At 41.2% G+C, this 57,671-nt stretch carries 55 protein-coding genes and 1 pseudogene (1 of these 56 running past the window's edge); 33 read left to right on the forward strand and 23 right to left on the reverse strand.

All coding sequences use genetic code 11. The annotated features are described in order from the left end of the window. Window positions 1–152 precede the first annotated feature (152 nt). Window positions 153–3,593 (reverse strand): PAS-domain containing protein, encoded by a 3,441-nt coding sequence (locus MTF64_RS14955; RefSeq protein ID WP_055252793.1) that lies wholly within the window; start codon window positions 3,591–3,593, stop codon window positions 153–155. Between the two features lie 392 nt (window positions 3,594–3,985). Here MTF64_RS14955 and MTF64_RS14960 point away from each other — a divergent pair, with 392 nt between their 5' ends. The 13 genes from MTF64_RS14960 to MTF64_RS15020 all read left to right on the forward strand — a co-directional run bounded on the left by MTF64_RS14960 (window position 3,986) and on the right by MTF64_RS15020 (window position 18,345). Beyond that, complete coding sequence (locus MTF64_RS14960) at window positions 3,986–4,249, forward strand: DUF4212 domain-containing protein (protein ID WP_004586074.1); 264 nt, start codon at window positions 3,986–3,988, stop codon at window positions 4,247–4,249. 10 nt (window positions 4,250–4,259) lie between these two features. Beyond that, entirely contained in the window at window positions 4,260–5,984 is a 1,725-nt protein-coding gene (locus MTF64_RS14965; protein WP_004586075.1) for a sodium:solute symporter family protein, read from the forward strand. 113 nt (window positions 5,985–6,097) lie between these two features. After that, window positions 6,098–7,936 carry a DUF294 nucleotidyltransferase-like domain-containing protein gene (locus MTF64_RS14970; RefSeq protein ID WP_248451845.1) on the forward strand — a complete coding sequence of 613 codons (1,839 nt, stop codon included), beginning with the start codon at window positions 6,098–6,100 and terminating at the stop codon, window positions 7,934–7,936. A 15-nt stretch (window positions 7,937–7,951) separates the two neighbouring features. Then, window positions 7,952–8,575 (forward strand): 3'-5' exonuclease, encoded by a 624-nt coding sequence (locus MTF64_RS14975; RefSeq protein ID WP_248451847.1) that lies wholly within the window; start codon window positions 7,952–7,954, stop codon window positions 8,573–8,575. Window positions 8,576–8,633: 58 nt separating this feature from the next. Further along, window positions 8,634–9,326 (forward strand): hypothetical protein, encoded by a 693-nt coding sequence (locus tag MTF64_RS14980; RefSeq protein WP_029773917.1) that lies wholly within the window; start codon window positions 8,634–8,636, stop codon window positions 9,324–9,326. Between the two features lie 82 nt (window positions 9,327–9,408). After that, on the forward strand, window positions 9,409–10,137 hold the full coding sequence (locus MTF64_RS14985; protein WP_248451849.1) for an SIMPL domain-containing protein: 729 nt from the start codon (window positions 9,409–9,411) through the stop codon (window positions 10,135–10,137). Window positions 10,138–10,216: 79 nt separating this feature from the next. After that, window positions 10,217–10,879, forward strand: coding sequence for a peroxiredoxin-like family protein (locus tag MTF64_RS14990; protein WP_024033194.1), 663 nt, complete (start codon window positions 10,217–10,219; stop codon window positions 10,877–10,879). A 178-nt stretch (window positions 10,880–11,057) separates the two neighbouring features. Beyond that, window positions 11,058–12,068 carry an erythrose-4-phosphate dehydrogenase gene (epd, locus tag MTF64_RS14995; RefSeq protein ID WP_029773914.1) on the forward strand — a complete coding sequence of 337 codons (1,011 nt, stop codon included), beginning with the start codon at window positions 11,058–11,060 and terminating at the stop codon, window positions 12,066–12,068. A gap of 63 nt (window positions 12,069–12,131) precedes the next feature. Next, a complete protein-coding gene (locus MTF64_RS15000; RefSeq protein ID WP_004586081.1) occupies window positions 12,132–13,307 on the forward strand; it encodes a phosphoglycerate kinase in 1,176 nt (391 codons plus the stop codon). A 203-nt stretch (window positions 13,308–13,510) separates the two neighbouring features. Continuing rightward, the gene (fba, locus tag MTF64_RS15005; RefSeq protein ID WP_248451851.1) at window positions 13,511–14,575 is read left to right on the forward strand and encodes a class II fructose-bisphosphate aldolase; all 1,065 of its coding nucleotides are present in this window, start codon (window positions 13,511–13,513) and stop codon (window positions 14,573–14,575) included. 633 nt (window positions 14,576–15,208) lie between these two features. Continuing rightward, complete coding sequence (gene phoB / locus MTF64_RS15010) at window positions 15,209–15,898, forward strand: phosphate regulon transcriptional regulator PhoB (protein WP_004586083.1); 690 nt, start codon at window positions 15,209–15,211, stop codon at window positions 15,896–15,898. 58 nt (window positions 15,899–15,956) lie between these two features. Beyond that, the gene (phoR, locus tag MTF64_RS15015) at window positions 15,957–17,264 is read left to right on the forward strand and encodes a phosphate regulon sensor histidine kinase PhoR (protein WP_004586084.1); all 1,308 of its coding nucleotides are present in this window, start codon (window positions 15,957–15,959) and stop codon (window positions 17,262–17,264) included. Window positions 17,265–17,379: 115 nt separating this feature from the next. Then, entirely contained in the window at window positions 17,380–18,345 is a 966-nt protein-coding gene (locus tag MTF64_RS15020; protein ID WP_004586085.1) for a phosphate ABC transporter substrate-binding protein PstS family protein, read from the forward strand. 93 nt (window positions 18,346–18,438) lie between these two features. On the opposite strand, the gene MTF64_RS15025 is transcribed toward MTF64_RS15020, so the two are convergent. The 8 genes from MTF64_RS15025 to sfsA all read right to left on the reverse strand — a co-directional run bounded on the left by MTF64_RS15025 (window position 18,439) and on the right by sfsA (window position 24,782). Next, window positions 18,439–18,675 carry a hypothetical protein gene (locus tag MTF64_RS15025; RefSeq protein ID WP_024033192.1) on the reverse strand — a complete coding sequence of 79 codons (237 nt, stop codon included), beginning with the start codon at window positions 18,673–18,675 and terminating at the stop codon, window positions 18,439–18,441. A 30-nt stretch (window positions 18,676–18,705) separates the two neighbouring features. Then, the gene (panC, locus tag MTF64_RS15030; protein ID WP_004586087.1) at window positions 18,706–19,554 is read right to left on the reverse strand and encodes a pantoate--beta-alanine ligase; all 849 of its coding nucleotides are present in this window, start codon (window positions 19,552–19,554) and stop codon (window positions 18,706–18,708) included. Next, entirely contained in the window at window positions 19,554–20,348 is a 795-nt protein-coding gene (panB, locus tag MTF64_RS15035; protein WP_248451852.1) for a 3-methyl-2-oxobutanoate hydroxymethyltransferase, read from the reverse strand. The genes panC and panB overlap by 1 nt, the downstream gene beginning before the upstream one ends. Before the next feature lie 30 nt (window positions 20,349–20,378). Then, window positions 20,379–20,864 (reverse strand): 2-amino-4-hydroxy-6-hydroxymethyldihydropteridine diphosphokinase, encoded by a 486-nt coding sequence (gene folK, locus MTF64_RS15040; protein ID WP_029773910.1) that lies wholly within the window; start codon window positions 20,862–20,864, stop codon window positions 20,379–20,381. A 4-nt stretch (window positions 20,865–20,868) separates the two neighbouring features. Next, window positions 20,869–22,218 (reverse strand): polynucleotide adenylyltransferase PcnB, encoded by a 1,350-nt coding sequence (gene pcnB, locus MTF64_RS15045; protein ID WP_171036107.1) that lies wholly within the window; start codon window positions 22,216–22,218, stop codon window positions 20,869–20,871. 216 nt (window positions 22,219–22,434) lie between these two features. Continuing rightward, a complete protein-coding gene (gluQRS, locus tag MTF64_RS15050) occupies window positions 22,435–23,379 on the reverse strand; it encodes a tRNA glutamyl-Q(34) synthetase GluQRS (protein WP_024033189.1) in 945 nt (314 codons plus the stop codon). 16 nt (window positions 23,380–23,395) lie between these two features. Next, complete coding sequence (gene dksA, locus MTF64_RS15055) at window positions 23,396–23,839, reverse strand: RNA polymerase-binding protein DksA (RefSeq protein ID WP_004586092.1); 444 nt, start codon at window positions 23,837–23,839, stop codon at window positions 23,396–23,398. A gap of 226 nt (window positions 23,840–24,065) precedes the next feature. Continuing rightward, window positions 24,066–24,782: a DNA/RNA nuclease SfsA gene (sfsA, locus tag MTF64_RS15060; protein ID WP_248451853.1), complete on the reverse strand. Its 717-nt coding sequence runs from the start codon at window positions 24,780–24,782 to the stop codon at window positions 24,066–24,068. 119 nt (window positions 24,783–24,901) lie between these two features. On the opposite strand from sfsA, the gene pepB reads away from it, so the two are divergent. After that, window positions 24,902–26,197, forward strand: coding sequence for an aminopeptidase PepB (gene pepB, locus MTF64_RS15065; protein WP_248451854.1), 1,296 nt, complete (start codon window positions 24,902–24,904; stop codon window positions 26,195–26,197). 182 nt (window positions 26,198–26,379) lie between these two features. After that, entirely contained in the window at window positions 26,380–26,946 is a 567-nt protein-coding gene (locus MTF64_RS15070) for a phosphoribosyltransferase family protein (protein ID WP_089348504.1), read from the forward strand. Between the two features lie 152 nt (window positions 26,947–27,098). Here MTF64_RS15070 and MTF64_RS15075 read toward each other — a convergent pair whose 3' ends face one another. Next, window positions 27,099–27,755 (reverse strand): Crp/Fnr family transcriptional regulator, encoded by a 657-nt coding sequence (locus tag MTF64_RS15075; protein WP_089348503.1) that lies wholly within the window; start codon window positions 27,753–27,755, stop codon window positions 27,099–27,101. A 277-nt stretch (window positions 27,756–28,032) separates the two neighbouring features. On the opposite strand from MTF64_RS15075, the gene MTF64_RS15080 reads away from it, so the two are divergent. Next, a complete protein-coding gene (locus MTF64_RS15080; protein ID WP_248451856.1) occupies window positions 28,033–28,269 on the forward strand; it encodes a uroporphyrinogen decarboxylase in 237 nt (78 codons plus the stop codon). Window positions 28,270–28,320: 51 nt separating this feature from the next. Here MTF64_RS15080 and MTF64_RS15085 read toward each other — a convergent pair whose 3' ends face one another. The 6 genes from MTF64_RS15085 to MTF64_RS15110 form a co-directional block, all read right to left on the reverse strand. After that, entirely contained in the window at window positions 28,321–28,998 is a 678-nt protein-coding gene (locus tag MTF64_RS15085) for a FlgO family outer membrane protein (RefSeq protein ID WP_248451857.1), read from the reverse strand. A 120-nt stretch (window positions 28,999–29,118) separates the two neighbouring features. Continuing rightward, window positions 29,119–30,774 carry an amidohydrolase gene (locus MTF64_RS15090; protein ID WP_248451858.1) on the reverse strand — a complete coding sequence of 552 codons (1,656 nt, stop codon included), beginning with the start codon at window positions 30,772–30,774 and terminating at the stop codon, window positions 29,119–29,121. A gap of 123 nt (window positions 30,775–30,897) precedes the next feature. Next, complete coding sequence (locus MTF64_RS15095) at window positions 30,898–31,134, reverse strand: calcium-binding protein (protein WP_089348499.1); 237 nt, start codon at window positions 31,132–31,134, stop codon at window positions 30,898–30,900. Window positions 31,135–31,142: 8 nt separating this feature from the next. Continuing rightward, on the reverse strand, window positions 31,143–31,379 hold the full coding sequence (locus MTF64_RS15100) for an EF-hand domain-containing protein (RefSeq protein WP_248451859.1): 237 nt from the start codon (window positions 31,377–31,379) through the stop codon (window positions 31,143–31,145). Between the two features lie 214 nt (window positions 31,380–31,593). Next, entirely contained in the window at window positions 31,594–31,821 is a 228-nt protein-coding gene (locus MTF64_RS15105) for a hypothetical protein (protein WP_248451860.1), read from the reverse strand. 24 nt (window positions 31,822–31,845) lie between these two features. Next, a complete protein-coding gene (locus tag MTF64_RS15110; protein ID WP_089348496.1) occupies window positions 31,846–32,079 on the reverse strand; it encodes a cag pathogenicity island protein Cag25 in 234 nt (77 codons plus the stop codon). A gap of 303 nt (window positions 32,080–32,382) precedes the next feature. Between MTF64_RS15110 and MTF64_RS15115 the strand changes: the two genes are divergently transcribed. The 4 genes from MTF64_RS15115 to MTF64_RS15130 are packed head-to-tail and all read left to right on the forward strand — an operon-like array spanning window position 32,383 to window position 36,232. Beyond that, complete coding sequence (locus MTF64_RS15115; RefSeq protein WP_248451861.1) at window positions 32,383–33,834, forward strand: HAMP domain-containing sensor histidine kinase; 1,452 nt, start codon at window positions 32,383–32,385, stop codon at window positions 33,832–33,834. 4 nt (window positions 33,835–33,838) lie between these two features. Then, entirely contained in the window at window positions 33,839–34,372 is a 534-nt protein-coding gene (locus MTF64_RS15120) for a hypothetical protein (protein WP_248451862.1), read from the forward strand. A gap of 2 nt (window positions 34,373–34,374) precedes the next feature. Further along, entirely contained in the window at window positions 34,375–35,721 is a 1,347-nt protein-coding gene (locus MTF64_RS15125) for a sigma 54-interacting transcriptional regulator (protein WP_248451863.1), read from the forward strand. Between the two features lie 10 nt (window positions 35,722–35,731). Next, on the forward strand, window positions 35,732–36,232 hold the full coding sequence (locus tag MTF64_RS15130) for a DUF1543 domain-containing protein (protein WP_248451865.1): 501 nt from the start codon (window positions 35,732–35,734) through the stop codon (window positions 36,230–36,232). A 15-nt stretch (window positions 36,233–36,247) separates the two neighbouring features. Here MTF64_RS15130 and MTF64_RS15135 read toward each other — a convergent pair whose 3' ends face one another. Further along, window positions 36,248–36,475, reverse strand: coding sequence for a hypothetical protein (locus MTF64_RS15135; protein WP_248451866.1), 228 nt, complete (start codon window positions 36,473–36,475; stop codon window positions 36,248–36,250). Window positions 36,476–36,600: 125 nt separating this feature from the next. Here MTF64_RS15135 and MTF64_RS15140 point away from each other — a divergent pair, with 125 nt between their 5' ends. Then, window positions 36,601–37,851: a multifunctional CCA addition/repair protein gene (locus tag MTF64_RS15140; protein ID WP_248451867.1), complete on the forward strand. Its 1,251-nt coding sequence runs from the start codon at window positions 36,601–36,603 to the stop codon at window positions 37,849–37,851. Between the two features lie 8 nt (window positions 37,852–37,859). Here the strand turns inward: MTF64_RS15140 and MTF64_RS15145 are convergent, their stop codons facing one another. The 3 genes from MTF64_RS15145 to pdsR form a co-directional block, all read right to left on the reverse strand. Beyond that, complete coding sequence (locus tag MTF64_RS15145; protein WP_024033174.1) at window positions 37,860–38,024, reverse strand: hypothetical protein; 165 nt, start codon at window positions 38,022–38,024, stop codon at window positions 37,860–37,862. 141 nt (window positions 38,025–38,165) lie between these two features. After that, window positions 38,166–40,301 (reverse strand): proteobacterial dedicated sortase system histidine kinase, encoded by a 2,136-nt coding sequence (gene pdsS, locus MTF64_RS15150; RefSeq protein ID WP_248451868.1) that lies wholly within the window; start codon window positions 40,299–40,301, stop codon window positions 38,166–38,168. Continuing rightward, window positions 40,301–40,990 carry a proteobacterial dedicated sortase system response regulator gene (pdsR, locus tag MTF64_RS15155; RefSeq protein WP_004586111.1) on the reverse strand — a complete coding sequence of 230 codons (690 nt, stop codon included), beginning with the start codon at window positions 40,988–40,990 and terminating at the stop codon, window positions 40,301–40,303. The genes pdsS and pdsR overlap by 1 nt, the downstream gene beginning before the upstream one ends. A gap of 200 nt (window positions 40,991–41,190) precedes the next feature. Between pdsR and pdsO the strand changes: the two genes are divergently transcribed. The 3 genes from pdsO to MTF64_RS15170 are packed head-to-tail and all read left to right on the forward strand — an operon-like array spanning window position 41,191 to window position 44,547. Continuing rightward, on the forward strand, window positions 41,191–41,922 hold the full coding sequence (gene pdsO / locus MTF64_RS15160) for a sortase-associated OmpA-like protein PdsO (protein WP_248451869.1): 732 nt from the start codon (window positions 41,191–41,193) through the stop codon (window positions 41,920–41,922). A gap of 46 nt (window positions 41,923–41,968) precedes the next feature. Next, the gene (locus MTF64_RS15165; RefSeq protein WP_248451870.1) at window positions 41,969–43,951 is read left to right on the forward strand and encodes a marine proteobacterial sortase target protein; all 1,983 of its coding nucleotides are present in this window, start codon (window positions 41,969–41,971) and stop codon (window positions 43,949–43,951) included. Continuing rightward, window positions 43,948–44,547 (forward strand): class GN sortase, encoded by a 600-nt coding sequence (locus MTF64_RS15170; RefSeq protein WP_248451871.1) that lies wholly within the window; start codon window positions 43,948–43,950, stop codon window positions 44,545–44,547. Before MTF64_RS15165 ends, MTF64_RS15170 begins: the two co-directional genes overlap by 4 nt. On the opposite strand, the gene MTF64_RS15175 is transcribed toward MTF64_RS15170, so the two are convergent. After that, complete coding sequence (locus MTF64_RS15175) at window positions 44,436–45,401, reverse strand: DMT family transporter (RefSeq protein WP_004586115.1); 966 nt, start codon at window positions 45,399–45,401, stop codon at window positions 44,436–44,438. The genes MTF64_RS15170 and MTF64_RS15175 overlap by 112 nt on opposite strands. A 116-nt stretch (window positions 45,402–45,517) precedes the next feature. On the opposite strand from MTF64_RS15175, the gene proB reads away from it, so the two are divergent. From proB to MTF64_RS15200, 5 genes are all read left to right on the forward strand, one after another. Continuing rightward, the gene (proB, locus tag MTF64_RS15180; RefSeq protein WP_024033166.1) at window positions 45,518–46,621 is read left to right on the forward strand and encodes a glutamate 5-kinase; all 1,104 of its coding nucleotides are present in this window, start codon (window positions 45,518–45,520) and stop codon (window positions 46,619–46,621) included. 352 nt (window positions 46,622–46,973) lie between these two features. After that, window positions 46,974–47,948: a GGDEF domain-containing protein gene (locus MTF64_RS15185; protein ID WP_024033165.1), complete on the forward strand. Its 975-nt coding sequence runs from the start codon at window positions 46,974–46,976 to the stop codon at window positions 47,946–47,948. Window positions 47,949–48,003: 55 nt separating this feature from the next. Beyond that, on the forward strand, window positions 48,004–48,363 hold the full coding sequence (locus MTF64_RS15190) for a glutaredoxin domain-containing protein (RefSeq protein ID WP_004586118.1): 360 nt from the start codon (window positions 48,004–48,006) through the stop codon (window positions 48,361–48,363). 45 nt (window positions 48,364–48,408) lie between these two features. Next, window positions 48,409–49,893, forward strand: a complete 1,485-nt coding sequence (gene gltX, locus MTF64_RS15195) for a glutamate--tRNA ligase (RefSeq protein WP_248451872.1) — start codon at window positions 48,409–48,411, stop codon at window positions 49,891–49,893. A gap of 161 nt (window positions 49,894–50,054) precedes the next feature. Beyond that, window positions 50,055–50,354, forward strand: a complete 300-nt coding sequence (locus MTF64_RS15200; RefSeq protein ID WP_024033163.1) for a hypothetical protein — start codon at window positions 50,055–50,057, stop codon at window positions 50,352–50,354. A gap of 4 nt (window positions 50,355–50,358) precedes the next feature. On the opposite strand, the gene MTF64_RS15205 is transcribed toward MTF64_RS15200, so the two are convergent. Beyond that, entirely contained in the window at window positions 50,359–50,751 is a 393-nt protein-coding gene (locus MTF64_RS15205; protein ID WP_248451873.1) for a hypothetical protein, read from the reverse strand. A 167-nt stretch (window positions 50,752–50,918) separates the two neighbouring features. Here MTF64_RS15205 and MTF64_RS15210 point away from each other — a divergent pair, with 167 nt between their 5' ends. From MTF64_RS15210 to MTF64_RS15220, 3 genes are all read left to right on the forward strand, one after another. Further along, complete coding sequence (locus tag MTF64_RS15210) at window positions 50,919–51,620, forward strand: DUF3581 domain-containing protein (RefSeq protein ID WP_096739166.1); 702 nt, start codon at window positions 50,919–50,921, stop codon at window positions 51,618–51,620. Between the two features lie 324 nt (window positions 51,621–51,944). Continuing rightward, window positions 51,945–53,195, forward strand: a complete 1,251-nt coding sequence (locus MTF64_RS15215) for a DEAD/DEAH box helicase (protein WP_248451875.1) — start codon at window positions 51,945–51,947, stop codon at window positions 53,193–53,195. Window positions 53,196–53,250: 55 nt separating this feature from the next. Further along, window positions 53,251–54,276 carry a sensor domain-containing diguanylate cyclase gene (locus tag MTF64_RS15220; RefSeq protein ID WP_096041243.1) on the forward strand — a complete coding sequence of 342 codons (1,026 nt, stop codon included), beginning with the start codon at window positions 53,251–53,253 and terminating at the stop codon, window positions 54,274–54,276. 28 nt (window positions 54,277–54,304) lie between these two features. On the opposite strand, the gene MTF64_RS15225 is transcribed toward MTF64_RS15220, so the two are convergent. After that, window positions 54,305–55,261: a hypothetical protein gene (locus tag MTF64_RS15225; protein WP_248451876.1), complete on the reverse strand. Its 957-nt coding sequence runs from the start codon at window positions 55,259–55,261 to the stop codon at window positions 54,305–54,307. Between the two features lie 259 nt (window positions 55,262–55,520). Between MTF64_RS15225 and MTF64_RS19945 the strand changes: the two are divergent. Further along, window positions 55,521–57,671: pseudogene (locus tag MTF64_RS19945) on the forward strand (pitrilysin family protein) (it continues 727 nt past the right edge of the window).

Consider the following 57,671-nt stretch of genomic DNA (forward strand, 5'->3'; position numbering starts at 1 on the left):
ATGTATAATCTCGCTGAGTACGCTTAACGTCTTTAGTTTTAGTGGTTTTCATAAAATAAGTCCTAAATGTGTAAACAGATTTCAGGACAAGACAGTTAAGCACATAAATAAGCCCAGCTAATGCTGGGCTTATTTTTGCTGCTAATTAGCTATTACGTGCTGTGATTAAGTAAAGCTTTAAGCTTACCCGGCTTAATAGGCTTACTTAAATAATGAATATTAGCCGCTTTGGTTTCTTGTTTAAGCTCGGTGTCGCGTACGGCGGTTATAAGTATGGCGGGCACTTCGCTTTGCCATGTATCACGCAGTGTTTTTATAAGCGAAATACCATCGCAATCATTACCTAATTGGTAATCCATTAAAATTACATCGGGCGCTGCGTGCTGTTTAGCGTGCGCGAGTACTTTATTTACATCGTCAAACAAGGTGTAATTGGCTTGCCATTTTTTAAGTAAACTGGCCATTGCTGCTAGGTTTTCGGGGTCATCGTCTACCGCGACTATGTTAATCGCGGCGCGGTTTTCTACTAAGCTGCTGGCCGTTGCTTTTTGTTGTACAAACTGCGCATCTCCATAGGGTACTTCAATACTAAAGCGGCTTCCTTTTCCGGGCTCTGAGTGCACATCAAGCTCTAAGCTAAGTAAATCGGCCATACGTTTTACCACGCCAAGCCCTAAACCAACGCCTTTGTTATCACCAGCTTCTATACGGTAAAAGTCGTTAAATATTTTAGCTTGTTCTATTTGGCTAATACCTGGGCCGGTGTCCCATACTTCTATACGTAAATTGTGTTTACGGTTTCTGCACGCTATTAATACTCGCCCTGTTTCGGTGTATTTAACCGCATTAGACACCAAGTTTTGTATAATTCGGCGCAAGTAGGTAATGTCGCTATGCACAATTTGTGCGTTTGAACGCACGGTTAGTTTTAAGCCTTTATCGCTTGATAAAATAGCGTACTCACTTTGCAGTGGCATAAGTATATCGTTTATACAAAAGTGCCGTGGAGTTGGGGTCATTGCGCCTTGCTCTAACTTGGCAATTTCTAGTAAGGCCGACATTAAATGCACGGTTGAGTCTAAACTGTGGCCAAGCTTATTAAAGCTATTTTGGTTAGTTGTATCAAGCTGCTTTTCATCAATGGCTGCAAGGTATAAACGCGCCGCGTTAAGAGGCTGTAAAATATCGTGGCTAGCCAGTGCTAAAAATCGCGTTTTACTGTCGTTGGCTTGCTCTGCTTCGCGCTTGGCTAAAGTAAGTGCTTGCTCTGTTTTTACTCGGCTATCTATTTGTGCTTGTAAATCTTTATTAATGGTTTGCACTTCTTGGGTTCGCGCTTCAATGCGGTTTTCAAGATCCATGTTAATTTCTTCAAGCGCATTTTGCGTACTTATATGGTTTGTAATGTCTGAAAAACTCGTTACAAAGCCGCCATCGGGCAGGGGGTTACCTATCATTTCGTACACTTGGCCATTACGGCGGTGGCGAATAAAGTGATGCGAGCTACCATTTTTTAAATGCTGAACGCGTTTTTCTACTTGGCGCTCTATTTCGCCTGGGCCACATTCACCGCGTACTGCGTTGTACCTTATTATATCTTCAATGGGTTGCCCCACTTCTAAAAAGCCGTCAGGGTAGCCAAACATTTGGCTGTAGCGCTTATTCCATGCCACCAGTTTTAAATCTTTATCGACCACCGAAATACCATGGCTTAAGTTTTCGAGCGAGGTATACAGCAGGTTTTGGTTAAACTGCAATGCTTGTGTGGTTTCGTCAAAAAAGTTAACCACCTCTTCAAAGGCCATACGTTTACCCGATGAAACCGTACGTATTAGCGCCTGCGCCGAAGACGCCCCTAACACCCCAGTTAACGCACGCTCGCAGTAGGCTATAAATTCGGGCTCGGGGTGGGCATTATTGTCACTTAGCTGGTGCGAAAGTGAAAAGTGCGCCAGTACTTGTTGGCTACGCTGAATACCTAAAAAGGTTTGCAGCAGTATTTTAAAGTCGTAAACCGTGGCTTTAACATTTTTGTTTAAGCGGCGCGATAAAATAGCCTGATCTTTAGGGTTAACAAATGCAGCGGCCTGAATTTTATCTATCAAGCGCTCTTCTGCCCCTAACGAAAAGCTAATATAACAACCAATGTTAGCAAATAAGGCAATCAGAGTGCCGCGTGTAATAAGGGTTTGCTGAAGCTCGCTATCAAGGGCACTGCCGGCATCTAAAATTGGCATCATTAAAAATAATACCCAACAAATAAAACCCGCTAATAGCCCCGCATATACACCATAAGCATGGCCTTTTCGCCAGTAAAGCCCGCCCACAATAGCCGGGAGCAGCTGCGTTACTAACGAAAATGCCACCAGCCCCATACTGGCCAGCGCACTACCATGGCCAAACCATTGCTGATAAAAATAAGCTAATATAAGTATGCCGGCTATGGTAAAGCGCCTAACTAATAAAATTTGCGATTTATAACTGCTGGTAATTAAGTTGCGCTTAAATTTACGGCGTAGCATAAGCGGCAGCACTACATCGTTAGAGATCATGGTGCTAAGCGTAAGTGTGGCCACCACTATCATAGCGGTGGCTGCAGAAAGCCCGCCAATAAATACAAAGGTACTTAAAAAAGCTTGGTCGTGAATAAGCGGTAGCGCTAATACAAAGCTGTCGGGTGAAAAACTGCTACCAATACTTGGGTGAATTGCGGCAGTAGCAATAGGAATTATCATCGCGGCGGTGAGTAATAAATACAGCGGAAAAGCCCAGCGAGCAGTAAATAAATGGCGTTTGTCTTGGTTATCTACCACGGTGACATGAAATTGTCGTGGTAAACAAATTATGGCCGCGGCAGCCATAAGTGACTGGCCAATAAAGTTAAAACTAAAAAAGTTAAAGTTGCCCCAGTGTTGCCAAATCGACTCTGTGACTTTGTCGCCGCTAAGGGTGGGTAAATTAAATAAGGTGTACAAGGCTAAGCCAGCGACGGCAATAAGCGCAATGAGCTTTATCATAGACTCAAAGGCGACTGCTAGCATAAGCCCAGAGCGGTACTCGGTAACATCTACCTTACGGGTACCAAAAAATATTGCAAACAGCGCCATAATTAACGTGGCGGTGAGGGTAAGCATTTCGCCAGATATTTGATTGCTGTTTTGCAAAAGCAAAAAGCTAGTACTGAGTGCTTTTAACTGCAGCGCAATATAGGGAATGGTAGCAAGTAGGGCAATAACAGTGACCAGTATTGCACTGGTTTGACGTTTACCGTAGCGGGCAGAAATAAAATCGGCAATGGTGGTAATGTTTTGTTTTTTACTTACTAATACCAGTTTGCGTAAAAAGCCTTGGCCAAAAAAGAACAACAATGAAGGCCCCAATAAAATGGGTAAATAGCTCCAACTACTGGTGGCGGCGGTACCAACCGAACCATAGTACGTCCACGAGGTACAATAAATCCCTAACGATAACGAATACACAAAAGGATGATGGCTAATCCGTTTAGCAAGTGGTGTTGTTTTATCGCCCCAATTAGCAAGCCAAAACAGCACCCCAATGTAGCCTAATGCTACAAAAATCAGTACAGCAGTCATGTTGTTATTAAACCTTATTATTTATACCCACACACAATACCAGAGATAACTTTAAGTGTGCGTGCACAATTTGATGCAAAATATTAACGTTGTTTTTATTGTATTGATTTTAAATGATTATTTATATTGTTGATGATTTATTAGACTAATGTCGCATTTTTACACAAAGCCACTTAAATTTTGCCATTAACGCGCTTTGTTAAAAGCTAACCTACTGAAAATTATGTGTAATTGTATTTTTAAATACAATTACATTTGCACTTTACGTAAACGTTAACAGGCTGTTACGACTATGGTCTCACTTCACTCTTCACGCCGCGTTGCTAAATTAATAACCGACTATAAAAAAACCACTCATTGCAATTATGCAATGCTTAAAGGGGAAAATAAAAATGGCTTTTAAAGATGAAGAACAAGCAAAAGCTTATTGGGCAGAAAACATTTCACTACTGTTTAAGTTACTAGCAGTGTGGTTTGTGGTCTCATTTGGCTTTGGCATATTACTGGTAGATGTACTGAATGAAGTACGTTTTTTTGGGTTTAAACTTGGCTTCTGGTTTTCACAACAGGGCGCTATTTACACCTTTGTAGCTTTGATTTTTGTTTACGTTTTCAAAATGAACACGTTAGATAAAAAATACGGCGTAGACGAATAGGAGCTAGGTAATGGATGTTCAAACACTCACATTTATAATTGTTGGTTTAAGTTTTGCGCTTTATATCGGCATTGCAATTTGGGCGCGTGCAGGCTCTACAAATGAGTTTTACGTGGCAGGGGGCGGCGTACCTCCGCTTGCCAATGGTATGGCAACCGCAGCCGATTGGATGAGCGCAGCGTCGTTTATTTCAATGGCGGGTATTATTTCGTTTGCAGGTTACGATGGCGGTGTTTACTTAATGGGGTGGACTGGCGGCTATGTATTACTCGCTATGTGTTTAGCGCCTTACTTACGTAAATTTGGCAAATTCACTGTACCTGACTTTATAGGCGATCGTTACTACTCACAAACAGCACGTGTTGTTGCTATTTTGTGTGCCATCTTTATTTGTTTTACTTACATTGCTGGACAAATGCGTGGCGTAGGCGTGGTATTTTCGCGCTTTTTAGAAGTAGAAATTGAAACCGGTGTTTACATTGGAATGGTGATTGTATTCTTTTATGCGGTACTTGGCGGCATGAAAGGCATTACCTACACGCAAGTAGCGCAGTACTGTGTGCTTGTGTTTGCCTACCTTGTGCCCGCTATCTTTATTTCAATGATGATGACAGGCCACTTCTTCCCGCAAACCGGCTTTGGTGCCACATTGAGTGATGGCTCAGGCATGTATGTACTTGATAAGCTAGACGGGTTAAGCGCAGAGCTGGGCTTTGCACAATACACCGAAGGCTCTAAAAGCATGATTGACGTATTTGCTATTACCGGCGCTTTAATGGTGGGTACTGCTGGTTTACCGCATGTAATTGTTCGCTTTTTCACTGTACCACGCGTTAAAGATACCCGTATTTCAGCAGCGTGGACATTGGTATTTATTGCTATTGTTTACACTACTGCACCGGCGGTTGCCTCGTTTGCACGCGTAAACATGATTGACACCATTAACGGTAAAGATGGTAGCGGTACAGAGTACGCTCAAGCACCAGCGTGGATCAAAAACTGGGAACGCACGGGCTTAATTACCTTTAATGATAAAAACGGCGACGGCAAAATGTTTTACACCGCCGGCAAGGTAGAAGACCCAACAAGCGCAAACGAAGTAAAAGTAGACCGCGATATTATGGTACTGGCTAACCCTGAAATTGCTGATTTACCAGCATGGGTAATCGCATTAGTAGCGGCCGGTGGTATTGCTGCTGCGCTTTCAACCACAGCAGGGCTATTGCTGGTTATTTCAACATCAGTGTCGCACGATTTACTTAAACGAACCCTTAAACCCGACATAAGCGATAAACAAGAGCTACTAGCTGCACGGTTAGCTGCGATGATTGCCATTGTTATATCGGCTTACTTTGGGATTAACCCGCCTGGGTTTGTTGCATCGGTGGTCGCCTTTGCCTTTGGTTTAGCGGCGGCGAGTTTCTTCCCAGCAATTATTATGGGGATATTCTCTAAAACAATGAATAAAGAAGGTGCAATTGCTGGCATGGTAACCGGTATAGGCTTTACCGCGGCGTATATTATCTTCTTTAAATTTGTAAGCCCTGAGCTTAATAGTCCAGAAAATTGGTTCTTAGGTATTTCGCCCGAAGGAATTGGCTTAGTGGGGATGATAATAAACTTTGTGGTTGCTGCAACCGTACTTAAATTAACAAAATCGACACCGCTTGAAATACAACAAATGGTGGAAGGTATTCGTAATCCTAAAGGGTCAGGTGAAGCACACGCACATTAATGCGCTAAGCCTACTTAAAAATAAAGCACCAAAAGCCCGACTTTAGTCGGGCTTTTTATTTGTTCAAATAATGAGTACATTAGGTTTTGTGTATACTTTTTAAGAGTACAGCAATGAGTGTAGAGCAGCAGGAAGTTGCCCAGTTTGTGTGTATGCAGGCGCCATTTAGCATGCTACACGACAGTGCGTGTGAGTATTTTGTAAGCCATATTGATAGTGTTTATTTAACCCGAGAAAACCAAGCGCAGTGGCTGCAAACGCAAACCCCAAAGCTTTTTTTAATTCGCTCCGGTTTATACGACCTAGTGGATGCAAAAGGTGATGTAGTAAAGCGTTTAGCGCAGGGGGATTACTTTGGTTATCCTTCTTTGTTAACCGGAGAGGCGATTCAAAATAGGTTACAGGTACAAAAAGAGGGCATAGTGTATATGCTTGCGCAAACGCATTTTGACTTTTTACGTCATCAGTACAAACCGTTTGAGCAATATTTTGTACGCGCGCACGCCAATCGTTTACTTTCATCACATTATAAAAGTAAAAACGATAGCTGGTCTGAGCGCAGAATATCTGAGCTGATGACCCGCACCGCCATAACCTTAGCCCCCGATGCCAGTATTAGGCAAACCGCTAAAAAAATGAAAAAACACGGTGTATCGTCAATTATGATCACCGAACACGCCATTTTAGTTGGCGTAGTGACCGACCGCGATTTACGCAACCGTGTACTGGCCGATGAAGTCGATCCACAAGATGCGGTTAGCAGCATAATGAGTGCAAAGCCTAAATTTATATTTGAAAACAATCGGGTGTTTTCTGCTTTGCATTTAATGCTTAAATACAATATTCATCATTTACCTGTACTTGATGAAAACCATAAGCCTTTGGGTATGCTTACCAGTACCGATTTACTGCGCCAGCAAAAAAGCGACCCTGTGCAGCTTATTGGCCGCATTTATAAAGCCCACAGTATTGCCGATTTAAAACGTTATGCGGGCGAAATCCCTGAGTTACTGCGTAGTTTTTCGTACAACATAGAAGACATATCGCTAATTGGTAAATTGCTCAGCGGCTTAACCGATGCACTTACTTCGCGTCTTATTCATTTATTTCAAGAAGAAAATGGCGCAGCGCCCACCAGTTTTTGCTTTATATGTTTTGGCTCGCAAGCACGCGAAGAGCAAACCCTGCATTCAGATCAAGACAATGGCTTATTACTCCCAGATGATTTAAGCGAGCAACACCAAGCTTACTTTAAACACATGGGGGAGTTTGTATGTGAGCAGTTAGTAGAGTGCGGCATTAGGCGTTGCCCGGGGAATATTATGGCCAGTAGCGATGAGTGCAGAATGAGTGTAAGCCAGTGGTGCGAGCGCTTTTTTAAATGGATAAAAAGCCCAACCCCAAGTGCCATGCTTAACTGCAAAATATTTTTTGATTTGCGCTTTATAGAAGGCTCCAATGCCCTATACAGCGGCTTTTGCGAGCAGCTAAATAGAATATCGCGCGATGAGTTGTTTTATGCTGCTATGGCAACCGACATAAGAGCCAGTTCAGTGCCTATTGGCTTGTTTAATAAACTTAAAACGCAAAAAAATGATAATAATCATAAATACATTGATTTAAAAAAACATGGTGTGGTGATCATTAACGACATAGTGCGTTTATATGCGTTAAAAGCCGGAATAAAACGCGCCAATACCCAAGAGCGTTTAGATGCTTTACTTAAGCATTCACTGCTAAATAAAGACGATATTTATAATTTAAAAGATTGCTGGCGATTTTTAACTCAGTTGCGTTTTAGTACGCAAATAAACGAAGAAGGTTTGCCAAGTAACTGCATAAACCCTGATAAATTAAGTTCATTAGAGCGCCATCAGCTTAAAGAGGCTTTTTATTTAGTAAAACAAGCGCAGCAAGCCGCGGCGTTTAAATTTGCCCGTGGCAGTTTGTAATAAGAGGTAAGCGCTGTGGTAAAAAAATGGCTCAGTAAGTATATAAAAAGGCGTAATCTTTTAAGTCAAAATGCGTTAACGCAACGCTATTTAGTGATTGATTTAGAGCTTACTGGGCTTGATGTAAACCAGCATGAAATTGTCTCGGTAGCCTGGGTAAAAATAGATAATCAATGTATAAAAATGAGTGAGTCTCAGCATTTAATTAATAAAAACGTTAAACGCTTAGACCAAAGCCCTGTTTTTCACGGCATTATTGACGACACCGTTGCTAAAGGACAAAGCCTGCACACTATATTAACGCAGCTAAGCCGTGATTTTAGTGACCATATTTTGGTTTTTCATAACGCCATACTGGATTGGGGGTTTTTAAAAGCAGCCCTTAAAGGTTCCAATATAAACGCACAACCTAAGTTGATACTCGACACCCTCCACATAGAAAAAAAGCGCCTTATTTGCCAAGGTGCAGAAATAAAACAAGATGATTTAACCCTAAGTGCGTGTCGCAAACGTTATGAGTTACCAAGCTATCATTGTCATAACGCACTTACAGACGCACAGGCCACCGCCGAATTATTACTAGCCCAGTGCTACCAAATAAACCGTGGGAAGGAGTTGCAGTTGAGGTCAATAATTTAACAAAGCTACAGCATTTACTTATTATTTTGTTAAGATAAGAATTTTAAAAGGATTTATTATGGTAATTGAAGCCGCCAGTAAGTATTACAACCAGTTAAACAATGACCTTAAAGCAGTTAAAAAGTACATTCACAATAATTTTGGTGTGTTTCTTACTATTCTTTACTTACTGGGTAGTTTATCAGGCGTTGTGTATCTTTACGTTTTACTTAATAACTTCTCGGTTGATATATTCAATTTCATTGAAATAAGTGACTTTTTACTGGCACTGATTTCAAATTTTTTACTTATTACTCTTTATACTACGATCATCGTTTTAACAGCTATTTATTTAAATTGGCGCTCAGGACACATGCCAGATCCTAGTAAAACAACCGTGTTAAAAAAACTTTATTATGGCTTTGGTTACCCGTTCTATTTATTAAAACCTAGTTACTCATTAATGTTATTTTTAGCACTTATAATATCTACATACCCTACTATGTTGGCGCATTCACACAGTAAAGATATAATAAATGAAAGAACAATGAATTATCACTTGTCATTAAATTATCCAATTGCTCAGAGTAAAGTAACTCAACTTCAAAATGTTCAAATAGTAGCCTCAACAATGCGGAATTTATTTGTTTATGATAATAAACAAGATGAGTTACTTATTATTTCACAAGAAAATATCTCAGCTTTGATACCTAATCTACACCAAGAAAAAACGATTAAGCCAAAGTCAAAAGCTGCATCAAGCACACAGTAATTAAACATTCGCTGAAACACGATTGGCTGCTATTTATTAGTATGGACGCATAACCAAGCATGGCACTTATTCAGGACAAATTATGAGACTCATTACCACTATTCTTCTAACCTTATTCCCTGTGATCGCTTTTGCTAATTCGAGCTTACCTGCCAATCGTCATATCTCAGTGCAAGGCACTGCTGAGGTATTAGTTGAGCCTGACATGGCTAAAATACTATTTAAGGTGAGTAGTGTTAAAAATGAGCCGAAATCAGCCAATAACGCGCTTGAGAATAAAGTGAAGTTATTAATCGATGGGCTCAATCAATTTGAAATAAGCGCCGATGACGTAGTTGCTTCAAATGTTAAAATTGAAAAAACAGGGATGGATTATATTGAAACAGGGCATCAAGCCCTTAGCGAATACGCAGCGATAAGAACGTTTGAAGTAACGCTAAACAGTATTGAGCGTGTGAGCGATTTAACCGATTTTTTATTGAACCAAGAAATAAATGGCATTCAAAATATTGCGTTTTTATCTTCAAAATCTGAGCAATTACAAGCGCAAGCCACACAGTTAGCAATTGAAGATGCGAAAATAAAAGCGGATTTACTTGCTGATTCATTCAATGCAAAAGTAGGTGAAGTACGCACTATTCGCTCAACTAAAAACAACTATGACAGTGGTTTTAGTACAGCCATAACCAAGATGCACAGGGCGCAGCATGATAATAACTCTTTTCCTCAAATACGTAGTAACGATTTACAGGCAACAATAAGCTTTAAATCATCCATAAACGTGGTGTTTGATTTAGAGATAACTGATTAAATTAATAATTTCATTTCAAATACATGTTCGTACTGTAAGCTAGTTTTATGTTTTTGATTAATTTGAAGGTAGCAGTATTATGAGCGATGAAAGCAACACGTTAAAAGCACAAACCGAGGCAAAAGTAGCAGCAGGGCGAAAAGGTAACCCTGATTTTATGAAAGGCGTTGATGAAACCATTGCTCAGGCAAAAGCGTTTCAAGAAGGGGCAAATGCACTTAATTTAGATCAAAATGCCCCACGCTTTGAACTGCCTAACCAGCACGCTGAGCAAGTTTTATTAGATGAGCTACTTGCAAAAGGGCCTGTGGTTATAACTTTTTATCGTGGTAGTTGGTGCCCTTATTGTAATTTACAGCTAAAAGCATTGCAGTCACGCCTACCTGAAATTCACGCATTAGGCGCACAGCTGGTGGCTATTAGCCCACAAGCGCCCGATGGCTCAATGAGCGAAAACGACATACGTAATATGGATTTTGTTGTGCTGAGTGACCAAAATGCAGATGTAGCAGCAAGCTATGGCGTAGCGTGGCAAGTACCTGCATTTTTATTAGATCATATGCGCGAAGACCGCGGCCTTGATTTAGAGTCGCTTAATAACGGCAACGGCAGTATTTTACCTATCCCTGCCACGTTTGTTTTAGATAGCGAAGGTAAAGTGACGTGGCGCTATGTCGATGTTGATTACCGCACCCGCTCAGAGCCGCAAGATATAATTAATGCTTTAAAAGCACTACAGTAAGCACTCAAGCAAGCTCGCTTTATGTCCAAAAGTAGCCAAGTAAATTAGCTACTTTTGGGTTAATTTAAAGTTTCTAATCGCTCCCTCTTATAATAATGTTCAAGGTCGATTACAATACAGCCATCTAAAAGGCATCGATGCCTTTGTCTGCACGTAAAGAGAGTGGATTTTATATTTCATGGCAATCAAACTTGCAATTAATGGTTTTGGTCGTATTGGTCGAAATATTGTCCGCGCGTTGTACGAGTCAGGTTTGAGCGACGAGATAAAAATTGTTGCGATTAACGAACTTGCTGACCCTGAAGCTATTGCTCATTTATTAAAATACGACACGTCCCACGGTCGTTTTTCTTTTCCTGTAAAACTTGGTGAAGACACCATTAGTGTTGCAGGCGATACCATTGCACTATTTTGTGAAGAAAACCCAGTAGAATTGCCTTGGCAAACCCTTGATGTAGATGTAGTACTTGAATGTACCGGTGTTTATCACTCGCGCGAGCATGCACAATTACACATTACCGCGGGTGCTAAAAAGGTGTTGTTTTCGCACCCAGCTGATAACGATGTAGACGCCACCATTGTTTATGGCATTAACGATGATGAGCTCAAACACGAGCACACTATTGTATCTAACGGCTCGTGTACTACAAACTGTGTGGTGCCTGTTATTAAAGTGCTAGATGATGCGTTTGGCATTGAATCGGGTGCTATTACCACTATTCACGCGTCGATGAACGATCAACAAGTGATTGATGCGTACCATCATGATTTACGTCGTACCCGCGCTGCGAGTCAGTCTATTATTCCGGTTGATACAAAATTAGCACGAGGAATAGACCGCATTTTACCCAAATTTGAAGGGCGCTTTGAAGCCATTGCGGTTCGCGTGCCGACAATTAACGTAACGGCAATGGACTTAAGTGTTACAGTAAATGCCGATGTAGATTTAAAGGCGGTAAATACGGCACTTAAAGCCCAAGCAAAAGACCGCTTAGAAGGTATTTTAAGTTACACCGAAGAGCCATTGGTATCGGTTGATTTTAATCACGACCCACATTCTTGTATTATTGATGGCACGCAGACACGTGTTAGTCACAAACGCCTGATAAAGTTACTTGTTTGGTGTGATAACGAATGGGGTTTTGCCAATCGCATGCTAGATACAGCACGTGCGATGATGGCTAAGTAAGCATTTTATAATAATTTTAAAATTTATTTTTCAGGTTCAAGTATCGTTAACTAAGGAGATGTTATGTCGGTCATAAAAATGGCAGATTTAGATTTAAACGGCAAGCGCGTATTAATTCGTGAAGATTTAAATGTACCAGTTAAAGCAGGTAAAGTGACCTCAGATGCACGTATTCGTGCTGCACTGCCTACTATTAAGCTAGCTCTTGAAAAAGGCGCTAAAGTAATGGTTATGTCGCACCTTGGCCGCCCTACGGAAGGCGAGTACGATGACGAATTTTCACTTGCCCCTGTAGCCGATTACCTAAACGACGCACTTGAGCAAAATGTACGCCTTGAAAAAGACTACTTAAACGGCGTTGAAGTTGCCGATAACGAAGTAGTTGTATTTGAAAACGTACGATTTAATAAAGGCGAGAAGAAAAACGACGAAGCCTTATCAAAACAACTTGCTGCCCTGTGTGATGTGTATGTAATGGATGCATTTGGCACCGCTCACCGCGCACAAGCGTCTACTCATGGCGTTGGCTTATTTGCAGATGTTGCCTGTGCTGGCCCGTTATTATCAGCAGAACTTGAAGCACTTGGTAAAGCACTAGATAACCCAGCACGCCCATTAGTGGCCATTGTAGGTGGTTCTAAAGTATCAACTAAATTAACTGTTTTAGACTCGCTTTCAACGATTGTAGATCAGCTTGTAACAGGTGGCGGTATTGCTAATACCTTTATTGCTGCTGCGGGTCATCCGGTTGGTAAATCACTTTATGAAGCAGATTTAATGGATGAAGCAAATCGTTTATGTGCAGCAGCTAAAGCAAACGATGGTGAAATTCCGGTACCGACTGATGTTGTAGTAGGTAATGAATTTTCAGACTCTGCAGTCGCTACGCTTAAAGATGTAAGCGAAGTAACAAGCGATGACATGATTTTTGATATTGGCCCTGATACAGCCAGCCAGCTTGCAAAAATTATTGCAAACGCCGGTACTGTTGTATGGAATGGCCCAGTTGGCGTATTTGAGTTTGATCAGTTTGGTAATGGTACACGTGCTATTGCTCAGGCAATTGCTAACTCTAATGCGTTTTCGATTGCAGGCGGTGGTGACACTTTAGCGGCAATTGATAAATACGGCATTGCCGATAAAGTATCTTACATTTCTACCGGTGGTGGTGCGTTCTTAGAGTTTTTAGAAGGCAAAAAACTTCCAGCAGTAGAAATGCTAGAGTCGCGCGCTAAATAATAAATTTTTAGCCGCATTAGGTGAGGGGAAACCCTCACCAACGATTAATTATTAAATACCTCTCACCCTTATTTAATAGTTAATTAAGACAAAACTAAGCAGTGTAAATTGCTTTATTTTGTGGCGCAGTGATTGCGTCAAACTAACATATCCGTTCAAACTAGATGGCAGGAGACTGCTGTCGATAAATTGGAGAATACCCAATGGCTTTAATCAGTATGCGACAACTTTTAGATCATGCAGCTGAACACGGTTACGGCGTTCCAGCCTTTAACGTGAATAACCAAGAGCAAATGCGCGCAATAATGGAAGCGGCTGATAAAACAAACAGCCCAGTAATTGTTCAAGGATCAGCAGGCGCACGTGCTTATGCTGGTGCTCCATTTATCCGCCACATGATTTTAGCAGCCGTTGAAGAATGGCCGCACATTCCAGTAGTAATGCACCAAGATCACGGTACCTCACCCGGTGTTTGCCAACGCTCAATTCAACTTGGCTTTTCATCAGTTATGATGGATGGCTCATTAATGACTGACGGAAAAACCCCATCAAGCTACGAATATAATGTAGAAGTAACACGCGAAACCGTGGCTATGGCACATGCTTGTGGCGTATCGGTAGAGGGCGAGCTAGGTGTACTTGGCTCACTTGAAACCGGTGAAGCGGGCGAAGAAGATGGTGTAGGCGCAGAAGGTAAACTAACTACTGATCAAATGCTTACCGACCCAGAAGAAGCCGCTGATTTTGTAAATAAAACCCATGTTGATGCCTTGGCAATTGCTTGTGGAACATCGCACGGTGCGTACAAATTTACGCGCCCACCCACAGATGACATTTTAGCGATTGATCGTATTAAAGAAATTCACGCACGTATCCCGAACACGCACTTAGTAATGCACGGATCGTCGTCTGTACCACAAGAATGGTTAGAGATCATAAATCAATACGGTGGCGAAATTCCTGAAACGTACGGTGTACCTGTTGAGCAAATTGTAGAAGGGATCAAATACGGTGTACGTAAAGTAAATATTGATACCGATTTACGCCTGGCCTCTACCGGTGCTATTCGCCGTCATATGGCGCTTAACCCATCTAACTTCGATCCGCGTAAATACCTAGCAGAAGCAACTAAAGCAATGACAGAGATTTGTGTTGCGCGTTACAACGCGTTTGGTACGGCTGGTCAAGCAGGTAAAATTAAGCCAATTTCACTTGATGACATGCACCTTAAATATGTAAGTGGTGAATTAGACCCACAAATTAAATAATGATCTTTGATTAATAAATAACGTTATAAAAACCAGCTGGCGTAATCCAGCTGGTTTTTTTATACCGCAAAGCACTGGGATCACTGTTGTACCAACTTAATAAAATGGGATCACTGATTTACTAACCGCCCCGCATTCGGATCATTTATTTACCAACTAGCGCATAAATTTACGCCACGTTAGTCGCTCAATTAATCAGATCGTTTTTTATTTGTACAATAGATCAGGTGCTTAGTTGTTTGACTAAGTATAACCGTGATCCCAAACCCGATCGGCTTAGTAAAAATCTGATCTTTTTATAGGCTGCTTAGTAAAAAACAGATCTATTTTTAACCACGTAATCACATCTTCCAGTGCAAACTCAGTTTCGTACCTGGTTTTTTACTGTGTTAGTAAAGTAATGATCCCGCCATGAATATCTACTCAGAAATAAAACTGTCATCTTTTTGTAAATATGTTTTGATTAACCGTAATTTGCAAAATAGTTTTAAAAATATGACGTTAATGAGGTTTTTTGTCACTATTTTGTGTTTTTTTTACCAGGATTTTAATTTACACGTTACACTTTCATAAAAATGTCATACTTAGTCATAATAATGAAAACTAATTCGATAGCGTAAGAGATAATTTGGAATGTCACGTAAAGTACTAGTCGTAGATGATGAAGCTCCTATCAGAGAGATGTTAGTTTTTGTTTTAGAGCAAAATGGATTTCAAGCAATTGAAGCAGAAGATTACGATTCTGCAATTGCAGCTATGGTTGAACCATACCCAGATATGGTTTTACTCGATTGGATGTTACCAGGTGGTAGCGGCATTCAAATTGCTAAGCAATTTAAGCAAAGTGAATACACACGCCAAATTCCAATCATTATGCTTACAGCCCGCGGCGAAGAAGAAGACAAAGTACGCGGCCTAGAAGTAGGGGCAGATGACTACGTCACTAAACCTTTTTCTCCTAAAGAGTTAATGGCTCGTATTAAAGCGGTTATTCGCCGTGTATCGCCTACCTCATTAGAAGAAGCCATAGAAGTACATGGCTTGCGTTTAGACCCAATATCGCACCGCGTTACCTCTGAGGGAAGCGAGCTTGATATGGGCCCAACCGAATTTAGATTATTACATTTTTTTATGACTCACCCAGAGCGTGTTTATAGCCGTGAGCAACTGCTTGACCATGTTTGGGGAACTAATGTGTACGTAGAAGACCGTACAGTTGATGTGCACATACGTCGTTTACGCAAAGCGATTGCACCACTGGGGCATGATCGCTTAGTACAAACAGTACGTGGTGCAGGTTATCGTTTTTCTAGTAAATTATAAGGTACCGCAGCTAGGGTGTGAGTACGCATAAATTACTACTCAAAGGTAAAGTGAGTGTATGTATCGAGTTATTAATAAACAGGCGTTAGTAAAACGTCTGTTTATCTATTTTTTACCCCTGTTATTAGTTGGTGTGCTTATTGGTGCACCTTTTTTGCTTTTATTTTTAGGCACTTCTTCTCTTTTAGTCTGGCATTATCATCAACTTTATCGCTTAAGCGATTGGCTTTTAAATCAACGTAGCTTTAACCCACCAGAGGGCGAGGGTGCGTGGGAACAAGTATTTGAAGGCATTTATCATTTACAGCACCGTAATCGTAAAAAACGCAATGAACTGGCCGATTTAATTCGTCGCTTTCGCGATGGAGCTGAAGCCGTACCCGATGCCGTAGTGGTGTTGCAAAGTGATTTAAGCATTGTTTGGTGTAACCAACTTGCACTTAAAGTATTGGGGCTACAATGGCCGACCGATCATGGCCAGCGCCTAGATAACCTAATACGCGAACCTAAATTTGCCAAGTACATGCTGCGCGGTGAATTTGAAGAGCCATTAGAGCTTGATAACGGGCATATTGTTGACCAAGTGCTTGAATTTAGGGTAATGCCGTATGCCAACACGCAGCTTATGGTGGTAGTACGTGATGTAACACGCCTAAAGCAGCTAGAGCAAATGCGCAAAGACTTTGTTGCCAATGTATCGCATGAGCTGCGTACGCCGCTTACGGTTGTTACTGGCTACCTTGAGATGATGGATGGCGATATGATGCCACCGCCTGCAATGTGGAATAAAGCGCAAAATACCATGCTTGAGCAATGTAAGCGTATGGACAGCTTAGTTAATCAGCTTTTATCTCTTTCGCGTATTGAAGGGGCGCGCAGGCAAGACAACGACAAAGCCATTAATGTGCCGCAAATGCTCAACTACATTAAAACCGAAGCGCAGTCTATAAACCAAGACAAAGGCCATGAGCTTATTTTTGATATAGATAATGAGCTTGATATTAAAGGCTCTGAAGATGAGCTACGCAGTGCGTTTTCTAATTTAGTGTTTAACGCTATACATTACACTAAAGCGGGCGGAAAAATTGTTGTTACCTGGCAGCGCAAAGAGGGGCTTGCGCACTTTAGTGTAAATGATAATGGCGATGGTATTGCACCCGAGCATATAAATCGTTTAACTGAGCGCTTTTACCGCGTAGATAAAGCAAGGAGTCGCACAACCGGTGGCTCAGGTTTAGGCTTAGCAATTACTAAACATGTGCTTACACGTCACGATAGTAAATTAAATATAAGCAGTGAGCTTGGTAAAGGCTCGTGTTTTTCTTTCGACTTTTCAAAGGATAAGCTTGTTAACTTAGCAAGTTAAAGGCAATAAAAAGCAAAGTCATAAAAGTGTCATTTAAGAGTAATGTAACTGTCATCTACTCACTTTACAGTAGACGACAGTTAGGAAATGGGACGAACAAATCGGAGAACCCCGCATGAAATTTAAAAACTTAGTTGCCGCAATGGGTGTGGCTGTTACAACATTAGTATCTGCACAGGCTGTTGCTCTTGACGACGCAATTCCTGAATATCAAAAAATTAACGGCGTTTCAGGTAACTTTTCATCTGTAGGCTCTGATACTTTAGCTAACATGATGACTTTTTGGGCTGAAGAGTACAAACGTATTTACCCAAATGTAAATATTCAAATTCAAGCGGCAGGTTCGTCTACTGCTCCACCAGCGCTTACCGAAGGCACCTCTAACATGGGTCCTATGAGCCGTAAAATGAAATCAAAAGAAATCGAAGCGTTTGAAAAACGCTACGGTTACAAGCCTACAGAAGTGCGTGTAGCGATTGATGCATTAGCGGTATTTGTACACAAAGATAACCCAATTGAAGGCTTACGTATTGACCAAGTAGATGCTATTTTTTCATCTACTCGTAAATGTGGTGCGTCTGAGCAAGTTAACCGCTGGAGCGATGTTGGCCTAACGGGCGACTGGGCTGCAAAAGACATTCAATTATACGGACGTAACTCTGTATCAGGTACTTACGGTTACTTTAAAAAGAAAGCACTGTGTAAAGGTGACTTCCGTAACAACGTAAATGAGCAACCAGGTTCAGCCTCTGTTGTACAGTCAATCTCATCTTCATTAAACGCGATTGGTTACTCAGGCATTGGTTACAAAACGTCGGGTGTACGTACGGTTCCTTTATCTAAAAAAGGCACTAACTACGTAGATGCAACGCTTGATAATGTTGCTAAAGGTAAATACCCACTTTCTCGTTTCTTATACGTTTACGTGAACAAGCACCCTAATAAGCCGCTTTCACCAATTGAAGCTGAGTTCTTAAAAATGGTACTTTCTAAAGACGGTCAAAAAATCGTTGAAAAAGATGGTTACGTACCACTATCTGCTAAGTTAGTAGAAGCAGAGCTTAAAAAGTTAGGTTTATAATTTAAACCCAACCAATAAAAAAACCGCTCAATGAGCGGTTTTTTTGTGTGTAAAATTTTAAAGCGTAAAGCAGACTAAGTTACTAAAAAGCGATTACAGATCAGTCAGCTTTTGCGCTTGTGCTTTACACTGATTATAGCTCTCTACACACTTGGCAGAGCACACTTGCTGTTTTAACCCTTTGTCAATCGATTGCTGATCGCAACTATTTTCGCACTGATAGTTTTGTTGTGCGCATTGGTTTAACTCAGGGTTTTTCACTTGATTTTGGCAAGCTGCTAACAATGAAAATGAAAGGGCGAGGGCACTCGTTTTAATAAATGTTTGCATGCTTATCCTTAACGTTGAACTGCGCTTTTGTTAAATCTCAACTTGTAAGTTGTCGATTAATCTAACATTGCCTAAAAAGGCGGCAGCTAAAATAACAAGTTGTGTATCATCAAGTGTAGCAGCTTTTAATGTATCTCGTTGAGCTATCTCAAAATAATCTGGCTTTAAGCCGGCTTGCTCTAAACTAAGCTGTGCGCTTTGCTCAAGTGCTTTGTAATCGGTATTACCTGCTTTGAGCTGCTCAGCGCAGCTGTTTAGTGTTTTAAATAATGCGGTAGCCGTGGCTTTTTGCTCTGCAGATAAATAGCCATTTCGCGAGCTCATAGCTAGGCCTGAAACTTCACGCATGGTCGGTACACCAACAATTTCAACCGGAATTGATAAATCGCGTACCATGGTTTTAATAACTTGCAGCTGCTGAAAGTCTTTTTCGCCAAAGCATGCATAATCTGGTTGTACTAAATTAAATAACTTAGTCACTACTGTGGCAACGCCTCTAAAGTGTCCTGGGCGCGTGCCGCCACAATACCCCATAGATACGCCTGGTACATCTACAAAGCTTTGCTCACCAAGTCCATTTGGGTAAATGGTGTCTACGCTTGGGGTAAACACAATATCGGTGTTTAAGTCGGCTAAGCCTTGTTTGTCTTCGTTTAATGTACGCGGGTAGCTATCTAAATCTTCGTTGGCACCAAATTGCATTGGGTTGACAAAAATACTCACAACCACTTTATCGGCCATTGTTTTTGCTTTTTCAACCAATGAAAAGTGGCCGCGGTGCAAGTTGCCCATGGTTGGCACTAAAGCCACGCTTAAACCTGCTTGGCGCCAAGCTTTAATTTGACTACGTAATGATTTAATTTCAGTAATTGACTGCATTATTTAAACTCATGTTCGGCGCTTGGAAATGCGCCACTTTTAACGTCTGTACAATATTTTTTAACTGCATCTGGCATGTTGCCAGTTTCCAGTAAAAAGTTTTTAGAAAATTTAGGAATGTATCCTGCCGAAATACCGACTAAGTCGTGCATTACCAGTATTTGGCCATCCGTTACATTACCTGCGCCAATACCTATGGTAGGAATGGTGACGGCATCGGTAATGCGTTTAGCGAGAACACTTGGGATACACTCAAGCACTAATAATTGGGCACCTGCGGCTTCTAGGGCTTTTGCATCATCAATCATTTTTTGCGCTTTGTCGTCTTCGCGGCCTTGAATTTTAAAGCCACCAAATACGTGTACTGATTGCGGCGTTAATCCTAAATGGCCGCAAACAGGAATCCCTTGCTGCGTTAAACTTTTAATGCTGTCGTAAAGCCATTCACCGCCCTCAAGTTTTACCATATTAGCGCCTGCACGCATTAACTCTGCTGCGTTTTTACAGGTGTCGCTAACGTTTGAATAGCTCATAAAAGGCATATCGGCTATTACAAAAAGCTCACGGCTGCCACCGCGTACACAGCGGGTATGATAGGCTATATCTTGATTGGTTACGCCTAGGGTATCGTCGCTACCTTGCAGCACCATGCCCAAAGAATCGCCAACTAAAATAACGTCCACACCGTTATCATGAAATAACTTCGCAAAACTGGCATCGTAAGCGGTTAATGCGGTGATTTTGTTATTTTCTGCTTTCATTTTATTTAAAGTAGAAACGGTTATTTTAGACATAATATCCTCGCAGGCATAAGCCTTGGTTAATTACAGAGGTAATTGTTGTAAGTCGTTGAGCGGTAAGTCTTGCGCAATGGTTTTTAATGCAATGCCGCTTGGTAAAATCAGTTCTGGGGCAAGCTCAAGTAAAGGGTAAACTACAAACTCACGTTCGCACAGGCCATAATGTGGCACAGTTAAGCGCTGGGTATTAATCACTTGCTGACCAAACAGTAAGGTATCTATATCGAGCGTACGTGGCCCCCAACGTTCGGCTTTTCTTACCCGCCCATGTTCAAGCTCTATGGCTTGAGTTAAATCAAGTAATTGCTCAGGTTCAAGCGCGGTTTTAATACACGCTACGGCATTTACATAGTCGGGTTGATCTTGTGGGCCCATTGGTTTGCTTGCATAGTAATGCGATACACTTATAAATTCACAATGAGGCAGCTTTTTAAGCGCACAAACGGCGTTATCAAGCTGCTCTTTGGGTGAGTTTAGGTTGGCACCTAAACCCAAATATACACACTGCATGCAATTACTCGGCTGGCTTTTTAGTGGTGCGGCGGCGCGGACGTTTACGTGGTTTTGGCCCACCTTGGTGGCCTAGGTTTTTTACCATTTCTTTTTGGCCATTAATATCTAGGCTCAAGTATTGTGTCCACCACTGGGCAAGCTCACTATGTTGGTGCTCTCCGGCATCCACACGTAATAATAAAAAGTCATAAGCGGCTTTAAATCGTGGCTGCTGGGTAAGTCTGTATGCGCGTTGGCCGGCACGTTTATCTAAACGTTGCTGTATATGCCAAATGTCGCGTGCGCCTAAAGTAAAGCGTTTAGGTACTGCTATATGCTGGGCATTTTCGCTCAGTACTTTATTCATGGCTTGAGCAAAGGCATCAAAGTAAGATAGCTGTTCTTGTTGTTTAATTTTAGTTGTGCGCTCAAGCAGCGGAAACCACATTAAAGCAGCAAATATAAACGCAGGCGTTACTTTTTTATCTGCATTAATGCGTTTATCGGTGTTTTGAAACATTTGCTGAATAAACGCCGCTTCTAAGCCGTCAGGGTTCTTATCTAAAATTTTATCAAGCACCGGAAATAACGACTTAAACAAGCCGTATTGGCGTAGCATTAAATAGTTAGCTTCGGCTTTACCGTTTAAAAACAGCTTTAGAACTTCTTCAAATAAACGCGCTGGCGGAATGTTATCAAGTAGGCTGGCAAGCGCAGTAATTGGCTTTTCGCTTTTTGGCGCTATGCTCATATCAAGCTTAGTTGCAAAGCGTACCGCACGTAGCATACGTACAGGGTCTTCGCGGTAGCGTGTTTCTGGGTCGCCAATTAACTCAATTTGTTTTGCTTGTATGGCCGCTAAGCCATTGGCGTAATCGTATATACAAAAATCGTTAATAGAGTAATACAGCGCGTTGATAGAAAAATCACGGCGCTCGGCGTCTTCTTCAATGCTACCAAACACGTTATCGCGCAGTAACTGCCCGTGCTCGCTTGATTGGCTAATTTGGTTTTTGTCTTCTTGCGCTTCGTGGTGCCCGCGCATGGTGGCTACTTCTATAATTTCGCGACCAAAAACAATATGTGCTAAGCGAAAACGACGACCAATTAGGCGGCAATTTCTAAATAGTTTTTTAACTTGCTCTGGGGTGGCATTGGTAACAACGTCAAAGTCTTTTGGTTGTTGACCTAACAATATATCGCGAATACAACCACCTACAAGGTAAGCGTCGTAACCACCGTCTTTTAAACGGTAAAGTACTTTGATTGCATTTGGGCTAAATTGTTTACGTGAAATACCATGTTCGCCGCGTGTTACAACAACCGGTTCATCACTTGTTTGAGTGCTTTGCACATCGGCATTTGGGCCGATTATTTGCCTGCAAAATTGAAAAAGCTTGGAAATAATAATCTGTCTCCTACAGAAATGATGATTGGCTGGTCATCGCAATCAAAAAGCACATAAATTAGGTATTATAGTGCGGTGCTTTGTATTTATTGTAAATAGCCTCTATTTAGGCGGCTATCATATACCAGCGCGGTATAAAAATTAAGTTGATGGACTGAAATTAAGCCGTTTTTAAGTTTTTTATTTGCTTAAATGCGTAAATTTAGTGCTGTTTGGATGCTGACCTTGCGAAATTTGAATTTCGGGTATGTTTGGCACCGCTGTTAAGCTAAATTCGTTAATAGCCCACGCCATTAATTGCTCTACAGACAAATCATTCAATTGGCTATGTACAGGTAAGTTTAAAAATTCAAACGCATCAATAAGCGCAGGTTTTGGGTTGTCTGTGCTAATAGCGGGCGCATAATTTTGTTTAGAGAGTTTAAAACCAGGCTCGGCCACCGCAAGGGGTAAATGTGCGTATTGGGGAATGGGCGCATTAAGCTGTTTAAATAAACTGATTTGCCGTGCTGTAGGCTCGATTAAATCGGCGCCACGTACCACACGATTAATACCTTGCTCAATGTCATCAATAACCACCACTAGCTGGTAGGCAAATAATCCGTCACTGCGCTTTATTATGTAATCTTCATGGGCTAATGCACTATTTACAGTAATATCGCCTTGAATCAAATCGTTAAAATGGCATGTAGGGTGCTGTTGGCTAAGACGAAGTGCGCCTTGCTCTGTTGATAAGTTAAGCGTTTTGCAGTGACCTTGGTAAATGCCACCCATGGCTTTTATTTGTTTGCGAGAACAGCGACAACCATACACACATTGTTGGTGGATCAGCTTGTTTGTTACCTCTTGATAAAGAGGTAGGCGCTGAGTTTGATAAACAACGGATTCGTCCCAGTAAAGGCCGTAGGCTTGTAAGGTATTTAGAATATGGGTGTCGGCATTTTTCACCACGCGGGTGGTGTCTATATCTTCAATGCGCACTAACCATTTACCCTGATTTACTTTAGCATCAAGGTAGCTGCCCACAGCCGCCACAAGTGAGCCAAAGTGAAGTGGCCCAGAAGGAGACGGTGCAAATCGACCGCGATAGTCACGCTTTGGCGTGGTAACGGCTGTAGGAGACATAGTTAACTAATTTTAATTAACCGCGCCCAGCTTGTTTTTCTTTAATTTCTGCAAGGGTTTTACAGTCTACGCATAAATCTGCAGTTGGACGCGCCTCTAAACGACGAATACCAATTTCGATTCCGCATGACTCACAAAAGCCAAAATCATCTTCTTTAATTAAGATAATTGTTTTTTCAATTTTTTTGATCAGTTTACGTTCGCGGTCGCGAGTACGAAGTTCTAAAGAGAACTCTTCTTCTTGCGCAGCGCGGTCAACTGGATCAGGAAAGTTGGCAGCTTCGTCTTGCATATGCGATTTCGTGCGGTCAACTTCATTACGTAAGTCGTTACGCCACGCTTCTAAAATCGCTTTAAAATGAGCACGTTGTGCTTCATTCATATACTCTTCGCCCGGCTTTTCTTGGTATGGTTCTAAACCGGCTTGAGCCAATAAACCATGTCTTTGTTGGTCTGGCATAACTCTCTCCTAAATCCTTAATTTAATGCCTCAGCATTAGCCGGCGGTATAAATAGCAGAATCTTATACCCTAGGCAAATTTATTTTTTAATTAATCGAATTAGCTTCAACCAGTGTGTTGACTAAAAAGGCTCATATTTTAATTTTGATGCTTTATTAATCGTTATTTCGGTATTTAAACTTGCCTAGTTATATGGGCATAAAGTTTAAAAGCAAGTTAAATTTTTTATTTAAAGGCCACTTTCTCACTAAGCGTTACTTCACTTGGCGAAATAGATGCCTTATAAGCGTATACCTCCACGCCTTTTTTAATCGCGTGGTTTAATAAGTCGCTGTATTTTTTATCTATGTGGCTTGCTGCACTCACCGTATTAATACCTTGGTGTAAAACAGCGAATAGTAATACTGCGCGGTGGCCTTGTTCGATCATTTCTATTAGTTCGCGAATATGTTTTTGTCCGCGCAGCGTTTGTGCATCCGGAAAATATCCTTGGCCGCTTGCAGGTTCACTTTGACTTAATAATGTGACCGACTTTACCTCTACGTAACAATCGGGTTTACCAGTATTACTTAGTAAAAAGTCGATGCGGCTGTTTTCGCTACCATATTTTACTTCACTTCGAAGTTGCTCATAGCCGCTAAGCTCAGTAATTACATTATTATTTAAGGCTTCTTCTATTATTTTATTAGCGACGGCTGTATTTACACAAATAAGCTGCGATAAGTCATTTTGGGTAAGCTCTAACGAATGTGGGTACTTACGCTTAGCATTATTGCTAGTTGAGTAAAAAGCAGTAAATCCTGGCTCTGCACAGCCAGTCATTTTACCTGTGTTGGCGCAGTGTGCAGTAAATTCTTTTCCATCACTGAGCTGTAAGTCGGCTAAAAAGCGTTTGTAACGTTTTAACAATGTGGCTGGTTGTAAGGCGGGGGTGTATTTCATTTAAATTCCAATACTAAACGCAGCGGGCGCGTTGTTTATGTTATTTATCTCAAGCTGTTGGGAACTTGTGCGCACTATAGTAAACTCGTTGGCACATTTAAGTGCAAGGGTATTCTAACATGAGTGAAAAATTTGTTGTTCAACTAAGCGAGCAAGCAGCACCGAGTCATTGGGGCGAAAACGCCACGTTGTCTTTCAACGAGCAAGGCGCAACGGTTCATTTATCTGAGCAAGAAACATTAAAAAATGTTCAAAAAGCGGCACGTACTATTGCTAGCCAAGGCGTAAAAAGCATAGAGCTTGCTGGCGATACATGGTGCACTGAAAGCCAATGGGCTTTTTATCAAGGCTTTGTAACACCTAAATCGTTAAACGGTGTTGAGTTTGTTGATAATGCACAATCAGATATTAAAGAGCTTGCGCATTTAAAAGCGTCAGCTACCTGGGCACGCGAAATGGTTAACGGCACAGCCGATGACATTTACCCAGAGAGCCTTGCTGAAAAAGCGGCTGAATTTATTCAATCATTAGCGCCTGAGCACGTAAGTTATCAAATAATTAAAGGTGATGCTTTATTAGAGCAGCAGTGGATTGGTATTCACGCGGTTGGCCGTGGCTCCGAGCGTCCACCTGTGTTACTTGAGCTTGACTACAACCCAACAGGCGATGAAAACGCGCCAGTGAGTGCAGCACTTGTAGGTAAAGGTATTACGTTTGACTCAGGCGGTTACTCAATCAAATCTAGCGAAGGTATGCTAGGGATGAAGTGCGACATGGGTGGTGCGGCAACGGTAACTGCAGGCTTAGCATTAGCTATTAACCGCGGTATTGAAAAACGCATTAAGTTGTTTTTATGCTGTGCGGAAAACTTAATTTCTGGCCATGCCTACAAATTAGGTGATATTTTAACATACAAAAATGGCACGACAGTAGAGATTGTAAACACCGATGCTGAAGGGCGTTTAGTACTTGCCGATGGCCTTATGGCTGCAGGTGAAACTGGCGCACCACTTATTATTGATGCTGCAACCCTAACTGGCGCTGCTCTTGTTGCGGTTGGCCAAGAGTACAATGCATTATTTGCACTTGATAAAGAACTTGCCCGCGAAGTAGAAGATTTTGCCTCTCAAGAAATGGAAGCTGCATGGCCGTTACCACTTGAAAAATGGCATCAACAAAACTGCCCATCACCATACGCTGACACAGCTAACAGCCGTGCTCAAAAAGGCGGTGGTTACGGCGGCGCATCAAATGCGGCTGGCTTTTTATCTCGCTTTGTACCTAACGATGGTAAGGGTTGGGTACACATAGATTTAGCTGCTGCATTTAACATGGGTAGCACGAGTCAATGGGCTGCTGGCGCAACAACGCAAGGTATGCGAACCGTTGCACGTACATTGTTAGAAAAAGCTTAATAGTACGTAACTAAGCGTTTAATACATAAAATAGGCACCATTTGGTGCCTATTTTGCTATTTGCAAGCAAGCAATTTTTTTTTATTTACGGTAAAATCCTTCGCCAATACCTGTTTGGGTGTTTAATTATTGGCTAAAGAGCCTACACTCAAATGTTATACTCACCACTGGGGTTCTAAACTATGTCAGATAAGTGCTACATCACAGCTCAACAGCTACTTGAAGATTCATTCCGCGTAGCGGCACAAGTTTATAAAGATGGCTTTCGTCCAGACTTTATTATTGGTATTTGGCGAGGTGGTGCACCAATCGGTATTGCTGTGCAAGAATATTACGACTACAAAGGTATTGAAACCGACCATATTGCGGTTCGTACTTCGTCGTATTACGGCATTGGTAAGCAGTCAAAAGAAATTAAAGTACACGGTTTGCATTACATTGTAGAAAACGCGAATGCAGGCGATTCATTACTTATTGTTGATGACGTGTTTGATTCTGGCCGCAGTATTTTTGCGCTTAAAGAAAAGCTTTCTGAGCTTATGCGCTTAAATTTACCACGTGATATTCGCGTGGCGTGTCCGTATTACAAGCCTAAAAACTCTAAAGTAGAGATGGTGCCAGATTACTTTATCCATGAGTCTGAAGAGTGGTTAGTATTCCCGCATGAACTATCGGGTTTAACGCCGGATGAAATTATTGAAGGTAAATCTGATTTAGTTAATATCCAAGATATCCTACTAGAAAAGTAATATCCGTTCGCAAAATTATGTGGCTTATTAAAGGCGAGTAACCAAATGCGTTAATCCCCTAATTTAGCTAGCTTAATAGCGTATTGGAATGAAAAACCTTACAAACTAAAAAAGGCCATAACGGCCTTTTTTTGTGTCTGCTTTTAGCTCCTTTAAAGCTGTGCAAAGCTATCTACATATTCACTTAAACTTGCCGTATCTACCGCTTTTAGACCATGAGAGCTGCGCTGCACTAAGCCTTTTTCAACCAGTTCAGTTACCACACGACGATACGCACGCTCTGTGGTGGCAAAGCGTTCAGCTTCTGCATTCACAGTAGGGTATGCACGAAGTAATGTAGGGTTGTTATTCTCAGCCCTTAATAAGCAATCTTTAGCTATGTTGTAGCTTAAAGGCAGTAGCAATTTATCAAGATTAATTTTTTGATTTTCTTGAAATTTAGCCGCAATAGTTTGTGCTGTATATAAGCTAAGCTCTGGCTTTTCAAGTAATAGTGCACGCCAATGGCGCAGCTCTATTAAGTTGTAAGTTACATCGCTAAAACAGGTAACAGTGTAAATACAGGGGTTATTGTTCAGTGCTTCTATTTCGCCAATTAATGTGTTGTTGCAGTCTAGCTGCCCTAATAATAGGCGGCGCCCGTTGCCTACATCATAACTAAACGAAATAGTCCCGCTGCGCACTAGCACAAGTTTACTAAGTGGTTGATCCTGGTGGATCAACACTTCTTTTTTTGATTGCTGATAACTACTACCCGCAAATGTGAGTAATTGTTCAACAAGGTAACTCGAAAAATGGTATTGAAACATCAATATGCTCTTCGGACAATTGTCCTATTTATTACACCTTAATGACGATATTATTAAGGCTCTAAGAATTTACGCTAACTTGCTATTGTATTTAGCTTTGCTATGTACGTAATACCTTCATTTCCCGTGTAATGATTTAGGAAGCTATTGGCTACAACCAATATACTTTTTAAGGTTTTTTAAGCAAGTTAGTTTTTTTATTTTATACTTTGCAACACTTACAAGTGCCACAAGTTAGCATTAGCGTAATGCTAACCTAAAGGGTAGGAGAGAACAATTGAGTTGGGAATATTTAGGTTATATTGCATCAGCTTTATTGGTTGCATCGTTAACAATGACCGATGTGGTAAAGCTTCGTTGGTACAATATGTTTGGTTGTATTGTATTCACGGCCTATGGCTTGGCAATAGAGGCTGTGCCGGTGGCCTTTACTAATGGCTTACTAGCCTTGGTAAATATTTACCACCTTATAAAATTATATCGCCAGCCAAAAGTAGAACAGGCAAAAAGCTAAGCTACTCGCTGGTACAAAAAAGGGTTAACGCAAGTTAACCCTTTTTTAGTTTTACTGAATCGCGTCTAATACAATCCCATCAGTTCTGCGAGTTGGGTGCAGTGACTCAACCACAAAACTTGGGATAAATCCTTTAGCAGATGAAACCACCACTTTAGACTTCGCACCAATAATTCGAGCGTTAACAATTACACCGCGATTAGTGTAAGTTAAAGTGCCTGTTAAAGTGTATTCGATATGTGGGTAACCTTTGATCTCTTTACCATTACGGCTAAATGAGAAATCACCTAAAGGGGTTACATGCACTGCGCCTGTGTGCTTGTAATCAACCACAGATAACCCAAACTCCTGCATTTCAGTAATAAAGCTTTCAGCTAGGTGATTACCAAATATATTTGTGGTTTGTAAATTGTCGTCTAAATTCACGAACGAAGTAATTGCAATAGGCGTCCCACTATTTATGTAATTCATATTTTCAATCAGCTTCATTGCTAATTGCTCGGTATAATTACTTAATAACTTACTGCTGTTAATTGGGCGGTAGTTATTTTCAGGAAATTGCCAGTTATTTACACGAGGTTGGTGAATCTCTGAATAGCGGCTATGAGCGTTATGATGACCAATATTATTATGGGGAGCGTGACCATTATAAACCGGGTGAGTAGAACATGCTGAAAGTGATAAAGTAAAAAGAGTCGATAAAGTAAGAGATATTTTTTTGGATAACATGTTTTCTTCCTGAAACATAAGAGGTTTTTTAAAATCCTCCATTTATCGACATACTTTTTAATTACTTTAGTAAATATTCATAATAAATTCATTTATTGTGAATAATGCTTATTTTGTAACCTATTCTTTTTTATAACGTAATTCACCAGCTATCCAAGTTTGTAAAACGTTTGTTTTATAAATCTCATCTAAGGGTGCTTTAAAGTAGTCTTTATCTATTAAAATAAAGTCGGCCCACTTGCCGTGTTCTAAACTGCCTATTTTAAATTCTTGATGGGCTGCATAAGCGCCACCGAGGGTAAAGGCTCTTAATGCTTGCTCTCTGCTTAGTACTTCATTTGCGCGCCAGCCGTTCTCTGGCAGCATATTATGATCCATACGTGTAATGGCTGAATACAACCCATCAAATGGGTTGGCAAGCTCTACGGGGTAATCAGAGCCTGCGGCAATCACAGAGCCTTGCTTTAAAAACGTTTGCCATGCATAAGCACCTTGTAACTGTTCATCGCTCAAGCGCTGCTCGGCCATGTGCATATCTGATGTAGCGTGTACAGGTTGCATAGATGGAATGATTTTAAGTGCTTTAAAACGCGGAATATCTTCAGGGGTGACAATTTGCGCATGTTCAATTCGGTTACGCAATAATATGCCGCCAGTTTGCTTAAATACATTTTTATACGCATCAAGTACCACCTTATTGGCTTTATCCCCAATGGCATGCGTATTGGCGCTAAACCCATGTTTAAAGCTTAAGGTAAATAATTCCTCCAATTTTGCTTGAGTTTCTAGCATGAGCCCGTGATGATTCTTTCTATCGGCGTAATCTTCAATTAAAGCAGCTCCACGGGAGCCAAGAGCGCCATCGGCATATACTTTTACACTGCGTATAGACATAAACGAGCTGGCATCTTGGTAGCGCCCAGCTTTAAGCATTTCGGTTAAATCAGGGCTTGCTGCGCTTAACATCCCAACAATTCTCAGTGGTAAATTACCTTGTTCACTGCGCTCTTTATAAACTTGCCAGGTTGTTTTATCTATTCCTGCATCGTGCGTAGAGGTGATCCCTAAGCTAAGTAAATGTTGGCCTGCCGCATCTAACGAGTCGCTAATTGCTTGTTTGGTAGGGGCGCTCATATGCTGAGTAATTAACGACTCTGCTTTATCAATAAAAATACCGGTTGGATTACCAAATTCGTCTTTAATTATTTCGCCGCCTTCAGGCGCTTTGGTTGCGCTGGTTATACCTGCCAGTTTTAACGCTTTACTATTAACCCAAATAGCATGGCTATCAACGCGAGACAGTACCACTGGGCGATCATCAACTACTTTGTCTAAGTCTTTTGCGGTTGGAAAGCGCGTATCGCTCCACAGCTCTTGGTTCCAACCTCGGCCTAAAATCCAGCCCTGTTTATTTTCAGCAAAGCTTTTTAATTTTGTGGTTATTTCGTCAACCGACTTAGCACCGCGTACATCAAGTTGCGATAAGTTATCGCCAAGGCCAATAACATGCCCGTGTGCATCAATAAGCCCTGGCAGTAACGTGTTACCTTTAGCATCAATTAATGTAGCATTGGGGAAGGAGTCTTTAAGTGAATCATCGCCAACTTTAACCACTTTGCCATTTTTAATTACCAAAGTAGAAAACGACTGAACATCACCTTGGTACAAAGGTGTGTAGCCATTGGCGTTATAAATAACTTGGGTTTGAGCTATAACAGTGCTGCTTATTAACAAGCTAGCAAGTATGAAAGGTTTACATAGTTTTTTGAGTCGCATAAGTAGGTTATTTTTTATTGTTAGTAAAATAACACTAGCAAACTCAATTTTAGAATACCAATATGTTGAGATAAATAGCTTAAAGCTTAAAACCTATCTTAGGCTTTAAGCTTTGTAAAATAATTACTTACTGGCGTAAATACCGTACTCAGTTAATGTGAGCTGGCCGTCTTTGTCTTTATCATAACTTGAAAAACGTGACCAAAGAGCGGGGTCTACAGCGGTTTCGGAGCGTGTTAAAAAACCATCATTATTGCGGTCGAATTTTTTAAATTTGTCTGCAATTTCTGTACTTTGTGCGAGGCTTAAGGTGCTAAAAAGGCTAAGCGCAACAAGCGCTAAATAGCTTAAGGTTTTCATACTAATACTCAGTAGAGGTTATTGGTTAAATAATTTTTAAATTCAATAAGTGAAATTTGCTTGTCTTGATCTTTGTCCCAACGCACAAAAGTGCTGAGTAGCTGAGGTTGTGGCTCTAACTCGTCTTGAGTTAAATAGCCGCTTTTATTGGCATCGAGATGATCAAAGCGCTGTTTCACATCAAGTGCAGCAGCATTAAAACTAATCATAACAAAGGCGATAACACTAAAAAAAACACGCTTCATGGTTTTCCTTCCAAATAATACTGTGCTTAAGCATTTATAAAATAAAGCACTTGCCATAATTTAACTTCCCAACATTAAATCCGTTTACACATTCCCTCAGGGATTATGGCAAATGCTTTAGTGACTACCTTACTTGTTAAAAGCTTAAGTAAAACTTAATTAATCTGATGCCTAGATAATAAACTTATCTTGTTTTGATCAGAATTAAGGTTAACTACGGTTTAAAGTTTTGAAACTCTTCTTTTGAGATTTCTTTATCATCGTTTTCGTCTAAGTCGGCAAATTGTCTCATGACTTCTTTGTCTTGCTTTGCTTCAGCAAGCGACACAGCGCCATCCATATTTTTATCTAAATGTGCAAAGCGTATGTTTACTGACGATGCTAAAGCAGTGGCGCTAATGGCTAAAAACATCAAAGAAAATGCAGCGATAAGTTGTTTCATAATTATGTTCCTTATTAAATGAATTTACTGAATAAACTTTTTGAATTCACTTAGCGACAACTGACCATCTTGGTTAGTGTCTATTTGTGAAAAATTTTCGTGTAGTACAGCGTCTTCACCCGCTTCTGATTCGCTAAGTGTGCCGTTACTGTCTTTATCTAGCTCATTAAATGTAGCTTGAACGTCCATAGCTATTGCATCGGTGCCCATAAATCCAAAGGCAAGCAAAGGTAAAATTACTAAAAAGCGGTTGTTCATTTAATTTCCTTATTGATTAAAGTTGCACTGGGTATTACAAAAATAGTGCCAAAAAACTTAACTCTTAATTTTCAATAAGTTATGGTTTTAAGGTGGCTGACGTAGGAAATATTTACTTAGTTTTGTGTTAATTTTGCAACACCCTTAAATCCCAGTGTTGGCTTAGCTTAAATATCAATGAGTTAGCATGTTGCTAAATAGCAACAAACGAAGCGTATTGGATTAAATATAGAAGTTGATTCAGCGAGAGTATAAGGTAAGTAATTAAAATAAAGGGCTTAAAATTATAAAAAGGAACACACAATGCCAATAGCTATGGCTAAAAAGTACTATGCAATGCTTAACTGGCGACCCAACTTAATAGGTCAGTTTGTAATTAGCATGCTGCTGTCGTTACTTCCGCTTAGTTTAGTGGTTATTGTGTTTTTAAATGCGTTAAACAAACAGCTCGCAGTTACCCAGCTTATTGTTAGTAATAACTACCAAGTTACTAAGTCGTTTAATTTTTTAAAGCAAGAGTTAAACAGTTTAGAGCGAGCCACTAGGCAAAACTGGGTATTAAAAAGCGAATCGCTCGACACGCTTATTAACGAAAAATGGCAGTCGTCATTAAATTCTATTGATGAGCTAAGCCAAGTAAGTGCAACACCTCAATACACCACACAATGGCGCCGTTTAGCAAATACACTTAGTACAACACATACAGCGCTAATTAAAAACAACCAACAAGATGCCGCATTATTTGTGCCCATTAGCGATTTAATGGCTGAGCTTACTGTGTGGCTGCGCGATACAAACGCGGCGCAAATTCAAAATAATCAAAGCGAATTAAGCGCTTTGCAAAGCTCGTTTATTAACTGGTTAGTGGCGCTTATTCCACTTACTTTACTTGTAGGTGGTGGCTTTTTATGGCGTATAAGTAAGCGTTTAAAAGGCTTAACGTCAGTGATTGATAAGTTAGGGCAGGGTCATTGGCAGCAAAAAATATCTGTACAGGGCTCAACGGAGCTAGTTGAGCTAGGTGAAAAACTACATTGGGTGCAAGAACAGCTACATATGTTAGAGCAACAAAAAGATACCTTTTTACGCCATGTTACTCACGAACTAAAAACGCCATTGGCGTCTATGGTAGAGGGCACCGATTTACTGAGTGATGAAATAGTTGGCCCAATTACAAAAGAGCAGCAAGCTGTGCTTGAGCTAATAAGTGAATCTATGGTGCGCTTGCGCACGATGATCGACAGCCTACTAAGTTACAACGCGATTCGTACCAGCAAAGATAGTGTGAGCGAAGTTGAATTTAGCTATTTAATTAACAAAATAAATAGCCATTTTGAACACCGCTTAACGGCCAAGCAACAAGCCCTTAATTGGCAAAACAGTATTCCCAATAAACCGTTAGCTTTACCAAGGGAGCTTATTGAAATGATCCTTATTCAACTTATTTCTAATGCATTAAAATTTTCTGCTAATGAGCAAAGTGTAAACATCGCTCTAGCGCTTGAAAATAAGCTGCTCATTATGCAGGTTAGCGACAATGGCTGTGGGATTAAAGAGCAAGAAAAAAGCCAGATTTTCAGCGCATTTTATCAAGGTAAGCATTCTAAAGATGTTACGCTGCAAGGCAGTGGTTTAGGTTTAACCATAGTTAAAGAGTCGGTTGAACAATTAAGAGGGCAGCTTAATGTTGAGCATAATCAACCTCAGGGCTGTTTATTTACAATAAAAATACCGTTAAATAATCAAGGAGTTTAATAGCATGCGTACGCGCTTAATAGCTATTTTATGTGTGCTCAGCAGTGCGGTTGTATTAGCTGGGTGTGAAATAAATAATACACAAAAAACAGCCTCTACTGAAAAGGTTGAACCGACTAATACAAAAATAAAAAGCACAGTACCTAATCCAAAAGTGCGCCCCAAAAGTGAGCCTGTTTACCCAAGCGCAGAGCAAGTAATTGCATGGCATGCTAACCAATGTGGCGGATTTAAAGTTAAGCCCAGTACACATACCTTTTTAGGTGAAAAAGAACTAAAAAGCTTTTTTAATTATATGTGTTTAAATACCGCAAGCGCTCCTGACGAAGTAATGAAAAAGCTACAAAAGCTAGATTTAGCCTACTTTTGGCCCGACCCAGTAAAACAATATTTATGGCTGCAAAAGCAGCACGTTACTCGACAAATAAATGCAAAAAAAGAGCAGCAAGCCCTGAACGACAAAATGCAGCAAACATTGTCCTCACTAGCCACCATAGAGCAGCAGTTATTGCTGCGCGAAGATACTCAGGAGCAGTAAACATGGCCACACACACAGTACAAGGTGCAAAGGTATTACTCGTTGATGACGATGCTAGCCTACTAAAACTATTGGCTCTAAGAATAGAATCTAAAGGGTATGACGTAACAACCTGCGAAAGTGGCATAACCGCATTACAAACACTTAAAAACCAAGTGTTTGATGCAGTCATTACTGACCTACGTATGGACGAAATGGATGGCATGGCACTGCACCGCCAACTGCAAAGCCGCTACCCAGCACTGCCTGTTATTATGATGACGGCTCATGGCTCAATCCCTGATGCTGTAGAGGCCACTAAACAGGGCATTTTTGCTTTTATAACAAAACCAGTAGATAAAGACGAGCTATTCGACAGCCTTGCAAAAGCAATTGAAATACATGGCGTTAACGCCGATGAAGTTATTCCAAAAAGTAATATTGTGACTCGCAGTGGCGCTATGCTGCATTTGCTTGAGCAAGTAAAATTACTTGGGCCAACACAAGTTAACGTGCTTATCTCTGGTGCAAGTGGTACAGGTAAAGAACTGCTGGCGCAGGCGATTCATCAGTATAGCCATGTAAGCGATGGGCCATTTGTGGCTATTAACTGTGGCGCTGTACCTGGTGAGCTTTTAGAGTCTGAGCTATTTGGCCACAAAAAAGGGGCCTTTACAGGGGCGGTGAAAGATCACCAAGGTTTGTTTCAACAAGCGCAGGGCGGCACGTTATTTTTAGATGAAATTGGCGATATGCCCCTTAATTTGCAAGTTAAGCTGCTGCGAGTACTACAAGAAAAAACCATTCGTCCTGTGGGTTTTCAAGAAGAAATTCCTATTGATGTACGCATTGTATCGGCTACTCATAAAAACTTACCGGATGCGATTAGTAATCAGCAATTTAGGGAAGATTTATACTACCGCTTAAACGTTGTTAACTTAAAATTACCGCCACTTTGTGAGCGCCGTGAAGACATAAGTTTACTAGCGCAACACTTTAGCGCCAGTATTGCTAAGCGCATGAACCAAGCTGAAAAGCACTTTGCCAACGATGCCATGCATGCGCTTGTGCGCTACGATTGGCCAGGTAATATTCGCCAATTACAAAACGTAGTAGAACAAGTCGTTGCACTTAGCGCCAGTGAGGTAATTTCGGCGCATTTAGTGTTAAACGCACTTAACGCTAATGAGGCCAGTGCAGAACCGCTTTCGCTAAATGATGCCAAAAAAGAATTTGAACGCGACTACGTTATAAATACGCTAAAAATGGCGGGCGGCAATGTAGCCGAAGGCGCAAAGCTTGCTAAACGAAACCGTTCAGACTTTTACAAACTGATTAAAAAACACAATATTGATGTAGAAAATTTATAAAGGTAAGCAAATGCAGTTATTTATGGTGTATTTAGGTGGGCGAATTCAAGGCTGCCATATAGAAATGCACGATATTCGCTTTGTAGTAGGGGAGAATATAGAGCAAACCTACTCAAAGTTAAAAAGCCAATGGGTGGGCGATAAAAGTAGCGTACATATGGATAGCTACATGGCAATAAACCATATTGATGGCTTTAAAGTGGAAGTGGTTGATAGCTATGTTGAGCAAAATAAGCAGCTTTATTTTGTTAATTTAGGCGCTTACAGAAGTGACTCTATGGCTGAGCAACACGACTTTGCACTGTATGTTGCAAGTAGTAGCAATGAGGCCAAACAACGCGCTAAAAGTGATTTACTCGCAGGCCTTAGCCATATTCATAAAGATGATTTACACGATGTGGATGACTGCTTTGCCATTGACCTACTCGACAGCCAATTAACTATTAAACTGACCCCAAGCGGGCAAGCTCAAACAATAAAACCAGACTGGTTTGGCTATCACGTACTTTAAATCAGCAATGCAGGATTAAGAGTCCTGCTTGCTTTGCTCATCTTTTTCGCTTTTAGCCGCCATTTTAAATGCCACAATAACTAATCCAAACATTGCAAATGGCAGTGCTGCTAACATGTACTCAACCATGTTGCTGTCTTGGAAGTTTGCCTGCAGTAAAAAATGACCCGCCACGCACATTAAAATAACCACTAATAAAATGGGGAGTAACATAAGTTCTTTTTTTGATGAATGATTTTTCATTGAATGTAAGGCTATGGCTTAAAATAAAGCGCTATTGTAATGAGCTTATTTAAGCTTGGCAAACTATGGTGATTTTAATGGTATGATCGACATCAAATAACCACCCAGTGTGATTAGGATAAACAGTGAAACACAACCTTAAGCAAGTTTACCTTGTTGGTGGCGCGGTACGCGACCAGCTACTTAATATAGCATCAAAAGATAACGACTATGTTGTTATAGGCGAAACACCCCAAACTATGGAGTCGCTTGGTTTTGTGCCTATAGGAAGTGATTTTCCGGTTTATTTACACCCAAAAACAAAAGAAGAATACGCCTTGGGTCGCACCGAGCGAAAAAGCGGTAAAGGCTATACCGGCTTTGTGGTTGATGCCAGCCCAAATGTAACCCTTGAAGAAGATTTAGCAAGGCGTGATTTAACCATTAACTCAATGGCGCTTGACGAAAATGGCAATATTATTGACCCATTCAATGGCCAAAGCGATTTACAAAACAAAATATTGCGCCACACCACACAAGCGTTTGTAGAAGACCCTGTACGAGTACTGCGCATTGCGCGTTTTTTAGCGCGCTATGGCAGCCAGTGGAGTATTCATCCAAGTACTTATGCATTAATGCGTGAGCTTAAACACAAAGGTGAGCTTAATCATTTAGTACCTGAGCGCGTATGGCTTGAAACCGAAAAAGCCCTTGGCGAAAAACACCCAGAACTTTACTTTAAAGCATTGCATGGCTTAGGTATTTTTCCTGAAATAGAGCAAATGGACGGCGTGCCGCAACCTGCAAACCACCACCCAGAAGGCGATGTATTTATACATACTATGCTGGTACTTAGGCGTGCTGCCGATTTAAACTTTAACCTTGAAACACGCTTTGCTGCACTTACCCATGATTTTGGTAAAGCACTGAGCTTTAAAAAACGCGGTAATTTACGCGGCCATGAGCGCGAAGGTGTAGCTGTAGTTGAAAAATTTTGTAAGCGTTTAAAAGTACCCAACCGGTTTCGTGATATTGGCGTGCTTACCAGCGATAACCACACGCTTTGCCACACGGTTGATCAGTTAAGGCCGCAAACTATTCATAAGTTAATCGTGACTAATTTAAACGCACTGGTGCACCCTGAGCGATTTATTGCATTTACTCAAGCGTGCCAATGCGATGCGCAAGGGCGCGGAGAAACGCTGGTTGATAAGCCATACCCGCAAGCAACTAAGCTGCGAGCAATTTTTAGCGAACTACAAAAAATGGATAAAAAGCAGATAGTGCAAAATGCACTTAAAAATGGCAAAAAAGGCCCAGAAATAGGCGAGGCGGTAAAGCTGGCAGAAATATACTGTATAAAATCTTTTTTACAAAACGAGCAAGCAACGCAATAGGCAATACCCTAGCTGAGGTATTCAGACACGCCTTCGTTTTTAACTTGTTCTGGCTGTCGTAAGTTTTTATATGTAGAGGTGGCAGGCTCTGAAGGCAAGCTAGGTGCTTGCTCTTGGGGCCTGTATAGATCAAAAATAAATTCGATCTCTTCACGCTCAAGTGGGTTGTTCATGATCTATTCTCCTTAATTAGCGTTCAGGGTATGGCCGTTTGACTGAATTAAAAGTGAATAGTTACATTTTAAGTTGTACTAATTTGTAATCGATGTGCAAAAAATAAGGGCGGCTCAGCAAGGCACCACTTTATGCACAGCCTAGCTTTGTAAAGGCAGGGTTACTTTAAACACCACGCCATTACCGCACTCGTTGTTTTGCGCAGTGACACTGCCTTTATGGTAATCACACACCAGCCTTACAATATAAAGCCCCAAGCCTAAGTGCGGTTGTTGCTGCATCTGCTGGCTGCGTACCGACACCATAGAATCAAAAATATGCTCAGTTAGCCCTTCAGGCAGGGCGGGGCCTGTATTACTCACTGTTAATATTGCTTTATTTTCGCTCTGCTTAAGACCTACATTAATAGCTGTATTTGCTTCACTAAATTCCAGCGCATTATTAATAAGCTTATCAAGTAGCTGAGCTATAAATTCGGGGGCACCTTGCATAGGTAAAGCGCTTTGGCATACATCAAGCTCAAATAACTGCTCAGGGTAAGTGAGCTGGTAGCCTTGCATACAGCCATTAATTACTTTTTGTAAATCAAACGGCTCGCTCTCGTTGCTTTGAATGCTTTGTTCAAGGCGCGTGGCTTCGCTCATGGTGGTTATTATTTTACCTAAGCGCTCAACCCCTTCACTTGCTCGCTCTAGGTATTTTTGGCTAAGCTCATTTTGCTCCAAGCTTTGTAGGTTTTCTAAAGAAGAGCGAACCACAGCCACCGGTGTACGTAGCTCATGAGATAACCGCGATGACATATTTTCTAAATAATTCGTGTACCCGCCTAAGCGGCCAACAATATTGGCAAAACTTCGTGAAAGGTCGCCAATTTCATCGTTTGAGTCGCTGTAATTAATACTGCCGGTAATGCGCCCTTGGGCATCAATGGCTTGCTCTGCGGTGTCGCGCAGTCGCCTAATGCGGCTCGAAATACGCGAGGCAAAAAAGAACAACGTAACGGTGCCAATTAGCATCACCGCTAAAATAACGTTAAAAAGCTTTTCCAGCGATTTATTACGCAGGGTGCGTACACCGTTAGTGGTTTCCTCGGCGATTACTGCGCCAATCACTTTATCTTCTATCCAAATAGGGTAAGCCGCCGATAAAATAACGGCTTTACTGTCGGGCGTTAACCGCCAAGACGACGCTGGTTGCCCCTTCAGTGCCTTAGCTAAATGCGTGCCCTGCATTGAGGCAACATCGTGCAGGGTATCTAAAAATTCGTTTTCGGGGCGAGTTAAAATTTTATAATAAAGCGGGTGCAAATACGTTTGCTCAAAGCGTTGCCAGGCATTTTTAGGCGGCTGGTTTTTAAGACCGTCGGCCCATACGCCATCGGCATTTTGAATTGTGCCCGACTGCGCTAATACGCGATGATGATTATCAACCACCCAAATACGGCTACCACTGTGACCCATACCTTTTAAAATTCGGTTAATTTCTGGTGAGGGCACCAATACCGAGCCTAAATCGCTTGGGTTATTTAAATTAGAGGTCGACATTGTTTTAAAATCGAGCGGCGCTTTTTTTGTGTCAATATCGATCACGGCAAAGCCTAGCTTGTTACCAAGCATATTTATAGGAAAGCGCAGCTCTACGTTATATCCCGATTCAGTGCGTATAAAATAGCCCTGAATTTTTGTAAACGGTGTTTTGGTATTAGCATCAAACGCATTTACCCATCCATCTTGGCGTGGGGCAATAATGTACGTATTAAAATCTCCGGCTGGGCTTTTTAGGCCAATTATTAAATGGTCGTTATTAGTAATGCTTAAACTATTTTTAGCACGATATACAAGGTGATCGTCAGTTACTTTAAACACGGCATATAAATAGTTATCAAATTTTCCAACCATATGATCAAACGATAAATCCTCAGCTTTATGTTCCTTGTCTGCTTTTTGTAAATAGCGTTTATCGTAATGCCAAAAGAGTGGTTGATAGCTTTGCCAGTCGCTCAGTTTGCCATCGAGTTGAATGGCGTTTTTAAGATTGTACGCATATAAGTCGCGCCCTTTTACTACCTGGTCTAAAAAGTTGGTTTGCTCATCAAAAAGGGCTGGGCGTTCATGCAGGGCGGTGGCGAGCGCCCGTGTGGTGCCTACGAGGGTTTTTTCTTGGCCTTGGCGTAAAAACTTTTCCATTTCCCACACGTACTCGTAGCCAAGCCAAGGCAGTAAAAACAAAAAACACGACAGTAATATAAATTTACTGCGCAGGCCAAATCGTAACATTAGCGTTGTTCCCACCTGTAGCCCATGCCGTACACCGTATCTATGCAGTCAAAATTGTTATCAAGGGCGATAAACTTTTTACGAATGCGTTTTACATGCGAGGTGATAGTGCTGTCGTCTACGTAAATTTTTGCATCGCTCATTAAATCGTTACGGCTTTTTACATGACCTGGGCGCTGCGCAAGTGAGTGCAACATCCAAAATTCGGTCACGGTTAAATCAACTAGTTGCTGCTGCCAAAATACTTGCATACGCTGGGTGTCGAGCGTTAACTGGCCACGTGTAATTAATGCATTGGCATCGGCGGGTTGCTCAAGCGCTTCCATGCGTCTAAATAGCGCGCCTATTCTGGCAGCCAAGTGGGCTAAGCTAATATCTTTTGTTAGGTAGTCATCGGCGCCCATACGCAGGCCACACACGGTATCTATTTCACTATCGCGGGCGGTTAAAAAAATAATAGGCAGTGTTTTAGAAAGCGTACGCAAGGTTTGGCAAAGTAAAAAACCGCCGTCTATTTCGTGGCCTAAACCAATATCAACAATGGCTAAATCGGGTAGGGCGTCTTTAAATGCAATCTCTGCGCTGACGCGGTTAGCAAAACCACTTACCTGGTAACCTTGGGCGCTAAGCATTTCAATATAGTTTTCGCGGATGGCGGTTTCATCTTCAATGATGGCTATTTTTTTCATTCTACTCACCCTTATTTATTTTAAAACGCACTATATCGAAGTTTTTCAGCTATGTACGCTTAAAAAGGCAATTGCCATTTTTTTGCCACAATTGCTCAGCGGTTTGCCATTTTTGCTCCCCTTTGTTGCCACTTGCAGCTGTTTTAATACAACCATCAAAACAAAACATCACAAATTAAAACAAGTTTAAGGATTACATTATGAAGAAGACATTAATCGCATTAACGCTAGTAGCCACAGTGTGTACACCTGCATTTGCAGCAGCCGCTAACACCCCTTCTAAAGAAGCACATAAAGAAACTGCCATCGGCTTAGGTACTGGCGCCATTATTGGTGGGGTCGTTGGTGGGCCAATTGGTGCTTTTATTGGCGCATTTGCCGGGGGCTTAATTGGTGATTCAAAAGTAGCCGATGACAAAATTGCCCAGCAGCAGAGAGCAATAACAGTGATGCAGCAAAAAACCAGTGACTACCAACAGGTACTTAATCAAAACAATAGGCTAGAGCAGCAGTTAGATGTACTAACTAATCAAAATGAGCAGTTAACACAATCGCAAATAAATAACTTACTTGCCATGACAGTACAATTTAAAACCGGCTCAAGTGTTATTGCCCCGCACTTTGCTACGCAGTTAGACCAGCTTGTGGTGCTGTTAAAAAATCAGCCGCAACTAGCATTAGATTTAAGTGGCTTTGCCGATCAGCGCGGTGATGAGCAAGCGAATCTTTTATTGTCTAAAAAACGTGTAAACGCAGTGCAAAGTTACCTTATAAAGCACGGTATTAGCCATACACGTTTAAGTGCGCACGCTTTTGGCGAGCAACAAACATTAGCGCGAAGCAATACCGTAGAAGATAACTTTTTTGATCGACGCGTAACACTGACTACCCGCTCAATAAACCCAGTAAATGGCCAAACGGCAAGTAACTAAAGCCACTTTTATTTGAGTAAAGTTAAGCGTTCGATGGAGTGATTTTATGTTGAGTAACCCAACCAAAATGCTTACTAAAGTAAGCATTTTTATTTTCTTAGTGGCTGTGCTTCTGGTTAGTTTTAATAGCCGTGCACAGTCGCCCAAGCTTGAACTTTTTGACAGCAGCGGTACACCTGTCGCGCCGGCAATTATATTAAAAAGCGATGCTAACATGACCCTAACCGGGCTGATAAATCACGTGGTCGTTAAGCAAACTTATCAAAACGAAAATCCGTTTGCGGTAAATGCGCGTTATGTGTTTCCGTTACCTGATGAAAGCGCCGTACATGCGATGACGATGCGCATAGGTGAGCGAGTCATAAAAGGCCAAATAGATAAAAAAGTAGAGGCCGAAAAAAAGTATCAGGCAGCTAAAAATGCAGGCAAGCAAGCCGCACTTGTACGCCAGCAGCGCGCTAATATGTTTATTACTAACGTGGCAAATATAGGCCCTGGCGAGCAAATTGTGATAGAGCTTGAATACCAAGAGATCATTGATTACAGCAATGGCACATTTGCTATTCGCTTCCCAAGTACTATTACGCCGCGCTATCACACAATAAGCGCAAATATTGAAGCTGAGCAAACTAGCCTAACTCATGCTCCTCAGGGGTGGTTAAGTCCTGTGTATAGCAAAACGCAGCACAGCGAGGCGCCAAGCAGCCAATTTAGTTTAAATATTAATATAGATGTAGGCTTAGAGCTTGTAGATATAACGTCCAAATTTCATCGTGTAGAAGTACAAAACCCGGCCTTTGGGCAATATACGGTTGCTTTAAATGAGCAAACGGGGGCTAATCGCGACTTTGTACTTGAGTTTAAACCGCTGCAAAAAGAAAGCGCACAAGCAGCATTTTTTACCCAGCAGTTTGAAAACGGCGACCGGTACGGGCTTGCTATGCTAATGCCGCCAGCAGATCACTTTACACAAACGCAGCGCCTACCTCGCGAAATGGTGTTTGTTGTAGATACCTCAGGCTCTATGCACGGGCAATCTATGGAGCAAGCTAAAAAGGCTCTGTTCTATGCGCTGTCTTTGCTTGATAGCGACGACAGTTTTAACATTATTGGCTTTGATAACGTGGTTACCGCCATGAGCGATAAACCCCTTATTGCTAGTGACTTTAACTTACGCCGCGCTGAGCGCTTTATTTATAGCCTAGAGGCCGACGGTGGTACCGAAATACAAGGTGCGCTTGATGCGGTACTTGATGGCAGCAGCTTTGAAGGCTTTGTACGCCAAGTGGTGTTTTTAACGGATGGCAGTGTAAGTAACGAAGATGCCTTATTTAAAAATATTCAGCGTAAATTGGGTGATAGCCGTTTATTTACTGTAGGCATTGGCAGTGCACCCAATAGCTTTTTTATGCGCCGCGCAGCTGATATAGGTAAAGGGTCATTTACGTTTATTGGCAGCACAAATGAGGTGCAGCCTAAAATGCAGCAGTTATTTGATAAGCTTGCTCATCCCGCTATCACTAATTTAGCACTGCGCGATGAAAGCACTCACAGTTTAGATTTTTGGCCATCACCTTTGCCTGATTTATATTTTGGCGAGCCAATAATGGTGGCTATAAAACTAAATGATACAAATCAAATTACGCTTAGTGGGCAAACCGCTCAAGGCCCTTTAAATATAAAGCTAAGCGCACAAAATAGCGCCAACGCAAAAGGGATTGATAAGCTGTGGGCGCGCCAAAAAATTAAATCGTTGCTTTTGTATAATGACCGACAGTCAGTTAAAAATGAGGTGCAAGGGCTTGCGCTCACACATCAACTACTGAGCCCGTTTACTGCTTTTATAGCTATTGAACACACTCAAATTAACGAGCCTGCAAAGCAAACGGCACTGGCTAAGAACGCAGCGCCACAAGGACTGGCTATGCGTTTACCACAAACTGATGGGCAAAGCCGACTGTACATATTGTTGGGCTGTATTTTATTACTTGGCTATGGCGCGGTTAAAATAAACCGAGGGCATAAATGAAAAAGTGGCTAAGTGCGGGCTTATTAATCGCCGGGCAGGGGCTGTTTTCTCATGGTGCCTATATGCAAGCCAAGGCATGGCTTGCCCAAGTATTAATAGAGCAGGCCTGGCAAGAGGCGCTTATTACGCCACACGCTCGTGTTAAACCGTGGTTTTACGCCGACAGCTTTGTAACCGCGCAGCTTAACTGGCCTAAGTATAATAAAGTGCTTAGCGTTTTAGCTGGGGCAAGTGGTCGTAATTTAGCATTTGCACCAAGCCACTTTTTACCAGGGGCAAAGCTTGGAGATAAACATGGCGGTGCGTTAATAGCGGGTCACAACGATACCCACTTTGCATTTTTAAAACACACCAAAGTGGGTGAAACGTTTACGCTGCAGCTGCAAAGCGGCGTAATACAGCATTATAAAGTGAAGGGGATTGAGGTTATTCATCAATCCCAGCAGGCGTTTTTACAAACCCCAGGCCTTTATTTATTAACCTGCTACCCTTTTGACTCGCTGGCATCGGGTACTGATTTAAGATGGCTTGTATCGGCTGAGTTGATAGGGTCATCGCCAGCGTCATTAAGCGGTATGTCTACCACCAGCTCTTGATGTCGTTGGCTTATCATCACCCCTGCAAAAACAACAAATATACTCACCCATTGCCAAAAATCGAGTACCTCACCCAAAATAATGGCCGATAAAATAAGCGTAAAAATAGGGATTAAATTTGAATAAGCCGCAGCCGTTAATACCGAGACTTTGCCAATTGCATAGTTATACATACCATAGCCACCTAAGGTGACAAACGAGCCTAAATACAAAATGCTCATAAGGGCGGTTAGGTCATGCTGGTTTTCGCTGGGTAAGTCGATAAAAAATAAAAACGGTGCAAAAAACACACTGCCGCTTATGCCTTGTAAAGCAATTAGCGTTAACGGCGAGTAGCGATTGGCCAAGTGCTTAATGCTAATGGTGTAAAACGCCGCGCATACCATGGCCATAAGCTCTAAAAAGTTACCCAATAATGGATTAGGGGCCTGATCGGTATTTGGTGAAAGCAAAGTAAGTAAAATACTGCCGCCAATACACAGGGTAAACCCAATCACAATGGCTTTACTTATATACTCTTTAAGCATAAAAAACGCCATCAACGCCACAATAATAGGCAAACACGAAACAATAACTCCCGCCTGAGAGGCCGAGGTGTATTCCATTGCGTGGCCTTCAAATAAAAAGTACAAGCATGGCTCTGCGAGCGACATACCTAATAAGTACTTCCAATCGCCTTTTAAATACTCAAACCTAATTACGTAACGCCATAAACACAGCGATAAAACTAAGGTGGTTAGCATGCGTAAAAATATAACTAGTGCTGGGTCGTAAACGGCAATAGCATACTTAAGTGCAATAAAGGAGCTACCCCATAAAAAGGTGGCAATAATTAGGCATAAACTGGCTGGCATAAATGAAATTTTATCAAATTAAATTAACGCCGATCCTAGCATGAATAATTTTAACTTGTTCAAAAATACCGAGCTGGTATAAGTTTATTTATCTTTCATTTTAATAGTAAATAATAATGCGTAGGGAACAGGTAATTGTTGTTAAGCTTGGTACAAGTGTACTAACCGGCGGCACCGATAAGTTAGATAAAGCCCATATGGTTGAGCTGGTTCGCCAATGTAGCGAATTAAAAAAGCAAGGCCACCAAGTTATATTAGTATCAAGTGGCGCGGTTGCTGCGGGTCGCGAACAACTTATTAAACCCTGTGGCCGCGGCCTAATAGATAAACAAATGTTGGCAGCCGTAGGGCAAGGCCAGCTTATACATATTTGGCAAAGCTTATTTGCCTTGTATGGCATAAACGTAGGGCAAATGCTGCTTACCCGTGCAGACGTAGATGACCGCGAACGCTATTTAAATGCGCGCGACACCTTAAATGCGTTATTAAGCCACGATGTGGTGCCTATTATTAATGAAAACGACGCGGTAGCAACCGCCGAAATAAAAGTAGGCGATAACGATAATTTATCAGCGCTGGTGGCTATTTTGGCTAATGCCAACAAGCTATTACTACTTACCGATCAAGAAGGTTTATTTACCAGCGATCCGCGCACAAATACCGACGCAAAACTGATTGACGAAGTCACTCATATAAACGATGAGTTACGCCAACTGGCTGGTGGTAGCGGTACAAGTTTAGGTACCGGCGGTATGGCCACAAAACTACAAGCCGCCGACGTAGCAAGGCGCGCAGGGGTAGAGGTAATTATTGCAAAAGGCGCTGGCAACAACGTTATTTTAAAATGCATGAGTGAGCAATTACCCGGTACGCGGTTTTTAAAACTTACTGCGCCAAAAGATGGCCGTAAAAAATGGCTAATGGCTGGGCCTAAAAGTACCGGCCAAATTATGATTGATAAAGGGGCTATTTCGGCGCTACAAAACAAAGGGGCAAGCCTGCTGGCAAAAGGCATAACCAATGCGTTTGGCCGTTTTGAGCGTGGCGACTTAATAGATTTAATAGACGCCAACAACCAAGTTATTGCACGAGGGTTAACACGTTTTAATCAAGTTGAAGTAAATAAAATTAAAGGTGCTCACTCAGAGCAAATAGGCGAACTACTCGACTTTGATAGTGGCGCTGTGGTGCTACACAGAGACGACTTAGTTTTGCTTTAGTTTTATTTTAGTTTTGCTTTAGCTTTTTAAATAGCGCGTGTTGCGGCCGTATATTCGGTATTTAAGCAAGGCAGAGCCTATGTTGTGTTTAGAATAACTGGTTGTACAAAAACATAAATGCAAAGCATAGGCTGTTTTAGGTTCTGCTGTATGTAAGTTATTAAATAACAGCGCAGTAGTTATTGAGCTCACTAAGTTACAAAGCTCGCGCTATGATTTAATAACGCTTAGCTAAAACAAACTTTAATCCACATAGCTCAATGCGACCTAATTCAAAAGTATTGGTTAATTAATTAGCAAAGTTGATGATTTTGTCTAAACTGATTGAAGTTAAAACAGTTTAGGCAAACTAATGAAGGCAAACAATTGCGGGCACGAATGGATAATCAGTCTAACTCAGCAAGAAGAAGAAAGTGATTTAGATGCATCATTAGTGCAGATTATTGGCGACCTACTCGAAGTTGAAAATTTTGCTATTTATATTAATAAGCACTTTAGTGCGCAATTACCGCCTACGCTTATAAACACCCACACCCGCCTTGAAGTATTAGAGTCTAACGAAGCCTTAGCGCTGCTTAATAAAGTAACCCAAAACAAAATAAGAGTAAGCCGTGCCTTAGGTGTAGTAACTACGTATGTGCCGGTGTATTACTTTGGTAAAGTAATTGGCATATTACTAATAGAAACCACAAAAGAGTTAGCGCAAACCACCACAATGCTTGCCGTGCATATTTTAAATATTTATGCCAACCAACTAGGGCTATTACATAAATCGCGGTTAGACCCTTTAACCGAGCTTTTAAATAGACAAACCTTTGATAAAAAAGTGATCGAAATTGTCTCAGGCAAAGGCTTTTTATTGCCCCGTGATGATACCAACGAAAAGCGACGATGGTATTTAGCCATTGCAGATATCGATCACTTTAAACGTGTAAACGACAGCTACGGCCATGTAATAGGCGATGAAGTTATTTTACTTGTGGCGCGGCTGTTAAAAAATAACTTTAGGCTAGAAGACTACGTATTTAGGTATGGTGGCGAAGAGTTTGCGGTGTTATTTCAAACCAAAACCGAGGCACAAGCACATATAGCACTTAACCGTTTACGCTCAAATATTGCTGAGTATCCTTTTCCGCAAGTTGGGCAGCTTACAATAAGTATTGGCTTTTTAGAGCTGGCAAGTATTGATACTGTATCTAGTATCGTAAACCAAGCCGATATGGCGCTGTATCATTCTAAAAATAGCGGCCGTAATAAAGTGACTGCTTATAGCGAGCTTGAGGTAAATGAAGAAGTGACCACCGATAATAGTATTGAGCTTTTTTGATTGTAAATTTGTGCTAAAATCTGGCTCCTTAAATTGTTGTAGGCAGGCACAAAACATGAAATTCGTTCGTTGGTTTTTAGGTTGTATAATTTTATTCTTTAATTTTGTATTTACTCCTCGCAGTAAAAAGCGTGCAAGCGATGTGCAAGCGCAGCTTGATCAGCAAACCTCACAATTTAAACTTTATCAATTTAAAGCATGCCCGTTTTGCGTAAAAGTACGCCGTGCAATTAAGCGCGAAGGCTTAAAAATAGAAACGCGTGATGCAAAAAATAATCAACAATTTCGTCAAGAGCTGTTAGAGCAAGGCGGCAAAATTAAAGTGCCATGCCTTCGTATAGAAAAAAATGGCCAAGTAGAGTGGCTATACGAATCTAACGATATTATTGCTTACTTAAACAAAGTAGCGGCTTAAACGACCCCCTTAATTTTTATCTCACTTATTAAAAGAGACATTATCATGACAATCCGTACTCGTGTTGCCCCATCTCCAACAGGTGACCCGCATCTTGGCACCGCTTATATTGCTTTATTTAACTACTGTTTTGCTAAACAACAAGGCGGCGAGTTTGTGCTTCGTATTGAAGATACAGACCAAGTTCGTAGCACGCCAGAGTCAGAACAAGCGATTATGGATAGCTTACGTTGGTTAGGTCTTGAGTGGGATCATGGCCCTGACGTAGGTGGTGAATTTGGCCCTTACCGTCAATCAGAGCGCAGCGATTTATACAAAAAATACGCACACCAATTAGTTGAGCAAGGTAAAGCATTTTACTGTTTTGCAACCAGCGAAGAGCTTGACCAAATGCGTGAAGAGCAAATGGCAGAAGGTCTGCGCCCTAAATACGACGGCCGTGGCTTAAACCTCCCCGAAGATGAAATTAAAGCAAACCTAGCCGCAGGCAAGCCTTACGTTATACGTATGAAAATACCAAGCGAAGGCACTTTTAAATTTAACGACTACCTACGCGACGAAATTGAGATCCCGTGGGAAAACGTAGACATGCAAGTGCTATTAAAAGCCGATGGATTCCCTACGTACTTTTTAGCAAACGTAGTGGATGACCACCACATGCAAATAAGCCATATTTTCCGTGGCGAAGAGTGGATTAACTCAGCACCTAAACTATTAAAACTTTACGAAGATTTAGGTTGGGAAGCACCCGTACTAGGGCATTTACCACTACTGCGTAATCCTGATAAATCAAAGCTTTCTAAGCGTAAAAACCCAACTTCTATTAATTACTATAAAGAAATGGGTTACCTACCAGAGGCCGTGCTTAACTACTTAGGCCGTATGGGTTGGTCAATGCCAGATGAGCGTGAAAAATTCACTCTTAACGAGATGATTGAACACTTCGATATGAAGCGTGTATCACTTGGTGGCCCAGTATTTGATGTTGATAAGCTAAGCTGGTTAAACGGCATGTGGATCCGCGAAAACCTAACAGACGAAGAGCTTGTACAGCGCTTTGTTGATTGGAAGTTTAATGGCGAAATGCTAGCTAAAGTATTACCAGAAGCTAAAACGCGCATTAATACGCTTTCGGACATGGTTGATTTAGCAGGGCATTTTGTAGGCGGCATTCCAACTTACGACCCAGCACTGTTAACGGCGGGCAAAGCTGACGAAAACGTAATACGCCAAGCGCTACAGTTTTTTGTATGGCAGCTTGAAGGTTTGCGTAGTTTTGATAAGCCAGCTATTTTTGCCATTGCAAAAGAAGTTGCTACATTCCACGAGCTTAAAATTAAAGACTTTTTAGAGCCAATATTTGTAGCAATCACGGGTAAAACGTCTTCAACGTCAGTACTTGATGCAATGGAAATTTTAGGCTCAGACTTATCACGTGCGCGTTTACGTGTAGCGCTTGCTCATTTAGGCATTTCTAAAAAGCAGGCTAAAAATATTGAGCGTGCGTACCGCACATACCCAAGTGCATAATCTTTAGTCGTACTTTATAAAAAGCCGAGCTTATTAATTAAGCTCGGCTTTTTTGTTTCAGGCCGTTTGGCTATATGTCATCGCGTTTTGATATTGTTTAGCGCAAGCAGTGGCGCTTTAGCAAGTGCTACAATGCTGCATGTAAATTAAAAGGAGGCAGCATGATTGCACCTGTAAAAAACAAAGCTTTATTTAGCAGTAATGCCTTTTCAATAAACCTAGTTACTTACCCTACACATCACAGTGTGATGAACCATATAGATCCAGTACAGCAAGGGCGCTACTACAAACTTAATTTTGTACTAGTAAAACCTAAAGCTGGTGGGGTTTTTAAATGCTCAAAATGCATTATTAATTGGTTTAACCGGGTGTATTTATTTAGACCCGACAAATACGAGCATAGCGTTTCTAAAATTGAGTCGGGAAAGCGCGTACTACTTAGCTTTGCGCTTAATATATAATTTATTAATAGTCGTAGGCCTGTCCGCTGCATAAAACAGACAGGTCACAATACGATACAGAGATTTCGCTACAAGAATTTATAGTAAAGGCGTTACCGCCTCTGCGCATTGCATCTGCTTTAAGTAAATCTATAGCATTTGATTTTAAGCGATTGTAGCTTATATTATTGTCGCCTCTACCGTCGCCATTGCAGCTTTCGCCTTCAATTCGGCCTAAAAGTGTGGCGCCACTTTCGTGTGCTTCTTGATCGCTATAAAACTGTTGTAAATCTCGTTTTTTAACGTACGTACTAATTTCCTCAGATAAAACATCGTTATCTATATCGGTATGAAAAGTCACGCTAGAACATCCAGCCAAAGTAGTGAGTACGCTTATTACTGCAAAAACACGTAACATAATAATTAGTCCCTTATTTAGTTTGGTACCTAAATTACTAACTAAAACAGGTGTGTGCAACATTTACTCTTAAGTTAATTGTATGAATTTGTAAGTGATTCGACCTCTCTTTAAATTTTTTCTGGTAGTATGGGCAGGTTATAAGCAGTTTAAGCAGTGAACAATCTATGTTAAGTCCTTACTTTCAGCAGCATGCTGATTATGTTTCTATCTCTCGTGAGCAAGGGTGTCGTTTCGCAAAGTGCGTTGCCGATGATTACAACCCACTTCATGACAAAGATGCCAAAAAGTTTTGCGCGCCAGGAGACTTACTTTTTTCTTTAGTGTTAGACCGCTACGGTATAAGTGAGCGAATGGAATTTACCTTTGCCGGTATGGTTGACGAAAACACCAAACTTAACTTCCCAGAAGGGGATGATGAGTTTGATGTAACCAACGGCGACAAAGTAATTTTAAAGGTAAAACGCGAAGGTAAAACCAGCAAATGCCCAACACTTACTAATAGCTTAATAAAAAATTATGTTGAGTTTTCTGGTGCTGCATTTCCGCACGTAATTATTCCGCTAATGGGTAAGCAAAATGTAATGATTAACCCAGCGCGCCCTATGGTTATTTACGAGTCGATGATCATTAACCTTGATAACATTAATATTCAAACGCCAACGCTTGAGTTTGCTGAGCCAAGTTTTGAGTACACGGGTAAGCGCGGCAAAATTACCTTGCGCTTTAATTTACTAGAAAACGGCGAAAAAGTGGGTTTTGGTGAAAAGCACATGGTGGTGTCGGGTATTCGTGAATACTGCCAAGCAACGGTCGATGACTTAATCGCATTTTATAATGAGCGCAAAGCCACCTTAAAACCGGTTTAACGTCATTAAATTATAATACCAATTCGCAATAATACTTAATCATTTTTAGGGGCTAAAAGTGTTGCTATCTGCATTAAAAAATTCTCATTTAGAACAACTAAATAGCGAATTTTTTGCCTAGCTATCAACACGTTTTTCTGTCCTCAAAATAGACCACTTAATTAAGCGGATTGGTATAAAAAGGGCGCTAAATACATTGTTATTTAGCGCCTTTTTTATTGGTTAGCGAATGCAGCTAGGCTGAATACTTTTCTGAGCTGGTTAATTTACGCAGTACCGTAATATGCGTACAATAGCGCTCTTTGTTATTTTAAAGCTAAGCCTATGTCTGCCACATCGTTCTCATCTCTTAAACTCGATTCGTTATTACTAACCGCAATTGAGCAAAATAATTACACCACGCCTACCGCAATTCAGGTTAAAACTATTCCGCACATATTAGCGGGCAGCGATGTAATGGGCAGCGCGCAAACAGGCACAGGTAAAACAGCCGCCTTTGTATTACCACTACTACATAAGCTTTTAAATACACCAAAAAAAGATGAGCCAGGCATAGCCCGAGTGGTTATTTTAACGCCCACGCGTGAGCTTGCTCAGCAAGTGTTTGCAAGCTTTGAAAAATACGCCCAAAGCACAAATATTCAAGGCGCTTTAGCGTATGGCGGTGCAAGTATTGGCCCGCAAATTAAAGCGCTTAAAACGGCGCAAGTGATAGTCGCAACGCCTGGGCGTTTACTTGATCATATTGTTAAAGGCAGTGTGGTGCTTTCAAGTGTTGATTCGTTAGTATTTGATGAAGCCGACCGTATGCTGGATATGGGCTTTATTGATGAAATAAAACGTATTTTGCGCCACATTCCAGGCGATCGCCAAATCTTATTGTTCTCAGCCACATTCGATGACAGCGTGTTTGAGCTGAGTAAAAAACTACTTAAAAACCCCGAGCTAATTGAAGTTGATAAACGCAACTCTGCTGCTGTAGAGGTTGAACAAGTTATTTACGCAGTTGATGAAGAGCGAAAGCGTGAGCTTGTATCGCACATGATTGGCATGAAAAACTGGCGCCAAGTGCTTATATTCACCCGCACTAAACAAATGGCCGATAAACTTGCCAAAGAAATGTGTAAAGATGGCTTAAAAACTGAGTCTATCCATGGCGATAAATCACAAGGTGCACGCGACCGTGCATTACAAAACTTTAAAGAAGGCACAACGCGGGTTTTAGTTGCCACCGATGTAGCTGCCCGCGGTTTAGATATTCCGGCGCTTAAATACGTAATAAACTTTGAGCTACCTTACATAGCAGAAGATTACGTACACCGAATTGGCCGTACGGGGCGCGCTGGCGAGCAAGGCCTTGCCATGTCGCTGGTAAGTATTGACGAGCAGTGGTTACTGGAAGAAATTGAAGTGCTACTGGATACCCGCTTAGCACCACAATGGCTAGAAGGTTACGAGCCTGATTTAAACAAGCCCCCTAAAGATAACCGTAAAAACACCAACAAAGCGCGTAAAGATCGCGATAAAAAGCGCATTACCGGGCAAAGAGCACCAAGTAAACGCCGCAGAAAGTAGCCTTAAACATATTTATTTGGCTATACTAAGGCCATTAAATAGCTGAGGTATAGTTATGTTTGAAACAGATCAATGGGCGTTTTCTGGTGTCGATGGCCAAATATCATTACATAAATGGCAAAAAACCATTGATCTTATTACGGGGCTTTTTTCGGCCCCCTCTGGTTATATAGTTCAGGCTACTAGTAAAGGTTATCGTGTAGTTATTAGAGCTAATGAAGGTGGCTCACACTTTGAAACCAACCCTATACTCCCTCCCGAAACTCCCTTATTTTGTAAATATGTAGCCGAAAACAACAACACTTTGTATGTTAGCGATACCCGCAGCGATACGCAGTGGAATACCATGCCCGAGGTTATTGAAGATGGCGTTGAATCCTACCTTGGCTTGCCAATTCACTGGCCTGAAGGTGAAGTATTTGGCACCTTGTGTTTAAAAGATTCAAAAAAAACCAGTTATACCGATGAATATTTTGAGCTAATAGAGCAGCTTCGTGATTTAATTGAAGACGATTTAGCCCTTATTTATAGCTTTGAGCAAATGCGCGAAATAGCCATGCTTGATCCGCTTACCAATATTTATAATCGCCGTGCACTTAGCTTACTTGCCCAACACAAACTTAATTTAGCGCTGCGTTTAGGTTTTGATGTGTGTTGCTTGTTTATTGATATAAACGACTTTAAAAAACTAAACGACACTTATGGCCATGAAATAGGCGATCAAGCGTTAATCCTCTTAGCAAATACCTTAAAAACACATTTAAGAGAGGCTGATATAGTAGGGCGTTTAGGCGGCGATGAATTTGTAGCAGTAATGCAAATTAGTGATAGAAGTAAGCTTAGCCATATTATTGATAAAATAAAAATTGAGTATAAAAACGCACTATTAGAAAACAACGTGTGCGCGCTGACACTTAGCATAGGCGAAAGTTTTACTAATAAACAAAAGCAACCTTTTGATACGTTATTAAATTTGGCCGATCACCAAATGTATAAAAATAAACAAGCGTACAAATTGGCTAAAAAGCATAATAATAAAAGTAATACACTTAAACATAGCAACAAAAAAGCAAGCCATTAGGCTTGCTATAAACGGGGATAATTAGGCTTTAAGCGATTTGTTTTTCGGCTAGGTTTAATTCCATAATGGCTTTTAATAAACGGTATAAGTTTATTGATGCGTCAATTTCTTCTTTACGGTTTGTTAAGCTTTCAATATTTAAGCCCAGTGGCACATCTAGGTGCGCACAACTTTTGAGTATTAGGTCGAGATTTTCTCGGCAAATACGTACAGATTCACTTAAGGTATTGTCTGCATCAAGCATGCGCCATTTAGTGGCCTCTGGCACTGAGATCCCCAACCATTGCATAAACTCTAAGGTTTTATCGCCACCGCATGGCGTAAACGTTAAAATAATCCGTTTTGGTGTAATACCTTGTGCTTTACAGGTACGCGCGTAACTTGTTATTAGCTCTATAGTTGCTTGCGCGTCGTAAACGGCTTGCGATATAAAAAACTGACAACATTGTGCTGTTTTTTCTATAAGGCGCTCGTGTTCATTTCGCTTACTTGAATGTCGCTCAGCAATGGTAACGCCCCCTAAAAAGAAGTCATCACTTTGCTCTGCCAATGTTTTATAGGCATCGGGCAAGCTTAGTTTTATATCACCTACCGATGAGGGGCTACCCACTAAAACGACATTTTTTAAATCGTAGTCGTTTTTAGTTTCATCCAACCAGCCTTTAAACTCCTCTACACCACGTTGTGCCACACTTTTGTAAGTAATGACATCTGGAGCAGATAAATTACGTAGTAAGTGGCTGTATTCACGTGGGTCTACAGTTTGTTTAAACGGAAATGGGCGTGCTTTATCTGTACGGCTACTTTCATCTTGAATGTCGTAAATTATCACGCCGTCGTATTCAATTTCGTGTAAGCGAGCAAGTAGTTTTTCTGCAATGATTTTTAGCTGCGCTTTATCAGTACCAATTTTAGGCGGGGTAGTACCAATAAGATAAACACCTTGATTGGTGTCTTCTATTTTTTCTTGTAGTGATAAAGCCATAATCCTCATTCCAGCTTAGTCCAATGTATGTAATTTAATATAGCAGCCATTTAGACGTCTAGATAGATTTATTTAGTGAAAGTTTTTCAATCAACTTGAGCTTTTTTCATACTTAAATGTTTTTAAAATGGGGAATTGACACAGTTGTTTACATTATAAATAGCCGATGGGCTCTTATATTTAGTGGCTTTGGGGCATAATCTAAGCGAGTTAGTATTAAACCTAATAACAAATTTGCTCAATTTAAAAAGGGACAACAATGAAATTTAAATTACTAGCAACAAGCTTAGCGGTATCGCTGGCACTAACAGGCTGCGCAACACAGCAAAGCGAAAACACCCAAACGGCACAACAACAGCAAACAACAAAAGCTGACGAACGTGTATTTTCGCAAGAGTACTTAATCGAAGAGCTTGATAACGGCTTACGCGTAATGGTTGTTAAAACTGATTACCCCGATGTCGTCTCGCTGCAAATTCCGGTATCGGTTGGCTGCGTAATGAAGTAAAAGCAGGTAAAACCGGTTTTGCTCACTTTTTTGAGCACATGATGTTTAAAGGCTCTAAAAAATTTCCGCAAGACGAATACACTGCCATATTTAAAAATGCAGGGGTCGATAACCGTGCTTACACCACTAACGATTACACAAACTACCATTTAAACTTTTCAAAGCAGCACCTTGATAAAGTACTTGAAATTGAAGCCGATATTTTTCAAAACTTAACCTACACCGAAGAGCAATTTAGAACCGAAGCGCTAACGGTTAAAGGGGAATATTTAAAAAATAACGCCAGCCCAATTCGTAAGTTATTGAGCGCAGTACGCGAAGAAGCGTTTGACACGCACACTTATAAACATACCACCATGGGCTTTTTTGAAGATATAGAAGCCATGCCAGATCAAATGGCTTACGGTAAAGAATTTTTTGATAAGTTTTATAAGCCTGAATATGTATCGCTAGTGATTGTGGGCGATGTTGACCCTAAAGCCACAATGGCTATGGTTGAAAACATTGGGGTGGCTGGGAAAAAGGCGATTACGTTGCCGATATTAAAGCTGAGCCAAAGCAGCAAGCACCTAAATATGTACATGAGAAAAACGAAGGTTTGCCTGGTCATTGGTTGCTTGTATCTTACAAAGGGACTGCATGGGAGCCTGCTAAAAAGGACAGAGCCGCACTTGATTTAATCTCACAGCTTTATTTTTCTAATAACTCCGATTTATACCAAGAGCTAGTGGTTGATAAACAAATAGCGAGTCAAATGTTTACCTATAACCCAGAGACAAAAGATCCTGGCTTACTGCATGTGTTTGTAAAAGTAGAAAACGAAGATGATTTAGCAAAAGCACGCGATGCTATTAACCGCACTTACGCAAAAGCACGTACCGAACTTGTTGATGAGCAAAAACTAAGTGATTTAAAGTCTAACCTTAAATACAGCTTTATTAACGGCTTAGACTCATCGCAAGCGATTGCATCAACCCTTGCAAGTTATATGCATTTTGAGCGCGACCCAGAGGTTATTAACCAGCTTTATAAATCGGCCGACAACATCACAGCACAAGACATTAAAGCTGTGGCTAATAAATATTTTGTAGATGACGCGCGTACTACCGTAACTATGTCGGCACTTGATAAAGCGCCAGGGTTTGAACAAGAAACAAGCTTAAACGCATTAGTAGCTAAGCGTGATAAAGCGCCAGAGGCACCCGTATTTAAAGTGCTTGATAAAACGAATAGCTCGCCGCTGATTGATGTAAACTTTTTATTCAATACTGGGGCTGCTGCAGACCCGCAAGGTAAAAAAGGGGTTGCTGCGCTCACCGCCGCTATGCTTGCTCAAGGTGGCTCGCAAAGTACGAGTTACAAAGACATACAAAAAGCGCTTTATCCGCTTGCTGGCAGCTTTGGTTATCAAATAGATAAAGAAATGCTGTCATTTCAAGGGCGTATTCATAAAGATAACGCTGCCACATGGTATGCGCTTGTAAGCGATCAATTACTTAACCCAGGTTTTAGAGATGATGACTTTAAGCGCCTTAAAAAAGAAATGATCGACGGTATTAAGTCGGGCTTAAAAGCCTCTAACGATGAAGAGCTAGGTAAAGAAGTGCTTTACAGCGCACTTTACAAAGGCCATCCATACGAAAGCTACAATTACGGGGATATTTCGGATTTAGAAGCACTAACGCTTGATGATGTAAAAGCCTTTTACAACACAGAGCTTACCCAATCTAAACTAACACTGGGTTTAATTGGCGCTGTGCCAAAAGCGCTTAAAGCAGAAATCATGAGCGACTTAGCAACCTTACCTAAAGGCGAGCAAAGCCGTTTAAGTATTCCTGATGCGCCAGAGCTTAAAGGTCACCATGCCACGATTGTAGAAAAGTCGGCTCAATCTACTGCGGT

The sequence above is a fragment of the Pseudoalteromonas sp. 2CM41L genome (assembly GCF_023161905.1).
Classification (GTDB): domain Bacteria; phylum Pseudomonadota; class Gammaproteobacteria; order Enterobacterales; family Alteromonadaceae; genus Pseudoalteromonas; species Pseudoalteromonas atlantica.

What these genes read in the sequence shown, in the direction of transcription:
- MTF64_RS14955 (WP_055252793.1), bottom strand. Translation starts at nt 3,593, where the DNA reads ATGACTGCTGTACTGATTTTTGTAGCATTAGGCTACATTGGGGTGCTG.
- MTF64_RS14960 (WP_004586074.1), top strand. Translation starts at nt 3,986, where the DNA reads ATGGCTTTTAAAGATGAAGAACAAGCAAAAGCTTATTGGGCAGAAAAC.
- MTF64_RS14965 (WP_004586075.1), top strand. Translation starts at nt 4,260, where the DNA reads ATGGATGTTCAAACACTCACATTTATAATTGTTGGTTTAAGTTTTGCG.
- MTF64_RS14970 (WP_248451845.1), top strand. Translation starts at nt 6,098, where the DNA reads ATGAGTGTAGAGCAGCAGGAAGTTGCCCAGTTTGTGTGTATGCAGGCG.
- MTF64_RS14980 (WP_029773917.1), top strand. Translation starts at nt 8,634, where the DNA reads ATGGTAATTGAAGCCGCCAGTAAGTATTACAACCAGTTAAACAATGAC.
- MTF64_RS14985 (WP_248451849.1), top strand. Translation starts at nt 9,409, where the DNA reads ATGAGACTCATTACCACTATTCTTCTAACCTTATTCCCTGTGATCGCT.
- MTF64_RS14990 (WP_024033194.1), top strand. Translation starts at nt 10,217, where the DNA reads ATGAGCGATGAAAGCAACACGTTAAAAGCACAAACCGAGGCAAAAGTA.
- epd (WP_029773914.1), top strand. Translation starts at nt 11,058, where the DNA reads ATGGCAATCAAACTTGCAATTAATGGTTTTGGTCGTATTGGTCGAAAT.
- MTF64_RS15000 (WP_004586081.1), top strand. Translation starts at nt 12,132, where the DNA reads ATGTCGGTCATAAAAATGGCAGATTTAGATTTAAACGGCAAGCGCGTA.
- fba (WP_248451851.1), top strand. Translation starts at nt 13,511, where the DNA reads ATGGCTTTAATCAGTATGCGACAACTTTTAGATCATGCAGCTGAACAC.
- phoB (WP_004586083.1), top strand. Translation starts at nt 15,209, where the DNA reads ATGTCACGTAAAGTACTAGTCGTAGATGATGAAGCTCCTATCAGAGAG.
- phoR (WP_004586084.1), top strand. Translation starts at nt 15,957, where the DNA reads ATGTATCGAGTTATTAATAAACAGGCGTTAGTAAAACGTCTGTTTATC.
- MTF64_RS15020 (WP_004586085.1), top strand. Translation starts at nt 17,380, where the DNA reads ATGAAATTTAAAAACTTAGTTGCCGCAATGGGTGTGGCTGTTACAACA.
- MTF64_RS15025 (WP_024033192.1), bottom strand. Translation starts at nt 18,675, where the DNA reads ATGCAAACATTTATTAAAACGAGTGCCCTCGCCCTTTCATTTTCATTG.
- panC (WP_004586087.1), bottom strand. Translation starts at nt 19,554, where the DNA reads ATGCAGTCAATTACTGAAATTAAATCATTACGTAGTCAAATTAAAGCT.
- panB (WP_248451852.1), bottom strand. Translation starts at nt 20,348, where the DNA reads ATGTCTAAAATAACCGTTTCTACTTTAAATAAAATGAAAGCAGAAAAT.
- folK (WP_029773910.1), bottom strand. Translation starts at nt 20,864, where the DNA reads ATGCAGTGTGTATATTTGGGTTTAGGTGCCAACCTAAACTCACCCAAA.
- gluQRS (WP_024033189.1), bottom strand. Translation starts at nt 23,379, where the DNA reads ATGTCTCCTACAGCCGTTACCACGCCAAAGCGTGACTATCGCGGTCGA.
- dksA (WP_004586092.1), bottom strand. Translation starts at nt 23,839, where the DNA reads ATGCCAGACCAACAAAGACATGGTTTATTGGCTCAAGCCGGTTTAGAA.
- sfsA (WP_248451853.1), bottom strand. Translation starts at nt 24,782, where the DNA reads ATGAAATACACCCCCGCCTTACAACCAGCCACATTGTTAAAACGTTAC.
- pepB (WP_248451854.1), top strand. Translation starts at nt 24,902, where the DNA reads ATGAGTGAAAAATTTGTTGTTCAACTAAGCGAGCAAGCAGCACCGAGT.
- MTF64_RS15070 (WP_089348504.1), top strand. Translation starts at nt 26,380, where the DNA reads ATGTCAGATAAGTGCTACATCACAGCTCAACAGCTACTTGAAGATTCA.
- MTF64_RS15075 (WP_089348503.1), bottom strand. Translation starts at nt 27,755, where the DNA reads ATGTTTCAATACCATTTTTCGAGTTACCTTGTTGAACAATTACTCACA.
- MTF64_RS15085 (WP_248451857.1), bottom strand. Translation starts at nt 28,998, where the DNA reads ATGTTATCCAAAAAAATATCTCTTACTTTATCGACTCTTTTTACTTTA.
- MTF64_RS15090 (WP_248451858.1), bottom strand. Translation starts at nt 30,774, where the DNA reads ATGCGACTCAAAAAACTATGTAAACCTTTCATACTTGCTAGCTTGTTA.
- MTF64_RS15095 (WP_089348499.1), bottom strand. Translation starts at nt 31,134, where the DNA reads ATGAAAACCTTAAGCTATTTAGCGCTTGTTGCGCTTAGCCTTTTTAGC.
- MTF64_RS15100 (WP_248451859.1), bottom strand. Translation starts at nt 31,379, where the DNA reads ATGAAGCGTGTTTTTTTTAGTGTTATCGCCTTTGTTATGATTAGTTTT.
- MTF64_RS15105 (WP_248451860.1), bottom strand. Translation starts at nt 31,821, where the DNA reads ATGAAACAACTTATCGCTGCATTTTCTTTGATGTTTTTAGCCATTAGC.
- MTF64_RS15110 (WP_089348496.1), bottom strand. Translation starts at nt 32,079, where the DNA reads ATGAACAACCGCTTTTTAGTAATTTTACCTTTGCTTGCCTTTGGATTT.
- MTF64_RS15115 (WP_248451861.1), top strand. Translation starts at nt 32,383, where the DNA reads ATGCCAATAGCTATGGCTAAAAAGTACTATGCAATGCTTAACTGGCGA.
- MTF64_RS15120 (WP_248451862.1), top strand. Translation starts at nt 33,839, where the DNA reads ATGCGTACGCGCTTAATAGCTATTTTATGTGTGCTCAGCAGTGCGGTT.
- MTF64_RS15125 (WP_248451863.1), top strand. Translation starts at nt 34,375, where the DNA reads ATGGCCACACACACAGTACAAGGTGCAAAGGTATTACTCGTTGATGAC.
- MTF64_RS15130 (WP_248451865.1), top strand. Translation starts at nt 35,732, where the DNA reads ATGCAGTTATTTATGGTGTATTTAGGTGGGCGAATTCAAGGCTGCCAT.
- MTF64_RS15135 (WP_248451866.1), bottom strand. Translation starts at nt 36,475, where the DNA reads ATGAAAAATCATTCATCAAAAAAAGAACTTATGTTACTCCCCATTTTA.
- MTF64_RS15145 (WP_024033174.1), bottom strand. Translation starts at nt 38,024, where the DNA reads ATGAACAACCCACTTGAGCGTGAAGAGATCGAATTTATTTTTGATCTA.
- pdsS (WP_248451868.1), bottom strand. Translation starts at nt 40,301, where the DNA reads ATGTTACGATTTGGCCTGCGCAGTAAATTTATATTACTGTCGTGTTTT.
- pdsR (WP_004586111.1), bottom strand. Translation starts at nt 40,990, where the DNA reads ATGAAAAAAATAGCCATCATTGAAGATGAAACCGCCATCCGCGAAAAC.
- pdsO (WP_248451869.1), top strand. Translation starts at nt 41,191, where the DNA reads ATGAAGAAGACATTAATCGCATTAACGCTAGTAGCCACAGTGTGTACA.
- MTF64_RS15165 (WP_248451870.1), top strand. Translation starts at nt 41,969, where the DNA reads ATGTTGAGTAACCCAACCAAAATGCTTACTAAAGTAAGCATTTTTATT.
- MTF64_RS15170 (WP_248451871.1), top strand. Translation starts at nt 43,948, where the DNA reads ATGAAAAAGTGGCTAAGTGCGGGCTTATTAATCGCCGGGCAGGGGCTG.
- MTF64_RS15175 (WP_004586115.1), bottom strand. Translation starts at nt 45,401, where the DNA reads ATGCCAGCCAGTTTATGCCTAATTATTGCCACCTTTTTATGGGGTAGC.
- proB (WP_024033166.1), top strand. Translation starts at nt 45,518, where the DNA reads ATGCGTAGGGAACAGGTAATTGTTGTTAAGCTTGGTACAAGTGTACTA.
- MTF64_RS15185 (WP_024033165.1), top strand. Translation starts at nt 46,974, where the DNA reads ATGAAGGCAAACAATTGCGGGCACGAATGGATAATCAGTCTAACTCAG.
- MTF64_RS15190 (WP_004586118.1), top strand. Translation starts at nt 48,004, where the DNA reads ATGAAATTCGTTCGTTGGTTTTTAGGTTGTATAATTTTATTCTTTAAT.
- gltX (WP_248451872.1), top strand. Translation starts at nt 48,409, where the DNA reads ATGACAATCCGTACTCGTGTTGCCCCATCTCCAACAGGTGACCCGCAT.
- MTF64_RS15200 (WP_024033163.1), top strand. Translation starts at nt 50,055, where the DNA reads ATGATTGCACCTGTAAAAAACAAAGCTTTATTTAGCAGTAATGCCTTT.
- MTF64_RS15205 (WP_248451873.1), bottom strand. Translation starts at nt 50,751, where the DNA reads ATGTTACGTGTTTTTGCAGTAATAAGCGTACTCACTACTTTGGCTGGA.
- MTF64_RS15210 (WP_096739166.1), top strand. Translation starts at nt 50,919, where the DNA reads ATGTTAAGTCCTTACTTTCAGCAGCATGCTGATTATGTTTCTATCTCT.
- MTF64_RS15215 (WP_248451875.1), top strand. Translation starts at nt 51,945, where the DNA reads ATGTCTGCCACATCGTTCTCATCTCTTAAACTCGATTCGTTATTACTA.
- MTF64_RS15220 (WP_096041243.1), top strand. Translation starts at nt 53,251, where the DNA reads ATGTTTGAAACAGATCAATGGGCGTTTTCTGGTGTCGATGGCCAAATA.
- MTF64_RS15225 (WP_248451876.1), bottom strand. Translation starts at nt 55,261, where the DNA reads ATGGCTTTATCACTACAAGAAAAAATAGAAGACACCAATCAAGGTGTT.